Source organism: Pseudomonas sp. Snoq117.2, assembly GCF_900110545.1.
GTDB lineage: Bacteria > Pseudomonadota > Gammaproteobacteria > Pseudomonadales > Pseudomonadaceae > Chryseomonas > Chryseomonas benzopyrenica.
This window is the reverse complement of record NZ_FOED01000016.1, coordinates 1-55,551: the sequence shown is the minus strand read 5'-3', so window position 1 is coordinate 55,551 and position 55,551 is coordinate 1. Positions and strand designations below refer to the sequence as shown.

The window sequence follows — 55,551 nt, the reverse complement described above, 5'->3', positions numbered from 1 at the left end:
CGGACGGCACGAACCCGTGCCGCCACGTCCCCATGTACCCGCCGGGCAAGGAAACCCGGCTCATCGTGGACGAGGAAATGGTGCGGATCTTCCGCCAGTTGGAGAAGCTGGAGGCGGAGGGGCTGGAGAACTACGTCATCCCGCTGGCGATCCGGCTGCAATTCGAGTTCGCCGCCCGGCGCTCCGAAATCTGCCCGCTCGAATGGAGCTGGCTGGACTTCGAGAACCGGCGCGTGGTGTGGCCCGACAGCAAGGTCGGCGGCATTTCCAAGCCCATGAGCGAGGAAGCCTATCGGCTGCTTTCGACGGCGCCGCGCCGGGAGGGCTGCCCCTACGTCCTGCCATCGCCGAACGACCCGGCCAAGCACCTGACCTTTGGCGAGCACTATGGCGGCTGGTGCCGGGTGCTCAAGGCCGCCGGCGTCCCGCACGTCGGCACGCACGGCATCCGCCATCGCTCGACGACCGACATTGCCAATTCGGGCGTGCCGACCAAAGTGGGCATGAAGCTGACGGGCCACAAGACCGTAGCGATGTTCATGCACTACGTCCACACCGAGGACAAGCCGGTGCGCGATGCGGCCGAACTGGTGGCCAGCCGGCGCCAGGCCATCACGGGCGCGCGCCAGCTTGCGGAGGCGGCGGCATGAACACGCGCCGGTCATCCGCAGCATCGTCCGCAGCGCCTTCGGCGCTGCTGGGCGACATTCGGGCACTGATCGAGGCGGCGCGCAAGCGCGCCGCCTCGACGGTGAATAGCGAGCTGACGATGCTCTATTGGCGCATCGGCCAGCGCATCCGCACGCAGGTCTTGGACGGGCGCCGGGGCGCTTATGGCAAGGAAGTCCTGCCCACCCTGGCGGCGCAGTTGGTGAAGGAGTACGGCGGCAGCTTTGCCGAGCAGAACCTGCGCCGCATGGTGCAGTTCGCGGCCACCTTCCCCGACGAGCAGATTCTCGTATCACTGATACGAGAATTGAGCTGGACGCACTTCATCGCCCTGATCCCGCTGAAAGACCCGCTCCAGCGGGACTACTACGCACAGATGGCGAGCGCCGAACGCTGGAGCGTGCGGACGCTGCGCGAGCGCATCGACTCGATGTTGTACGAGCGCACGGCGCTGTCTCAAAAGCCGGGCGAGACGATCGCACAGGAGTTGGCGAAGATGCGCGATGCGCAGCGCATGTCGCCCGCCCTGATCATGCGCGACCCCTACATCCTCGACTTCCTGGGGCTGCGGGACACTTGGCAAGAAGGCGACTTGGAGGCGGCGATCATCCGCGAAATGGAGTCGTTCTTGTTGGAGCTGGGCGCGGGTTTCAGCTTCGTGGCCCGGCAGAAGCGCATCCAGATCGACGGCGAGGATTTCCACCTCGACCTGCTGTTTTACAACCGCAAGCTGCGGCGGCTGGTGGCAGTGGAGTTGAAGGTCGGCGAGTTCAAGGCAGCTTTCAAGGGACAGATGGAGCTTTATCTTCGCTGGCTGGACAAGCACGAACGGGAGCCGGAGGAAGCCTCGCCTCTGGGGATCATCCTTTGCACCGGCAAGAAGCGCGAGCAGATCGAATTGCTGGAGTTGGACAAGTCGGGCATCCACGTCGCCGAGTACCTGACCGCCTTGCCGCCGAGGGGCGTGCTAGTGGAGCGGCTGCAACAAGCAACGCAACGGGCGCAGTTGCAGATCGAGCAGCGCAAGACCGACAACGAGTAGTCCTGTCTCAAGCAGTCGGGCGTCCCGGCGTGCCGCCGTCGCGCTGTCGTGCTGCGCATCGAGCCTCGCTGCGCGAGTCTCGCCCCTGTCGGGCTTCCATCACTGACGCCTCCGGCCCGGCTCGCTGATCCGCGCCTGCGCGCTTCGCTTGCCAAAAACCCGCGTGCGTGGGGTGGTGTGAGGGGGCGGTCTTGCTGTGTCCCTTCACCGTATCACGGCGTTCTCGCCGTGCAAGGGCTGCGCGCGCCTTGCGCGCTTGCGTCCTGGCGGCCGTCTGCGACCCCTGACTGCTGCGCTGCGCCGTGAGGGCGACGGTTCCGGGCAATTCCGCCCTTGCAACCGGAGAACCGTCATGAACGACAAATCACACGTTTCCCTCGAACAGCACGTTTGCCTGGTCTGCGGCACGGCGTTCGACACCGGCGCGATCCTGCTGGACAAGCGCCTGCGCGCGAGCATGGAGCGCCACACGGCGACCGGCTGGGGCCTGTGCCCCGAGCATCAGAAGCTGGCCGACGATGGCTTTGTCGCGCTGATCGAATGCGATCCGCAGCGCAGCGGCTCGCAGGCTGGCGGGCGCATGAAGCCCGAGCAGGCATACCGGACGGGCCGGCTGGCCCATCTGCGGCGCACGGTGTTCGCGCAGGTGTTCAACGTGCCGATCGCGGACGAGCAGGCTTGCGTGTTCGTTGAGCCTGGCGTGATCGAGCAGTTGCAGTCGATGACAGCGCCGGCGGCGGGCTGATTGCGTCGTGCGGCCTTCGGTGCGTCGCTCCTTCGCGGGCGGCGCACTTTTTCATATCCCCCCAGGGGGGATACAATTGCCACATGAACGCGACACACAAGCACTCAACCCATCCCGATCTCGTGAAGCGGCTGAAACGCGCCGATGGTCATCTTCGGCACGTCATAGGGATGATCGAAAGTGGCGAATCCTGTCTCGACATCGCCCGCCAGCTCGCGGCGGTGGAAAGCGCGGTGACGGCCGCAAAGCGCGTCCTGATCCACGACCACATCGACCATTGCCTGGCCCATGACGAAGACTCCGTTTTGACCGAAATGAAGGCACTGACCAAACTGCTCTGAGGCCCGCCGATGCTCTCCGTCCTGAAGAACCGTACCTATCGTCACCTGTTCGCCGCTCAGGTGATTGCGCTTGTCGGCACCGGCCTGATGACGGTGGCCCTTGGCCTGCTTGCCTACGATCTGGCCGGGGCGAATGCCGGCGCGGTACTCGGGACGGCACTCGCAATCAAGATGCTGGCCTATGTCGGAGTCGCCCCGGTCGCGCAGGCGTTCGCCGACCGGCTGCCGCGACGGTCGTTGCTCGTTGCCCTTGACCTAGTACGAGCATCCGTTGCGCTCTGCTTGCCCTTTGTCAGCGAAATCTGGCAAATCTATCTGCTGATCTTCGTCTTGCAGGCGGCGTCCGCAGGCTTCACGCCGACCTTTCAAGCCACTATCCCGGACATCCTTCCCGACGAAGACGAGTACACGAAAGCACTGTCGCTTTCCCGGCTGGCCTACGATTTGGAAAGCCTGATCTCCCCGATGCTGGCCGCCGCGCTACTGACGGTCATCAGCTTCCACAACCTGTTTGCCGGAACGGTTCTCGGCTTCCTCGTGTCAGCCGCGCTTGTGGTCAGCGTGAGGCTTCCCACAACCGTTCCCGGCCCGCGTCGTGGCATATGGGATCGCACTACGCGGGGCACGCGCATTTACCTCGCCACGCCGCGCCTTCGGGGTCTGCTGGCGATCAGCCTCGCTGTGGCAGCAGCGGGGTCAATGGTGATCGTGAACACGGTGGTCATCGTGAAGGCACGCTTCGGGCTGGGCGAATCCGAGGTAGCGTGGGCGCTGGCGGCCTTCGGAGGCGGGTCGATGGTTGCGGCCTTCGCGCTGCCTCGCCTGCTCGACAAGATTGCTGATCGACCTGTCATGATTGCGGGAGCGGCGATGCTGGTTGTGGGAACGGCAGCCGGGGCAATGATTCCGACCTATGCCATTCTGGTGGTGATCTGGTTGGTGGTCGGCTTCGGCTACAGCGTGGCGCAAACACCTTCCGGCCGGCTGTTGCGCCGCTCCGCTCATCCCGAGGATCGCCCCGCGGTCTTTGCCGCGCAATTCGCCCTGTCCCATGCGTGTTGGCTCATTTGCTATCCCTTGGCCGGTCGCTTCGGCGCTGCCTTTGGGCTGCAATCGACCTTCATCATCATGTCGCTGATTGGTCTTGTCGGAGTGGGACTGGCGCTGTGGCTCTGGCCCGCTAGTGATTCTTCCGACATCGCCCACGATCACCCTGATCTACCGCCAGATCATCCTCACTTGCGCGAACATGCAGACCGAGGCGGGCATCGTCATCCCATGATCGTTGACGATCTGCACCGGGACTGGGCGCGCATTTAAGAACTGCCCGCCTTTCACATCGCTGATGCCTCCGGCCCGGATTGCTATTCGGGCCTGCGCGCTTCGCTTGCCAAAAACCCCGTGCGTGGAGGTGCGAGGGAGGCCGTCTTGCTGTCCCCTTCATCGTGCCACGGCGTTCTCGCCGTCAAGGGCTGCGCGCCGATGGCGCTTGCGTCCTGGCGGCCGTCGTTGACCCCTGACTGCTTGCGCTGCGCCGTGCCCCGGAAGGGTCGGGCAATTCCGCCCGGCAACCTTTCAGGAGTTCACCATGAACAACGCACTCATCACTGACGAGCAGCGCATCGTGCTGCTGGCCAACGGCCGCGAATCCTTGGAAAACGCGGACTTCGATCCGGCGCCCGTGGTCAAGCTGTTCACGCCGGACGCCGGCGCGACCTGGCTGCTGACCGAGATTGATCCCGACGACCACGACCACGCCTTTGGTCTATGCGACCTGGGCCTGGGGGCACCGGAAATCGGCTGGGTCAGCCTGGGCGAGCTGGCGACGGTGCGCGGCGGGCTGGGCCTGCCGATCGAGCGCGACCTGTCTTTCCGGGCCGAGAAGCGATTGAGCGCCTACGCGCGCGATGCGCGGCTGGCCGGACGAATCGTTGTCTGACCCGGCCCTGGGAGCGCCGCAAGGCGCTCCTCAATGCCATGAGCAGCCACCACGACTACATCATCGAAATCACGGCGCAGCACGATGCGCTCAAGCCGTTCGCACCGGAGAACGGACAACCCTTGCGCTTCAAGATCGGCGACGCGGTGATCTACACCAACGAATACGGCGCACAGTTCCGGCACCGCGTCACCGGGTTCTACCGGCCCACCGGGCTGTCGGGTCTGTACGCGCGCGGTGCGCGCTACCTGCTGGACTCGTCATCGCCGTGGATGCCGGCTGCGGAATCCAGCCTGCGCCCTGACGACTCGGCGTGATGCCTTCGCGCGCCTTCCGGGGCGCTGCGCGCTTCGCTTGCCTCCAGGGGAAAGCCCTGCGGGCTATCCCCGCCGCGCAATGCTTGGCGCCCCTCAAAGACCGCCGAACCGGCTGCGCCGGATCGGCCAGACCACGGCAGTCGCTGTCGAACCTGTTTCCCGATGACTGGCGCATGAGCTTGTGCATCGAGCCTTGAAGTCCGGACGTCCCCGGCCAAGAAACATGGCCGGTCGCGCTGTCGTGCGCGTAGCGCATCGAGCCGCCTGCGGCGTCTCGCCCCATTCGGGCTTCCATCGTTCCCTCGCTCCGCTCGGCTGACGCCTCCGGCCCGGATTCCTAGATCCGGGCCTGCGCGCTTCGCTTGCCGTGCGATCGGCGTGTTGAGGGGCCGTTGCCATGTCCAGCCGTCTCCCCTGACTTCATCACCTTGTCCGCGACTGTAGCCCGCGCCCGTGCGCCGTCAAGGCGCGCAGGGCCGTGTCCTCGCTTCGCTGCGGGCCGCACCAACCCTGCGCTTGCCTCCTTGACGGCCCCCGTCCGCGCGCTCCTGACCGTCGCGGGCGATGAACTCAGGAAAGACGGTGGCAACAGGGCCAACCGGGTTCCTCGTGCCGACCGCACCAAACAGCCGAAAGGCTGGGCTCCGAATCTAGGAATCCGGTGTGCGGTGAACAGCAAACCCTTTTTTCTTTGTCAGGAGAAATGCCATGCAACTCGCATCCCGCTTCGCTTCCCGTTCCCCGGTGCTGCGTTCGGAACGTCCCTTGTCCGATGACCAAATCCGGGCAGTGGCCCCGTCCATCTTCGCGGAGGCACCACACGAAAGCCGCTCCGAGCGGTACAGCTACATCCCCACCGCGACCGTGCTGCAAGAACTGCGCGGGGAAGGCTTCGAGCCTTTCATGGTGACGCAAACCCGCGTGCGCCACGACGACCGCCGCGACTACACCAAGCACATGATCCGGCTGCGCCACGCCAGCCAGATCAACGGCCGCGAGGCCAACGAAATCATCCTGCTGAACTCCCATGACGGCACCAGTAGCTATCAGATGCTGGCCGGGATGTTCCGCTTCGTTTGCAGCAATGGCCTTGTCTGCGGCGACACCGTGGCCGACGTGCGCGTGCCGCACAAGGGCGACGTAGCCGGGCACGTCATCGAAGGCGCTTACGAAGTCCTGCACGGCTTCGACCGGGCGCAGGAATCCCGCGATGCCATGCGCGCCATCACGCTCGACGCCGGGGAATCGGAAGTGTTCGCCCGCGCTGCGCTGGCGTTGAAGTACGACGAGGACAAGCCCGCGCCCATCACGGAATCGCAAATCCTGATGCCGCGCCGCCACGACGATGACCGCCGCGACCTGTGGAGCGTGTTCAACCGCACGCAGGAGAACTTGACCAAAGGCGGCTTGTCCGCCCGCGCCGCGAATGGCCGCCGCCAGACCACCCGGCCCGTGCAGGGCATCGACCAAAGCGTGCGCCTGAATCGCGCCCTGTGGCTGCTGGCCGATGGCCTGCGCCAGTTGAAAGCCTGAATCCCCACGCGGCAGGGGCAGGCAGCAGCCCTTGCCGCTTCTCTCGCTGCTGCATCCCTAACCGCAAGGAGTTATCACCATGAACGCCGTACTCAAAACCGAAATCGCCGCCATCGAAACCGCCGCACCGCTGGAAATGGCCGACCCGTCCAAGAACCTGATTCTGGTTCCGCTGTCGCAGTTGCTGCCGCGCCGCTCCAAGCGCAACGCCCGCAAGATGCCGCGCCTGTCCATCCCCGAACTGGCCGCGAGCATTGCCCGCATCGGCCTGCTGCAAAACCTGATCGTCATCCTTTCCGCCGATGGCGAGGCTTACGAAGTGGTGGCCGGTGATCGCCGCCTGACCGCCTTGAAGCTGCTGGCGAAGAAGAAGCGCATCCCCGCCGACTACGAAGTGCCGTGCCTGCTGGTGCCCGATGCTTCGGCCCGCACCGTCAGCCTCGCGGAAAACCTGATGCGCGAGCAGATGCACCCCGCCGACCAGTTCGAGGCGTTCGCCGCGCTGGTCAAGGAAGGCCGGCCCATCGAGGACATTGCCGCCGACTTCGGCGTGTCCCCGCTGGTGGTGCAGCGCCGCTTGAAGCTGGCCCACATCGCGCCGCGCCTGATGGCCGACTATCGCGCCGGAACCGTCACGCTGGAACAGTTGATGGCCTTGACCATCACCGACGACCACGCCGCGCAGGAAGCCGCGTTCTATGGTGCGCCGGAATGGCAGCGCAGCCCGTCCAAGCTGCGCGAGCGCCTGACCGAGCGCGAAATCGACGCCACGCACGCGCTGGTGCGCTTCGTCGGGCTGGACACCTACCGGCAGGCAGGCGGCGGCATCCGCCGTGACCTGTTCGCGGAAGGCGATGCCGGAACCTACCTCACCGATACCGCAGTGCTGGAAACGCTGGTGCGCGACAAGCTGGCAACGCTGGCCGAGGACGTGCGCGCCGAGGGGTGGGCATGGGTGGAGGCCGTGCCGCATCTGGCCTACGAGGAACGGCAGGCGTTCCAGAACGCCCCGCGCCATCGTCGCGAGCCGACCACCCGTGAGGCCCGCCGCATCGCCTCGCTGGAAACCCGCCTCGAAAAGATCGACGGCGAACTGGAAGAAGCCTGCGACGCCGAGGACGAAGCCAAAGCCGAGAAGCTGGAACAGCGGCGCGATCAGGTGGTCGGGGAACTGCAAGACGCGGAGGACGCCTTACAGGGCTACACCCCCGAAGTGCGCGAGGTGGCCGGTGCCATCGTCACCATCGACCGCAACGGCGAAGCCGCCATTCATCGCGGCCTGCTGCGCGAAGCCGAGGCCAAGGCGCTGCGCACGCTGGAAAAGCTGCGGCGCGGTTTCGACAGCACCGAAGGCGAATCCGCCAACGACGAGCACGAGGACGCCGACGCGCCCAAGGCCGCAAGCCTGGCCGATGGCTCGGGCTGGATGCCCGCCATCTTCAAGGCCGCTGGCCCGCAGGATGCCGCGCAGGAAGAAGGCTCGGAGCAGGACGCCACGGAGGATGCCGAGGCAATGGCGGATGAACCCGCCGAGGCGCTGGCCGCTTGACCCGCGCCGAAGGCAAGCGCCCCGGCCTCGACCGGGGCGCTTCGCTGGAAGGAGAAGCCCCCATGACCCGCACCACCATTAGCCGCCCGCGCATGGCGGCGATCTACGCCGCTGGCACGGTACGCGCCCGCCGTTGGAACGGCGATGGCGACGTGCGCGGCTACCGCCCGCCCTCGGGCTGGACGGCCTGCGCCGACCTCACCGACATTCACCCCATCACGGGCCGCGCCTTGCCGCCTGCCGTGTGGTGGCTCATCGAGACGAAGGAATAACCGCGATCAGCACCGCAAAAATCCGGGCGCGGCAGTGGCCGCGCCCGGTGTTCAAGGCCACCAGCCGAATCGGCACGCCGCCGCCCTCGCGGCAGCTCAGACGGCGGCGTTGACGTGACCGGGCTTCCCGCCCGGTAATGGCAGGCCCGTATGGGTCTGCAAGCCGTAGCGCCCGCCGTGCGCGGGAATCACCAGCGGTTTTCGGCTTGCCGCGTGCATACCTCGCAGCGTAGGGCCGCGCCCATTTCATCAGAGGCATGTCCGCGTTTCCTGCTTAGAAATCTGGAACGGCCTGGGCGTGTCGGCGCATAGCGCCGCCGGGCTTTCGGGCTACGCCCCGTGCCGTCTTTGCCGTCACGGCCATTCGGCTTCAATCCCTCACGCCTTCGCGCCTGCGGCGCTGCGCGCTTCGCTTGCCTCCAGGGGAAAGCCCTGCGAGCTATCCCCGCCGCGCGATGCTTGGCGCCCCTCGATGCTGCCGAACCGGCTGCGCCGGATCGGCCCGCCCAACGTCCCGCCGCGATGGACGGGACGCTGGCGAACACGCTGGCGCTTGCTGCGGCAGGTTGTGCAGGTGCGTGCCGTCCTCAACGCTGGCGGTTCCTGCCCATCACGTCACGAAGGACGGTTCACGGACAACCCGCCCGGTATCGCTATGGAGCTTCCACGCCACGCCTCAAGACCGGCGCCGCAAGGTATGGCGGGGGCGTTCTCGCCTGTCGTTGCGGGGTTGACCTGGCCCGCGTCAGCGGGCGAGCCGGAGAAGCCTTCGGGCGGGGATGCCGAGTCGGCCCCATCTCCTTTCGGAGCGGTTCGGCCCAAGGCGTCCTTGTCTCGTTGTGAATCCTGGCGGGGGCGCGGCTGCGCCTCGGGCTTCATGGCTGCAACCGTCCGGCGAAAACAATTTCCCCGCCGCTGCGCGGCTTCCTCGCGCAGCAAATTCTTTTCGCCTCCCGGCTCTCCACTGCGTTTCGACCGCAAGCGGTGCAGCCAGCCCGTCCCCCGCCGGCCGGATCACAACAAGGACGCGATGGGCGCGAACCTTGTTCAACCGAAAGGAGAAATCATCATGGCCAACATCGGCACCTTCACCGCAGACAAAGACGGCTTCACCGGCACGCTGCGCACCCTGACGCTCAACGTCAAGGTCAAGCTGGTTCCCAACGACAAGGGCAGCAGCGAGAACGCCCCCGACTTCCGCCTCCAGGCCGCCGGCCACGACATCGGCGCGGCGTGGAACAAGACCAGCGAGGCCGGGCGGGAATACAAGTCCGTGACCCTCGACGATCCTTCGTTCCCGGCTCCGGTCTATGCCCGCCTGATCGAAGGCGAGGACGGTACGCACGACCTGATCTGGTCGCGCAGCAAGCCCCAGGCGGCGTGACCGCCGCAGCGCCCCGCCCATCGCGGCGGGGCGCTGTGCTGCTGTTCGCAGCACATCACCACGTCACGCGCGCGGCTTCGCCGCGCCGCGCTCCTTCAGCACCGCCTCCAGCTCCCGGCGCACCTGCGCCAGCAGCTCGTCGGCCTTGTGCGGGCTGTCGCCCGCGTAGGCCAGCGTCAGCAGCGTGAGCGGGTGGATCTCCATCACCTCGCACAGCTCGGCCAGCTTATGCAGGGTCGGGCTTTTCAGGTCGCGTTCGAGGGTGCTCATATAGGTGCGGCTGGACACGTCAGAGAAGGCTTCCTGGCTCAAGCCACGCGCCTTCCTGACTGTCTTCAACGCCTTCGCCAATGAGTTCCCAGCCGCCACCTATGGTTTCCCTCGAAAAACCAAGATGACAGCCCATTGCGCCCTATAGGGCTACAATCTATAGTGTTCATTTGGTGTTCTACGTTTTCGTGCCTTTACGGAAATCCGCATTTGCTGGTTCCAGCAAAGCCACGCAAGCGCATCCGTGCTTGCACACGAAGGCGTAAATCCGGTTTGGCGGTTCTGCGCTTGGGCGTGAAACCGCATCCGTGCATCATTGGATTTGTGGGATTGCCAACCATGCCCCAGCCACTCGCCACCGTCCCGGAGCGCGCGCAACTGCTCGCCAACGGCGAGGCTCGTGCCGCTGGCCAGGCCATCGACCCGGTGCCCGTGGTGCGGCTGTTCACGCCGGACGCGCATGTGACCTGGCTGCTGGCCGCACTCGATCCCGCCGATGGCGACACCGCCTGGGGCCTCATCGACCTGGGAATCGGAATGCCGGCGCAAGGAACCGTCAAGCTGTCCGAGCTGGCTGGCATCGTCGGGCCGCATCAGCAGCCCGTGATGCGCGACCGCTACTTCCGGCCCACGCGCACGCTGTCGGAATACACCCGGCTGGCCGAGCGCGACGGGGCTATCCCGGACTGAACACAGCCTACTGTGACTTTTTCAGTCTGGTGTCATACCGGGCAGGTCTCAATCGAGATTCTTGCGGCGTAGCCGCGCCAGTCTGATCCAAACGGACATGATGCCTGACGCGGACTGCGGCAGGCTGGCCTGTACGGCGTCCCACGGGAGGGACGCTGCCGCCGCAGCATTGAGACGAATACCGCAACGCATCGGAGCCAGTCGGACTTGACAGCCCAACTATTCCCTTAACCCATTTCGTTCTGATGACACCGATGTAGCACGTAGTTCTTCTGTCGCGGCCAGTCCTGTTCGCAGGGAGGTTGCGTCATGGTCGATCGCAGCGCCGAGCACTGGTATCCGACTGCCGCGTATCTGTACGTGCTGCACTTGGACGACCTTGGGACGGCCTGGGAATATCTGCGCAGAAACCCCGATTACCGGCTCGACTGGCTGCGCCATCATCGCCGGCCGAAAGCCGCGCAGCAGGCGGCGCATCGCTGGGGCTTGCGCCTGCTGGAAGATCCGGCGTTGGATGCGCGCGACGCTCATCCAGCCTGGTTGCCCGGCCATGTGGCCGTGGTGCAGCTCTATCCCGACGCCGATCCGCCGCAGTATGCTCCCGCGTTCACGTTTTGGCGCATTGCCGGGCACAAGCAACTGCTCCATGACGGCAAAGGGCTGGCGCTGATGGCGCACAGCCCAGGTCATTGCCTGCGCTTCGCGCTGGCGCCCGGCCTGGAAGACGGGATGGCTGTCGCCTATGCCCGCCGCGGCGGCGCCGCCGCACCTGCGCGCAACCGTGCGCTCGGCGCGGCCCTGGCTTCTGCGAAGCCCAGGCCGGCACCCGCCGCGCTGCTTGAGCTACACACCTTGCAGGCGCTCGACGCAACCCTAGCGGGTGCGTCCTTGCGCGAGGTGGCCGAAGGCTTGTTCGGCGGCGATGCCGCAGCCGATTGGTACAGCGACGGCGGCCTGCGCTCCAAGGTACGCCGCTTGGTACGGCGCGGCGATGCGCTGATGCGCGGCGGCTATCGCCGCCTAGCACAGCTTCCGCCGCTTGAGAAGGGTCGTTTTGAGGACGACGCAAAACGGCCCTGAGCAGGACAGCTTGGTTTTCTGAGACTGCCTCCATCCGGTTGCGCTGTGTGGCCGGAGCTTTGAAAGCTATGGAGGTTCGCACCATGCGTCCCGCTCCTTTGCGGCCTGCCGCCACTGTCTCGACCGCTGCCGCGCAGCCCCAACGCTATCTCACCAACGACGAAGCCGCCGAGTACCTGCGGCTGTCGCCGCGCACGCTGGAAAAGCAGCGCGTGATCGGTGGTGGTCCGCGCTTTCGCAAGTTCGGCCGGCGCGTCATGTACGCCGTGGCCGACCTCGATGCCTGGGCCGCCGACCGCAGCTTCGAGACGACTTCCGATCCCGAGTACGCCGAGCACCACTCGGCCGACAGCCGTGCGCGCTGATCGGCGGCGCGCGGCAGGCCATCACCATGTCCAGCTCCGCGCTGCCGTTCCGGCAGCGGTCGTTGCAGGAGCGCGAACAGCTCGACCTGTTCCGCGCCTTGCCCGGCGACATGGCGCCGCGCGACAGCCAGGACTTGATGGCCTATCCGTTCTTCTCGCTCGGCAAGTCCAAGCGGGTCAAACCCATCGACTTCCGCGCGGGCAACGTGACGATCCGCGTAGAGGGCACGCAGGAGCACGGCATCGCCACGATTTGGGATGCGGACGTGCTGATATGGGCGGCCTCGCAGATCGTGGAAGCGAAGGACGCGGGCCTGCGCCCGTCGCGGCTGATGCGCGCGACGCCCTACGAGATCCTGCGCTTCATCGGACGCGGCAAGTCGCTGCGCGACTACCAGCGCCTCAAGGCCGCGCTGGATCGCCTGCAATCGACCACGGTGGCCACGTCCATCCGCGAGACAACAGGCCGGCGCCTGCACCGCTTTTCGTGGATCAACGAATGGAAGGAACTGGCCGATGCCAGCGGCACGCCGCTGGGCATCGAGCTGATCCTGCCGGACTGGTTCTTTGCCGGCGTGCTCGACGCTGCGCTGGTGCTGACCATCGACCCGGCGTATTTCCGGCTCACCGGCGGCATCGAGCGGTGGCTGTACCGCCTGGTGCGCAAGCACGGCGGCAAGCAGGCATACGGCTGGCAGTTCGACTTTCGCTATCTGCACCAGAAGTCCGGCAGCACCGCGAAGCCCTACGACTTCGCCTGCGATCTGCGCGCGCTCGTCGCGCGGCAGTCGCTGCCCGGTTACGTCCTGGGCATCGAGCGGATGCCCGACAACGGCATGGAACTGCTGACGTTCCGGCCCGTGCCGCAGACGGCACGGGGATAACTCCGGGAAAGCCTGTGAATGGTGTCGTGCTATCAGGCGTGCGGGGTATCGTGCTATCAGGCGTGGGACTATCGTGCTATCAGGCGTGCCGATCGGCCGCAAACCCGCGCCAGCACTGGGCTTGCGCGTCCTCTAACTTCCCTAACTTAGTTTCTCTAACTTTTAGTAGGGAAACGCCGCTGCGGTGGACAACCACCCCGCGGCCACAAACGCAGCAGCAAAAGCCCGGCTTTCCAGCATGGAGGGCCAGGCCATGATCGTCGCACTGCTCAACCAGAAAGGCGGCGTCGGCAAGACCACGCTCGCCACGCACATCGCCGGCGAGTTGGCGATGCGCGGCCAGCACGTCGTCCTGCTGGACGCTGACCCGCAGGGCTCATCGCTGGACTGGACGCAGCGCAGAAGCCAGCAAGGCTTGCCACGGCTGTTCAGCGCCGTGGGCCTCGCACGCGAAACGCTGCACCAAGAGGCGCCGGAACTCGCCAGGCGGGCCGATCACGTCATCATCGACGGCCCGCCGCGCATCGCCGCCTTGGCGCGCTCCGCGCTGCTGGCGGCCGAGCGCGTGCTGATCCCGGTGCAGCCCAGCCCCTACGACTTGTGGGCCAGCGCCGAGATGGTGGCGGTGATCCGCGAGGCGCAGGTATTTCGGCCTGCGCTGCGCGCGGCCTTCGTCATCAATCGGCGCGTCAGTACCACCGTGATCGGGCGCGAAGCACGCCAGGCACTCGCCGACCAGCCGCTTCCTGCGCTGCGCGCGGAAGTGCATCAGCGCATCGTGTTCGCCGATAGCGTGGCCGCTGGCCGGCTTGCACGCGAGACGGCACCCGACAGCGCCGCCGCACGCGAAATCACTGCGCTGGTGGACGAATTGCTGCGGTGGCCGACATGACCGCGAAGCCGCCATCGAACAGCAAGCGCACGGCAAAGCGCGTCGGCATCGGCGCGCGTCCGCCCGCGAATCCGCACGCCGAGGCGTGGATTCGCCAGGGCGACGCCGATGCGCTGGGCAAGGGCGACCTCTACACCGCCCGTCTGACTCTCGACATCACGCCCGCGATGCGGGCACGCATCAAGGTGTCGGCCTTCACGCAAGGCGTGACCGTGGCCGACCTGCTGCGTGGCCTGTTGGAGCGGGAGTTTCCAGAGCACCGCAGGGAGAACGCACCATGACTGCATCCGCTTCGCCTGCCGCTGGCGCGGCTACGGCTGCACTTGCCGGCCAGCCTGCCAGCGCGCCGCTGACGCGCGTGGCGCTGGCCTACATCGAACCACGCTTCAAGCTCTACCTGCGCTTCGGCGAACCTGCGCGCACGCACCAGCTCGACCGCTGGCGCCGTTGCGCGGTGTTCCTGCCGGGCGCCATGTTGTGCCGTATCCGCTGGCAGGCCAACGACTACGGCACTGTGCGTTGGCAGCTCATGGTGATGCAGGCTTGCACGCCGCTGGATGCCGCGCAGCGCATCCCCGGCGTGCAGCCGGGGGCGCGCTTGCTGCTCCACGCCGAAGGGGAGAACCAGGTGCGCGCGGTGCTGGAGTGCATCGACGCCATCGAGGCGCTGGGCATCGCGCCCGCCGCTGTCTCGCCCGCGTACTGGCGCACGCTCGCCAACCGGCTCGCTGCACGCCTGCCGCTGCCCGAATACACCGCCGAGCGGCACGCTGCCTGGCTAACCGGGAGGACGCTGCCATGACGCTTCCATCCGCCGTTGCCAGCGCAACCGGCATCCCGCCGCATCCTCGCTCGCGCCTGCGCGCTCGCCTCGTGTTGGCGGGCCTGTCCGCCTGCGGCCTCGCTGCGCTCGCCTGGGCGTCCTTCGTGCATCCGCTGCCGCGCCTGATCTACAACCCGTCCGACAGCGTGGCGGTCGGCTGGTATCGCGTCGATCCGCAAGGCCACGGCACCGACTCGCCGCCACGTCCCTTGTCCGTGGGCAGCATCGTCCTGACCACGCTGCCGCCAGACGCCGCCGCGCTGGCCGCGCAGCGCGGCTACCTGCCGGCGCGCGTGCCGCTGCTCAAGCGCGTGGGCGCCGTCGCGCCGCAGGAGGTGTGCAGCACTGGCCGCGTCGTCCGCATCGACGGCGTGCCTTCGGCCGCCGTGCTGCCTGCCGACCGCTGGGGCCGGCCGCTGCCATCCTGGCAGCAATGCCGCCGCCTCGAATCCGGCGAACTGTTCCTCTTGAGTGTGACCAACCCGGCGTCGTTCGACAGCCGGTATTTCGGGCCGGTCAGCGCATCCGCCGTGATCGGGGTCGCGCATCCAGTCTGGCTGGAATCCCGCCCATGATGGCCGCCGACTCGCTGCACGTTGCCGTGCATCTTGTCGTGCCATCGGGCGTGTCGCTCTGCTGGCCGTCGCCGTGTCGTCGCGCGTGCAGTGCGGGTGCATTCGCACCGCACTTCGCGCTGCCTTCGGCGCAGCCGTCCAACGTGCAGGCGTCTTGCCTCGAACGCGCCCGGCCTATGGCCGTCGCCGCGTTCGCCGGCGCGCTGGCTGCTCGCGCAGCAGCACCGCCGGGCCGCCGCTGCCCGGAGCGCCAGCGAGGGGCAAAGGCGGAAGGCAAGACAAAAGGACGCGGCACCGGGCCGCGTCGAAAGCCAGTCTGCACATGGGGTGGCGCGGCACGGAGCGGCTTCGCCGCCGTGCCGCTTGGGGCGCGAGGCCCGCGCCAATGCAGGGCTGTCCGCGTGCTTCACACGACCGGACACGCCAGAGCTTGCAGGGAGCGCAGCCATGACCGACCGCCGCGACGATGATTTCCGCATCCGCCCCAGCGCACCGAAGAACCGGGGCCAGAGCTTCGTTTCCAAGGTGCTCAAGCAGGCAGGCAAGGCCAGTAGCGGCAAGTCGTCGGTGCGCCGTCCTGGCGCTGCCAGCGGCTCCGGGAGGGGCAACGGCCAGCGGCCCGGCTCGCGCCTGGGGCGCGGCCACACGGCCGCGCGCTTCGCCGGAGCGAAGCTGACGCCCATGTCGCGGCGCGTGACCATCAAGACGCTGCTGGTCAACCAGCGCCAGGCCAGCCCGCAGTCGCTCGCCAAGCACCTGCGCTACATCGAGCGCGACGGCGTGGGCCGCGATGGCGAGCCGGGCCAAGCCTACGGGCCGCAGACCGATGCCGCCGACCTCGACGCTTTCAAGGAACGCTGCGCCGACGACCGACACCATTTCCGCTTCATCCTCTCACCCGAGGATGGCCCGGAACTCGAAGACCTGCGCACCTACACGCGGCACCTCATGGGCCGCATGGAGGCCGACCTGGGCACGGGCCTCGATTGGGTGGCGGTCAACCACTGGAATACCGACAACCCGCACACGCACATCGTCGTGCGCGGGCGCGATGACACCGGCAAAGACCTCATCATCGCGGGCGACTACATCGCCGATGGCTTCCGCCATCGTGCGGCCGAACTGGCGACCGAGTGGCTGGGGCCACGCACCGAGCTGGAGATCCAGCAGACCTTGCAGCGCGAGGTGGAACAGGAGCGGTGGACGAGCCTGGATCGCACGCTCAAGCGCGAGCTGGGCGACGATGGCCTGGTGCATGTCGAACGGCTCAACGAGCCGAGGTTGCAACGCCAGCGCCTGCTGCTGATCGGCCGGCTGCAACGCTTGCAGCGTCTGGGCCTGGCCGACGAAACGCAGCCGGGCACCTGGGCGGTCCATACCGACGCCGAAAAGACCCTGCGCGCCCTGGGCGAGCGTGGCGACATCATCCGCACCATGCAGCGGGCCATGAGCGGCCAGCCGCGCGAGCTGGCGGTGTTCGAGCCGGGCGAGGATGGCCGAACCATCCTCGGCCGCGTGGCCGCGAAGGGGCTGGCCGACGAACTGCGCGACCGGGGCTATCTGGTCATCGACGGGGTGGATGGCAGGGCCCACTACGTCGCGCTCAACGCCCGCGACGAGCTGGCGAACTACCCAGCCGGTGCCGTGGTGGAGGTGAAGGGATCGGCCGACGTGCGCGCCGCCGACAAGAACATCGCCGCACTGGCGAGCGGTGGCCTGTACCGCACCGATCATCACCTCGCCATCGCGCAGGGTCAGGCCGTACCGGGCCGCGATCCGCAGGAAGTCGTCGCGGCCCACGTCCGCCGGCTGGAAGCCCTGCGCCGCGCTGGCATCGTGGAGCGCGTGGCCGAGGGACTATGGAAGGTGCCGGACGACTTGGCCGAACAGGGCCGCCGCTACGACGCGCAGCGCCTGGGCGGCGTGGCCGTGGAACTGAAATCGCACCTGCCCATCGAGCGGCAGGCCCGCGTTATCGGGGCCACCTGGCTTGACCAGCAGTTGATCGGCGGCGGCTCGGGCCTGGGCGACCTGGGCTTTGGCGGCGAGGCCAAGCAGGCAATGCAGCAGCGCGCCGACTTCCTGGCCGAACAGGGGCTGGCCGAGCGGCGTGGGCAGCGCGTGATCCTCGCGCGCAACCTGCTGGGCACGCTGCGCAATCGGGAGCTGGCGCAGGCCGCCAAGGACATTGCGGCCGAAACCGGCTTGGAACATCGGCCTGCGGGTGACGGTCAGCGCGTGGCCGGTATCTACCGGCGCAGCGTCATGCTCGCCAGTGGGCGCTACGCCATGCTCGATGACGGCAAGGGGTTCAGTCTGGTGCCGTGGCGGCCGGTGGTCGAGCAGCGGCTGGGCCAGCAGCTTGCCGCTACGGTGCGCGGCGGCGGCGTGTCCTGGGAGATAGGACGGCAGCGTGGGCCTGCCGTTGGTTAACTTCCTACGATAGCAGTGTCCGGCACGGGGTCGCACAATAAACCGATTGACGGTCGGTTTTTTGTGGTGGATACTCTTGAGTTCGAGTCAAAGCTCGGAGCCGACAACATTGACCAACCACAGCGTACCAACACTTGGCGATCTGGAAATCGCCGTGCTCGAAGACATCTGGCGCTTCGGCCCGTCCGACACCAAGGCGGTGTACGCGCGCATTGGGCAGTCTCGCTCGATTTCCTTGAACACCGTGCAATCCACGCTAGAACGTCTGTTTCGCAAGGCCATGCTCCAGCGCGAAAAGATCAGCCATGCCTACGAATACTCGGCACGAGTATCTCGCCGGGAACTGATCCAGAAGCTGGTCGAGTCCACGGTGCGTCGTGTCGCAGGCCCGCAGCCGGATGCGTTGTTGAGCGCCTTTGTCGATCTTGCTGCAAGGGCGGATGATGACCAGCTCAAGAGGCTGGAGGAGTTGATTGCCCGTCGTCGCGCTGAATTGGATCAGCCGTGATGACGAGTTATGGCCCACTACTTCAGTTCGCATTGCTATCCGGCTTCGTGCTGGCAGTAACGCTTACCCTGCTGATTGGAGCCTGCGAGCGCCCATTACGCCGTGCGCTGTCGGGAAAGACCCCCTATCAGCGAGCAAGAGTGTCTTGGTGGATGCTGGTAACACCCGCATTGGCGGGTATTGCCTATACGGCCATGACCATCGCCATGCCGTCGATGTTTGATGATTCGGCCAGATTTGCCGCTGCCTGCTCTGCGCACGCTGACACGCTGCTGCACCTGTGCGTTTGGCACCCGAGCGGCAATGGGCAAAGTGCCTGGCTATGGGGAGCATTGGCATTGTTGGCGGGATACGCGGTTTGGCTGGCTTTACGGGCCGCAGTTGGCCTTTGGCGTGCTCGTCGAACCCTTGCCTCGATGGTGCGCCTGAGCTGGCGTCCGGGGCATCCAGACAAACTTCGCGTGCTTGATGTCGATCAGCCTATGGCGCTGGCTTGTGGCGTCGGGAATGGCCACATCCTGCTTTCAACCTCGTTGATGCGGCGACTCGACCCAACGCAATTGCGCGTGGTGCTGGCGCACGAACAGGCTCATATCGCCAATCGAGATGTGCTGCATCGCCTGATCGCTGTCGTCTTGTCGAGCATCCAGTTGCCGGGCACTCGTCGCCGGCTGTTGCGCGATCTGGAACTCGCCTTGGAACAGCGTTGTGATTTCGCTGCTGCAAACGAAGTGGGATGCCCTGTCGCCGTAGCCGAAACCATCGTTGCAGTAGAAAAGATATTTCGGCAACACGCCAAGAAACAGATGCCTTTGGCTATGGCGTTCTTTTCCGATTTCGTCCCTGAGCGTGTCGAGGCGTTGCTGTCGTCCAAGCACTCGTCTGTCTCATACCTGGGGCCGATGCTGGGCATTCTTGTTCTGGCGTTTTGCAGCCTATCTACCGGCTGGCTGCATTCCGTGACCGAATCTCTCATCACTGTGATGACGAGGTAAGTCCATATGCGCGCGTGCTGTGTTTTTTTGCCTGAAAAACCGATGGATGATCGGTTTTATGACGACTCCACTCAGGCGTGTGCGAGCAGCCATGACGCGGAATCGTTTGCTCGCCACCTGTCGTCGTCGTGAGGATTTTCATGAATTTGATCCGCTTAGTAGCCTTGGTGTTTGTCGGAGCCTGCGGTACATCCGCAGCCCTGGCCGCCGAACCCCTGCGATTGGAGGAGGCAGTCTCCCGAGCACTGGCCGCCCACCCATCCATCGCCGCCGAAACGGCGCAGCTCCAGGCCGTCCGAGCGCGCACACAGCGCGAAGCCCTGCCACCGCCTTACACCATTGGCGGCGAGGTTGAGAACGTCGCTGGGAACGGCAACCTGCGAGGTATCCGCTCGGCTGAAACGACATTGCGCATCGGTCGGGTCATAGAACTCGGCGGCAAGCGTGAGGCTCGCCAAACGCTAGGACAAGCCGAGCTGAGAGAACAAGAGCACCAGGCCACCAAAACGCGGATAGACCTGGCTAGTTCAACGACGGCCCGCTTCATTGAAGTGCTCGCCAGGCAACAGCGATTGACCTATGCCGAGGAACGCATCAAGCAAGCGGAACGCACGCGGCAAGAGGTTGCTGCGTGGGTAAAAGCCGCACGCAATCCTGATTCAGATTTGCAGGCTGCCGATATTGCAGTCGCTGAGGCCCAACTGAATCGGGAGAGTGCTGAACACGAACTGGCAAGCGCCAAGATGACTTTGGCCGCAAGCTGGGGGGCAACGATCCCCGACTTCGGCGAGGTCGTCGGCGACCTCCAAACCTTGCCGACCGTGGCGCCATTCGAGACGCTGGCCGCCCGTTTGCCCATGACGCCGGAACTGTGGGCTTCGCGTTTGCGGGCCGACACCATCGGCGCCCGCCGCCGGCTCGCGGAGGCCGAAGCCAAACCCAACATCGACGTCAGCTTGGGCATTCGGCGTTTGGAAGCCTACAAGGATCACGGCGTAGTGATGTCGATCTCGGTGCCGCTGGGCAGCCCGACGCGCTCTGGATACGCGGTATCCCAGGCCAATGCGGAGCTTGCTGCGCTTGAAGCGAGGCGTGACGCCGAACGTTTTGAGCGCCATCAGGCGCTGTTCGACAAGTATCAAGAACTCACGCGCGCACGGACAGAGGCTGAGTCGCTACGCGCACGAATGCTGCCTATGGCTGAAAGCGCCCTGGCAACGACTCGTCGCGGCTTCGAGCAAGGCCGATTCTCCTATTTGTCGTTGGCTCAAGCGCAGCGAACGCTATTCGACCTGCGTGCGCGAGCTGTGGAAGCCGCCACCCGCTATCACCTTCTGCTGGTCGAGGTGGAACGCCTCACCGCCACCGTTGAGGACACCGCACCATGATTCGCATTCTTTCCCTGCTGCTCCTTTGTGTACTTGCCGCCGCATGCAGCCCTGGCGGCGACAAGCCCAAAGAGGCGGCCAGTGCCCAAGCCAGCGGAAGCTATGAGCGCGGCCCAAACAATGGGCGGCTACTCCGCGACGGTGACTTCGCTTTGGAGGTCACCATCTACGAAACCAACGCCCCCCCGCATTACAGGCTCTACGCCTATCGTGACGGCAAGCCAGTTGCCCCCGCTGATGTTGCCGCAACGATCAAGCTCTCCCGTTTGGATGGCGAGGTCAACCAATTCACGTTCAGGCCAGAAGGCAACTATCTGGTCGGCAGCGGTGAAGTGACCGAGCCGCATTCTTTCGATGTCGCCGTGACCGCCGAACACGCCGGAAAGAAGTCCACTTGGTCTTATGAATCCTATGAGGGTCGCGTAAGCATTCCGGCTGGTATCGCCAAGGATGCTGGCATCAAGACCGAATCAGCGGGGCCGGCAGTCATCCGAGACGTTGTGCGGCTGATGGGAACCGTTGTTCTGGATGCCGACAGACACGCAGCGGTTCGCGCACGCTTCCCTGGCATCGTGCGGTCAGTGAACGTGCAACAGGGCGAGCGAGTCCGCCGCGGCCAGACGCTGGCCATCGTGGAGGGCAACGACAGCATGCGCACCTACCCGATTACCGCACCGTTCGACGGCGTGGTGCTCGCACGCAACACGAACGTCGGTGATGTGGCTGAAGCAGGTGCGCTGTTCGAGTTGGCTGACCCGTCCTACGTATGGATCGACCTGCGCGCCATCGGCACCGATGCCGAAGCCCTACAGCCAGGGCAGCCGGTACGAATCCGGTCAGCCACCGGGAAGACCGAAGCCAGCGGAAAGATCCAGCGATTGTTGCCGGTGGCTGGCAGCGGCCAAAGCGTCATTGCCCGCGTCAGCATCCCGAACCCGGAGGGGCGCTGGCGCCCTGGCATGACCGTGGCGGCCGAGGTCACAGTAGGCACGCGCAAGGTATCACTGGCGGTAAAGGAGTCCGGGTTGCAGAGATTCCGAGACTTCACCGTGGTTTTCGCACAGGTTGGCGAGACATACGAAGTCCGAATGCTCGAACTTGGCGAGCGCGATGGTGAATACGCCGAAGTGACTAACGGACTCAAGCCCGGCACAAACTACGTGGCCGAGCAAAGTTTCCTGATACGCCAAGACATCGAAAAGTCTGGCGCAAGCCACGATCACTGAGGGCGCGGATATGCTCGAACGTATCATTCGCGCGTCCATCGCGCATCGCTGGCTCGTGCTTCTATTGGTGCTGGCCCTGTCCGGGCTGGGCATCTGGAACTACAGCCGCTTACCGATCGACGCGATACCGGACATTACCAACGTCCAGGTACAGATCAATACTGAGGCGCCGGGCTACTCGCCAATGGAGGCTGAGCAGCGCGTCACTTTTCCGGTTGAGACGGCGCTAGCTGGCCTCGCCCGGTTGGAATACACCCGCTCGATTTCCCGCTACGGCCTGTCGCAAGTCACTGCGGTCTTTGAGGACGGTACTGATATTTACTTTGCCCGCCAGCAGGTCGCCGAACGCTTGCAGCAGGCATCTTCGCAACTTCCGGCGGGCCTGAATCCTTCTCTCGGGCCGGTGGCAACCGGCCTGGGCGAGATATTCATGTATACCTTGGAACCCGAAAAGGGCTACGAGGAAATATGGACACCGACGGCGCTGCGCACATTGCAAGACTGGTCGGTGCGTCCGCAGCTCCGCAATCTGAAAGGCGTCACCGAGGTCAACACCATCGGCGGTTACGTGCGTCAGTTCCACATCACACCCGATCCGGTCAAGCTACTGGCCTACGAGTTGACGATGAACGACGTGCTGAACGCCGTTGCGCGGAACAACGCCAACGTCGGTGCCGGCTACATCGAACGTCACGGCGAGCAGTACCTGATCCGCATCCCCGGACAGGTAGGCGACATCGAGCGACTGCGGAAGATTGTCGTGGCAACGCGCGATGGGCTGCCACTCCGAATGTCCGACGTGGCGGAAGTTCTGGAAGGTAGCGAACTGCGAACCGGCGCGGCCACAAAAGACGGCAAGGAGGTCGTGCTGGGAACAGCATTCATGCTGATTGGCGAGAACAGCCGAGCGGTTGCACAGCGCACGGTAGAAAAGCTCGCTGAAATCGACGCGACACTTCCCGAGGGAGTCCGAGCGCACGCGGTTTATGACCGCACTCAACTCGTTGATCGCACCATCGCAACCGTGCAGAAGAATCTTCTGGAAGGCGCGTTGCTGGTGATTGCCGTGCTGTTCATGTTGCTAGGCAACCTGCGCGCAGCCCTGATAACCGCAGCGGTCATTCCGCTCGCCATGCTGCTGACGATCACCGGCATGGTGCAAAACCGAATCTCGGCCAACCTGATGAGCTTGGGCGCACTGGATTTCGGCCTGATTGTCGATGGCGCGGTCATCATCGTGGAGAACTGCTTACGCAGGTTCAGCGAACGACAGCACCAGCTCGGTCGGCTGTTGACCCGCGATGAGCGTTTCTCGCTGGTTTCGAGCGCCAGTGCAGAGGTCATCAAGCCTGCCCTGTTCGGATTGTTCATCATCACGGCGGTTTACCTTCCAATATTCGCGCTATCGGGTGTGGAAGGAAAGATGTTCCATCCGATGGCTCTTACCGTCGTGATCGCATTGACTGGTGCGATGGTGTTGTCCCTGACTTTCGTGCCCGCTGCGGTCGCGTTGTTTGTCACCGGCAAGGTTTCCGAGAAGGAAACCAAGGTGATGCGGGGCATCAGCCGCTTCTATGCGCCACTTCTCCAGAAGGCAATCAGGCTGAGAGTCGCCGTCGTCGCGGCGGCAGCGGTGTTGGTAGTGCTGTCTGGTTTGCTTGCAACGCGCCTTGGCACCGAGTTCATCCCTAATCTGGATGAAGGCGACATCGCCTTGCACGCGATGCGGATTCCCGGAACGAGTCTGACCCAGGCGATTGGCATGCAGCGCCAGTTGGAAGCGCGGATCAAGGAGTTTCCAGAGGTTGAGGAAGTCTTTGCCAAGATCGGTACTGCCGAGGTTGCGACTGATCCCATGCCGCCTTCGGTAGCTGACACTTTCATCATGCTCAAGGATCGCAGCGAATGGCCCGATCCGCGCAAACCGAGAGCCGTATTGCTTGCCGAGCTGGAAAAGGCGGTGAACACCATTCCCGGCAACAACTACGAGTTCACTCAGCCCGTGCAGATGCGCATGAATGAGTTGATCGCGGGTGTTCGAGCCGAGGTGGCGATCAAGGTGTATGGCGATGACATGGAGCAACTGGCCCAACTAGGCTCCAAGCTTGAAGCCGTGGCCGAGAGTATCGAGGGATCTGCTGACGTGGCGCTCGAACAGATTACGGGCCTGCCGCTGATGACGATCACGCCGAACGTGGATGCACTGTCTCGATACGGTCTGGCGATCGCTGACATACAGCAGACGGTGGCAATCGCTCTTGGTGGTGCCGTCGCTGGTCAGGTGTTTGAGGGCGATCGCCGCTTCGATATTGTGGTTCGGTTGCCCGAAGCGCAGCGCCAAGACCCTAAAGCACTGGCGACACTACCCATTCCCGTCCCGAGCGGCACTGCTGCCGCACCGGGCCAAGCCGGTTACGTACCGCTTGGCCAGCTTGCGTCAATCGAAGTGGCACCCGGCCCCAATCAGATCAGCCGCGAGAACGGTAAACGCCGGATCGTCATTACCAGCAATGTGCGCGGACGCGATTTAGGGTCGTTCGTGGAAGAACTGCGTGAGCGCGTAAGCCGCGAAATCACACTGCCAGAGGGCTATTGGGTCAATTACGGAGGCACGTTCGAGCAACTCATTTCGGCGAGCCAACGGCTGTCCGTCGTCGTGCCGGCTGTACTGGTTCTGATCTTCGGCCTTCTGTTCATGGCCTTCGGCTCGGGCCGGGACGCCACAGTCGTCTTTAGCGGCGTGCCATTGGCACTGACAGGCGGCGTTGCCGCATTGTGGCTACGCGATATTCCGCTTTCGATTTCGGCAGGGGTTGGATTCATCGCCCTATCCGGTGTGGCGGTGCTCAACGGCCTGGTGATGGTGAGCTTCATTCGCAAGCTGCACCACGAAGGCACGCCGATTCACGATGCCATCGTGAACGGCGCGATGACGCGGCTACGCCCGGTACTGATGACTGCGCTGGTTGCAAGCCTTGGTTTCGTCCCGATGGCCGTCAACGTCGGAACGGGTGCGGAAGTGCAACGACCCCTTGCAACCGTCGTCATTGGCGGCATTGTTTCCTCGACGCTGTTGACGTTACTGGTGCTGCCGGCCCTGTATCGCCTCATCCATCGGCGCACCGATAGCCAGGACACCGCGCCGGCGTAAGCAAGACGCCAATTTCAACGGTTCGCATGGCGCGGCGAACGAGAAAGACGCTTGCCGCACCCGAACCACATGGATTCTTAGGTGAGTAATTGAGGTATGAAATTCATGCGTGAAAGATCACTTGAAGTAATGCCGGATCGCCATCGACCGACCTGGCAACGGACTTCCCTGTTTCTTATGGCGACGACTATCCTGCTGTTCGCGTGCGCGAATCAGGCACTCGCCCATGCCGTTGCCGAGGGCGATAAGGGCTACATCCAGGAAATATCCGGCGTCAACCTCATCCCTTTTATGTATCTAGGGGCGAAACATATGGCGACGGGATACGACCATATCCTGTTCCTGCTTGGCGTAATCTTCTTCCTGTACCGGATGAAGCATATCGCCCTGTATGTGACGCTATTTGCCATCGGCCACTCAACCACGATGCTGCTTGGCGTGTATTTCAACGTCGGGATAAACAGCTACATCATCGACGCGATCATCGGTCTTTCGGTGGTTTACAAGGCGCTCGACAACATCGGCGCATTTCAGCGTTGGCTCGGCTTCCAGCCCAACACGAAAGTCGCAACAGTCGTATTCGGACTCTTTCACGGATTCGGCCTGTCAACCAAGATCATCGAATACAACATCTCGCCCGATGGCCTGATTCCAAATCTTTTGGCATTCAATGTCGGCGTTGAAATCGGGCAGTTGATCGCGCTCGGCACTATTCTGATCGCAATGAGCTACTGGCGCCGAACAGCTAGTTTCTGGCGCCATGCGTACACCGCCAACGTAGCGATGATGTGTGCCGGTTTCATCCTGATCGGCTATCAGCTCACCGGCTATTTCGTTTCCTGAATCAAACACGGAGAAAATTCCATGTACAACGTATCCAAGCCAACCCTCGACGACCTTCCATCGTCGAAACAACTGCTGCGCTCGACGCTCATTGCACTCGTCGCCGCCATCGCAATTTTGGTCGGCATCGTCCTTCCCTCCGAGTACGCGATCGACCCAACAGGGATTGGTCGCGTCCTCGGCCTGACGGAAATGGGGGAGATCAAGACGCAATTGGCCGAAGAAGCCGCTGCGGATGCCGCGAAGGATGCAGCCATGCCCGCTGCCGCGACGACAGGGAATGCAGGCACCGCCGCGCCTGCACAAGCACAGAACGCCGCGCAGGCGGAGAACGGCGCCGCCTGGCGCGATGAAATGCGCGTCGCACTCAAGCCCGGCCAAGGGGCGGAGGTGAAGTTGAGTATGAAGGCCGGCGAGCAGGTCGAGTTCAGTTGGGTTGCCGAAGGGGGCGTTGTGAACTTCGATACCCACGGCGATGGTGGCGGCCAGTCCATCAGTTATGAAAAGGGTCGCGCGGTGCCCGCTAGCAATGGCGTGATCCAGGCTGCCTTTAGTGGAAATCACGGTTGGTTCTGGCGGAACCGTGGCGACGCTGACGTGACGGTGATTGTTCGCACTCGCGGTCAATACATGGAAATGAAGCGCGTCTTGTGATTGGCAAATTGGTTACGGGCACATGCCCATGCACTCCGGCTTCCCCCCCCCATGCCAATTGCATGGCAGGAAGCCGAAGTTTCCCGCCCTGCCACATAGGCCGGGCCTCATCCCAGGAGATATTGAAAAATGAACATTCGTCCGGTTTTGATTGCAGCTCTAGCCAGCGCCTCGCTCGCTTCGCCATTCGTGATGGCCCATACCGGCGGGCATGACGACGATGCGAAGGCGATACCGAAGACATGCGAGCAATTGGCAGATACGAAGCGGTATATCAGTGACGTGGCTTATCCCGAAGTAAAGAAGCTGAAAGAGCAATGCGACGCCGCGAAGAAGAAGCCAAACGCGGCGCAATCTTCTGCGGAACGCCGCCCGTCCAACGGCGGCAACTGATTGTTTAGGGCGTAGCCGCGACTCACAGGTCGCGGCTACCGCCTGCGATGCGCACTCGTGGGAGCTATTCGTCTATGGAGTTGAGACATCTAAAATACTTTCTCGCCGTGGCGGAGGAGCTTCACTTCGCTAGAGCTTCGGAGAAGCTGCACATTGAACAATCTCCACTTTCTCGCGCCATTAAGGAGCTAGAGGAGGAGCTAGGTGTTGTACTGTTTGCCCGTACCACACGCAGCACTCGCCTAACACGTGCAGGTAAGTTGTTTCTGGAGCATGTCCGCCGGGTATTTGCTGTTCTGCAACAAGCGCGCGACAGCGTAAAAGCAGCGGCCAATGGATTTCACGGTCAGTTGCGGGTGGCCTTATCGGACGGCATTACACCGTCGCGCCTTCCGGCGGTGCTCGCTTTGTGCCGACAGGAAGAACCTGAAGTCGAGATTCGCTTCTCCGAAGTGCCGTTGTCGCAACAAATCAAGGGGCTACACGACGATCTTTATGACGTAGGATTCGCGCAATCAGACGAAGTGGGCGAAGGCATCGTCGCTATACCCGTCTGGAGCGATGCGCTCATGGTGGCTGTACCTGCTCGACATCCTCTGCTGGTGCATAAGCGCATTCCGTTGGAGGAACTGCTCCGCTACCCTCTGGTTCTGTGCGATCCACAGGTTTGCGAAAGCCACGCGAAACACGTTGATCGGGTACTGCGCCGTGCGGACATGGAACCCCTGATCGCGGAGCGCGTGGCCTCCTGCGATTTGATGATGGCGCTTGTATCGGCCGGCTTCGCGCTTGGGCTTACGGGTGCAGCACACATTACAGCTAGCAGACAACCGGGCGTGGTGGCCCGCCCCTTGGCATCACGTGTCCCACCCCTGACAACCTATCTGCTGCACCCTATAGGCGAACCATCGGAGGTTCTGGCTCGATTCATTGAGCGCGTACAGGCCATCGAATCTCTGGAATCTCCCAGGCCCATGCTGGGCCGCAATCTTGATCCCCCGGAGGAACCTGCGCCATGACGAAGATCATCCATTTCTTGCTGGTGCCGGTGTTGACCGCCTGCGGCCAATCCGAAACGCCTCAGAAGGCCAACACATCGGAAGCGAATATCCCAACGGTGGAGGAACTGGCAGCCAATCCCGAACGGTTGAAGGAACTACGCCAACAGTGCAAGACGGATCGGCCCAAGCGGGGTGACGTGCTCTGCAATCGGGTGGCCGGGGCCACGCGCAAACGGTTCTATGGCGACGGCGAAACGCCCTACACGCCGCCGAAGGAATCGCCCAAGTTCTGATCGTTGGCAGTTCGCCGCATCGGCTTCAATTTTCTGTTCGACACGCCGCAATGCGCTATCGCTTGCGGCGTTTTTCTTTGATTCGACGCCGCGCGAATTCTGTCTTTTTGCTCGACCTTTCTGCTCGAAACGGTCTTTGACCGGCACTGACCTGGCACCGATCCTGACGCTAGCGGCACGTCCTTGTGCCGCGCTTTCCATGAGGAAGAAGCGCAGGGGAAATCGGAGGCCAGGTAATGCAAGGGACGAACGTGCTGTTCGGTCAGATCGCCGTGGTATTCGGCATCGTGATCGCCGGCGTGTGGGGCGCCACACAATGGACAGCAGCCGCCCTTGGTTATCAGCTACGCCTTGGCTCGCCCTGGTTCGATCTTCTTGGCACACCGATCTACCACCCGTGGAAGCTGTTTGAGTGGTGGTTCTTCTTCGATGCCTACGCGCCGCGCGTGTTCGATACCGGCGGCGCCATCGCGGGTGGCAGCGGCCTGCTGGCGGTGGTGGTCGCCATCGGCATGTCGATCTGGCGCTCACGGCAATCGCGCCTGGTCACGACCTACGGCTCGGCGCGCTGGGCGAACGCGGATGACATTCGCAAGGCGGGTCTGACGCAGCCGGCCGGCGTATTCCTCGGCCAGCACGACCGCCAGTACCTGCGGCATGAAGGCCCGGAACACGTCCTGACCTTCGCTCCCACACGCTCGGGCAAAGGTGTCGGCCTGGTGGTGCCGACGCTGCTTTCCTGGCCTGCGTCCGCCGTCATCCACGACATCAAAGGCGAGAACTGGCAGATCACTGCCGGCTGGCGTAGCCGCTTCAGCCACTGCCTGCTGTTCAACCCCACCGATGCAAAGTCGGCGACCTACAACCCACTGCTGGAGGTGCGGCGCGGCGCGCATGAGGTGCGCGACGTGCAGAACATCGCGGACATTCTGGTCGATCCCGAAGGTGCGCTGGAGAAGCGCAACCATTGGGAAAAGACCAGCCATGCGCTGTTGGTCGGCGCCATCCTGCATGTGCTCTACGCGGGCGAAGACAAGACGCTGCGCGGCGTCGCCAACTTCCTGTCCGACCCGGCCAGCCCCTTCGAGCTGACCTTGCACCGGATGATGACCACGCCGCACCTCGGCGATGGGCCGCATCCTGTCGTCGCTTCGGCGGCGCGCGAAGTGCTCAACAAGTCGGACAACGAGCGTTCCGGCGTGTTGAGCACCGCCATGTCGTTCCTCGGCCTGTACCGCGACCCCACGGTGGCCGAAGTCACATCGCGCTGCGACTGGCGCATTGCCGACCTGATCGCGGCAGAGCATCCGGTGTCGCTGTATTTGGTGGTGCCGCCCTCGGACATATCGCGGACGAAGCCGCTCATCCGCCTGATCCTCAACCAGATCGGCCGGCGCCTCACCGAATCGCTCGATGGCTCCGATGGCATCGAGCGCCGCCACAAGCTGCTACTGATGCTCGATGAGTTCCCCGCGCTGGGACGACTCGACTTCTTTGAGACGGCCTTGGCCTTCATGGCGGGCTACGGCATCCGCAGCTTCCTCATCGCGCAGTCGCTCAACCAGATCGACAAAGCCTACGGCCAGAACCATTCGATTCTCGACAACTGCCATGTGCGCGTGACGTTCGCCACGAACGACGAGCGCACGGCCAAGCGCATTTCCGAGACGCTGGGCACGGCCACCGAACTGCGCGCCCAGCGCAACTACGCGGGCCACCGGCTCGCGCCGTGGCTGGGCCACCTGATGGTGTCGCGCCAGGAAACCGCGCGCCCGCTGCTGACGCCGGGCGAAGTCATGCAGCTTCCGCCCGACGAGGCCGTGGTGATGGTGTCCAGCGTGGCGCCGATCAAGGCCAAGAAGCTGCGCTACTACGCGGACGCCAATTTCAAGCGTCGCGTGCTGCCGCCGCCCGCGCTGGCGGACGGGCAGTACGCCGACGCGCCGCCGTCGCGGCCCGACGACTGGAGCGGGCTGGCGATTCCTGCCGTGCCCGCTGCACTGGCCGCCGCATCCGCCGATGGCCTGGAGAACTTGGGTTCGACCGACGACGGCGGCCCGCGCCGTCAGCCCGAACTCTCCGAAACCGTCGCCTACGACCCCGAGCTGGCCGCTCCCGCGGCCGACCTTGGGCTGCTCGATGACGACGACGACCTGCCGCTTCCCCTTCCTCGCCAGCTCGATCCAGCCATGCAGCGCACGGCCCGGCTGGCTTCCCTCGACCCCAACGACGGAATCGAGCTATGAGCCACTACCGCCTCAACCTGTTCATCCAGCCGGAGCACGCCAAGCGGCTCGATGAGCTGGCCGCCAAGAAAGGCGTGTCCAAGTCGTCCATCGTCGCGGCGGCGCTCGCATCGTGGCTTTCGCCCGATGCTGCCGACCAGCGCGAGGCGGCCATTGCCAAGCGGCTTGATCGCCTGTCGCGCCAAGCCGAGCGCATGGAGCGCGACCAGAACATCGCCATCGAAACGCTGGCGCTGTTCATCCGCTACTACCTGACCGTGAGCACGCCAGTTCCCGAGGCGCACCAAGACGCGGCACGCGCGCAGGGCAAAGCGCGCTTCGAGCAGTTCACCGAGCAGCTTGGCCGCCACCTGCTGCGGGGCCGCAGCCTGGTGCGCGACGTGGTGGAGGAACTGCATCCCGACCCGATGCGGATGGAAGACGCGGCGGCAGCCGCGCAAGCGCAGGAGCGTGCGTCATGAGCGCCATTCCGCAGTCCATGAGTGCCACGTCGCTCGACCGCCGCATCCAGATGCTGCGCACGGCGATGGGGCCACTAATCGCCGCTGCGCTCGAAGACCCGGACGTGGTGGAGGTGATGCTGAATCCCGATCGCACCCTTTGGGTGGATCGGCTTTCCAGTGGGCGTGCGCCGATGGGCGTGGAACTGCCCGAGGCGGATGGCGAGCGAATCATCCGCCTGGTCGCGGCCCACGTCGGCGCGGAAGTCCATCGCGGCCAGCCGCTGCTGTCCGCCGAGTTGCCCGAGACGGGCGAACGCTTCGAGGGCATCTTGCCGCCGGCAGCGCCAGGGCCGGCCTTCGCGCTGCGCAAGCGCGCCATCGGTGTGATTCCGCTGGAGCGGTACGTCATCGACGGGATGATGACCAGCGCGCAGGCGGGCTTTCTCGTTCGTGCCGTGCGCGAGCGGCAGAACGTGTTGATTGCCGGCGCCACCAGCAGCGGCAAGACCACGCTCGCCAATGCTTTGCTCGCCGAAAACGCCGCCACCGGCGACCGCGTGCTGGTGCTCGAAGACACGGTGGAACTGCAATGCGCGGCCCGCGACCACGTTCCGCTGCGCACCCGCGCGGGCGTGGTGTCGATGACCGAACTGGTGCGCTCGTCCATGCGCTTGCGCCCTGATCGCGTCGTCGTCGGCGAGGTGCGCGGTGCCGAGGCGCTGGATCTCATCAAGGTGTGGGGCACGGGCCACCCCGGCGGCATCGCCACGATCCACGCCGGCTCCGCGCTCGGCGCGCTGCTGCGCCTGGAGCAACTGATTCTCGAAGTGGCGGTGAATCCGCCCCGTGCGCTGATCGCCGAGGCGGTCAACGTGGTGATCCACATCGCCGGACGCGGGCGCAAGCGCCGCATCGAGAGCATCGCCCGCGTCGTCGGCTTCGACGGCGTGGGCTACCAACTGGCGGACGCGCTGGAAACGCCGTTTCCCGAGCTGCCGCCACGTCCCGATGCCGCACCCGCTGCGGCGACATCCCCATCCCCTGACTCACTTGGAGAACTGCCATGACGCAGATGACCATTCCTGCTTTCCGTTTTTCTGCAAATCCGGCTTTGCGTCTTGCGCAGCTGCGCTGCCTGGCCCGCCCTGCGGGGCAAGGGCTGTTGCTGGCCGCGCTGCTGCTGTTCCTGGCCGGAACCGCGCAGGCCGCCGGTTCCTCGATGCCGTGGGAAGGCCCGCTGCAATCCATCCTCGAATCCATCCAGGGGCCGGTGGCGCGCATCGTCGCGGTCATCATCATCATCGCCACGGGCCTCGCGCTCGCGTTCGGTGACACGTCCGGCGGATTCCGCAAGCTGATCCAGATCGTGTTCGGTCTGTCCATCGCCTTCGCGGCGTCGAGCTTCTTCCTGTCGTTCTTCAGCTTCTCCGGCGGGGCCGTCGTATGAGTGCCCCGGACACCTTCGCGGACGGCTTCGAGGTGCCGCTGCATCGCTCGCTGACCGAGCCGATTCTGCTGGGCGGTGCGCCGCGCACCGTGGCGATCGCCAACGGCACGCTGGCCGCCGCTGTCGGCCTGGGCCTGCAACTGTGGATTCCCGGCGTGGTGCTCTGGATCGTCGGCCATTCGCTGGCGGTGTGGGGTGCGCGCGTCGATCCGCAGTTCATGCAGGTCTTCGCCCGGCACATCAAGCACCGCCCGCTGCCGGACGTGTGAGGGGAGGACGCCGCGATGCTGAACCTCGCCGAATACCGCCAGCGCCCGGCCTTGCTTGCCGACTGGCTGCCCTGGGCCGGGCTGGTCGCACCGGGCGTCGTCTTGAACAAGGACGGCAGTTTCCAGCGCACGGCCCGGTTTCGCGGGCCTGACCTCGACAGCGCGACGCAAGGCGAGCTAATCGCCACGTCGGCGCGGTTGAACAACGCGCTGCGTCGCATGGGATCGGGCTGGGCGCTGTTCATCGAGGCCGAGCGCCGCGCCGCCGCCGACTATCCGCGCTCGGAGTTTCCCGAGCCGCTTTCGTGGCTGGTGGAGGAAGAACGCCGGGCCGCCTTCGAGGAATCGGGCAATCACTTCGAGAGCGGCTATCACCTGACGCTGCTTTACCTGCCGCCGGAAGAATCCCGCGCCCGTGCAGCCACGATGCTCTACGAGAACACGCCGACGACCGGCGTGGACTGGCGCGGGCGGCTGCAAGCCTTCGTCGCGGAAACGGATCGCGTCTTTGACCTGCTCGACGGCGTGATGCCGGAGATCGCCTGGCTCGATGACAGCCAGACGCTGACCTACCTGCACGCGACCATCTCGACGCGGCGCTATCGCGTGGGCGTGCCCGAAGTGCCGTTCCACATCGACGCGCTGCTGACCGACTCGCCGCTGGTCGGTGGCCTGGCGCCCATGCTGGGCAACCAGCACCTGCGCGTGGTGTCGGTGCGAGGTTTCCCGACCTCGACCTGGCCGGGGATTCTGGATGACCTCAACCGCCTTGGCTTTGCGTACCGCTGGAGCACGCGCTTTCTCTGCCTCGACAAAGCCGAGGCGGAGAAAGAACTTTCCCGCCTGCGCCGCCAGTGGTTCGCCAAGCGCAAGAACGTCATCGCGCTGCTGCGCGAAGCGATCTTCCAGCAGGAAAGCCCGCTGGTCGATACCGACGCCAACAACAAGGCCGCCGATGCGGACGCTGCCTTGCAGGAGTTGGGCAGCGATCAAGTCGCCTTCGGCTACCTGACGGCGACCGTCACCGTCATGGACGAGGACGCCGCCGTGGCGGACGAGAAGCTGCGCATGGTGGAGCGCGTCATCCAGGGCCGGGGCTTCGTGACCATTCCCGAAGCGCTCAACGCCGTGGATGCGTGGCTGTCGTCCATTCCGGGCAACGCCTACGCCAACGTGCGCCAGCCCATCGTCTCGACACTGAATCTGGCCCACATGATGCCGGTGTCGGCGGTATGGGCGGGGCCGGAGAAGAACGACCACCTCGACGGCCCGCCGCTGATCGTCACGCGCACCGATGGCGCGACGCCGTTCCGGCTGGTGACGCACATCGGCGACGTGGGCCACACGCTGGTCGCAGGCCCGACCGGCATGGGCAAGTCGGTTCTGCTCGCCACGCTGGCGATGCAATTCCGCCGCTATCGCGGTTCGCGCATCTTCGCCTTCGACATGGGCCGCTCGATGCGGGCCACGATCCTGGGCCTGGGCGGCGAGCACTACGACCTGGGCACGGATGGCGAAATCGCCTTCCAGCCACTGGCACGCATCGACCGCGAGGGCTACCGCACCTGGGCCGCCGAATGGATCGAAGGCCGCTTGCTGCACGAAGGCGTGGCGGTCGGCCCCGACGAGAAGGCGGCTATCTGGTCGGCGCTGGGAAGTCTCGCCGGGGCGCCGGTGGAGCAGCGCACGATGACGGGGCTTTCCGTGCTGTTGCAATCGAACACGCTGCGGCAGGCGCTGTCGCCTTATGTGCTCGGCGGTGCCCACGGCAAGCTGCTGGACGCCGACCACGACCGGCTGGGCACGGCCGACGTGCAGTGCTTCGAGATGGAGGAGCTGATGCACAGCAAGGCCGCCGTCATGGCCGTGCTGCATTACCTCTTTGCGCGTTTTGATGAACGCTTCGACGGGGCGCCCACGCTGCTGATCCTCGACGAAGCATGGCTGTTCCTCGATGACCCGGTGTTTGCCGCGCGTATCCGCCAGTGGCTCAAGACACTGCGCAAGAAGAACGTCAGCGTCATATTCGCCACGCAGAGCCTTGCCGACATCAAGGATTCGAGCATCGCACCCGCGATCATCGAAAGCTGCGCGAGTCGGATTTTCTTGCCCAACCCGCAGGCGACCGAGCCGCAGATTCGCACGATCTACGAGGGCTTCGGCCTCAACAGGCGGCAGATCGAAATCGTCGCCACCGCGCAGCCCAAGCGCGACTACTACTACCAATCCCGCCTCGGCAACCGCCTGTTCGACCTCGACCTGGGGCCGGCGGCGCTGGCCTTCGCGGGCGCTTCCACGCCGCAAGACCAGCGCGACATTGACCGCGTGCTGCTGGACGCCGGCGTGCCCGGTTTCGCGGGTGCCTGGCTTCGCCACCGCGGCCTCGATTGGGCGGCCGACCTGCTGCCCTCGTTCCCCGGCCTCGCGCCGGGTGCTCGCTGACCAACCCCTGGAGAACCTGCCATGAAGAAGCGCCTTGTCGCGGCCGCCATCGCGGCCATGCTTTGCACCGCCACCGCCCATGCGCAATGGGTCGTGGTCGATCCCACCAACCTCGTGCAGAACACGCTGACCGCGATCCGCACGCTGGAGCAGATCAACAACCAGATCCAGCAGCTTCAGAACGAAGCGCAGATGCTGATGAACCAGGCGCGCAACCTCGCCAGCCTGCCGTCCAGCGTGGTCGGCCAGTTGCGCGCCAATTTGGCGACCACCGAGCGGCTGATCGACCAGGCCCGAGGATTGGCCTACGACGTGACGAATCTGGATCGGGAGTTCGCGCGCCTGTATCCCGAGCAGTACGCCGCCACCGTCAGCGGCGACCAGATGTACCGCGACGCGCAGGAGCGTTGGAGGAACACGCTCCACGGCTTGCAGACCACCATGCAGATGCAGGCCCAGGTGTCGCAGAACCTGGGCGAAGACGAAAGCGTGCTGGCCGACCTCGTGGGCAAGAGCCAGTCGGCGCAAGGCGCCTTGCAGGCGATGCAGGCCATGAACCAGTTGCTCGCCTTGCAGGCCAAGCAGTCGATCCAGTCGCAGCGGCTCCAGATCACGCAAGACCGGGCCGCCTCGCTGGAACTGGCGCGGCAGGCGGCTGCCACGGAGCGCGCCCGCGAGGTGCGGCGGCGCTTCCTGGGCGACGGCACGCCGTACACGCCGCAGCCCGTGAACTTCTACGGCAACTGACGGGAGGCCGCCATGCGATGCGTCCTCGTCCTGTGTGTCGCGCTGCTGGCCGCTTGCGGCGAGCAGCCGGCCGACCACCTTGCCGATGCCCTGGCCGCCGATCCCGTGCGGCTCAAGGCATTGCGCGCGCAATGCGCGGCCGACCGGCAGGCCACGGGCGAGGATGCTTGCCGTGCCGCCGCCGAAGCCTTCCGGCGGCGCTTCTTCTCCGGCCAGGCCGGGCCGGATGAGTACCAGACGCTGGCCGACCTGCCGCCGATCCCGCCGAGCTTCGAGGAGCCGGCCGATGGCATGGCGCCGGCCGATCCCGCCGAACCGGAGGACACGCCATGAATGACGTGACCATCATCGACCAGTTCCTCAACACCTTTGCCGCTTATATCGACTCGGGTTTCGGGCTGCTGCGGGGCGAAGTGGCGTTCCTCACGGCCACGCTAATCGTCATCGACATGACGATCGCCGGCCTGTATTGGGCCATGAGCCATGCCACCGGCCAGGGCGAGGACGTGATCGCCAAGCTGCTGCGCAAGGTGCTCTACGTCGGTGCCTTCGCTTACATCATCAACAACTTCAACTGGCTGGCCAGCATCGTGTTCCGCTCGTTTGCGGGATTGGGCATCACCGCCACCGGCTCGGCCATCACGATGGAGAACTTCTTGCAGCCGGGCCGGCTGGCGAAAACCGGCATCGACGCCGGGGCGCCGCTTCTGGAGCAGATCGGCGAGATGGCGGGCTTTCCCGAAGTGTTCGTGAACCTCGACCCCATCGTGGTGATGTTCCTCGCGTGGCTGGTCGTGGTCCTGTGCTTCTTCGTGCTGGCGATCCAACTGTTCATCACGCTGATCGAGTTCAAGCTGACCACGCTCGCCGGATTCGTGCTGGTGCCATTCGCGCTCTGGAACAAGACCGCGTTCCTCGCCGAAAAGGTCTTAGGCAACGTGGTGGCCTCCGGCGTCAAGGTTCTGGTGCTGGCCGTGATCGTCGGGATCGGCTCGGGCTTGTTCGCTCAGTTCCAAGTCCATCCCGCCGAGCCGTCCATCGACCACGCGCTGGTCATCATGCTGGCCTCACTCACGCTGCTGGCGCTGGGGATCTTCGGCCCCGGCATTGCCACGGGCCTCGTGTCCGGTGCGCCGCAACTCGGCGCGGGCGCAATGGCCGGTGCTGCTGTCGGCGCTGCCGGCACGGCCGTCGCCATTGGCGCCGCTGCGACGGGCGTAGGCGGTGCCGTGGCCGCTGGCGCGCGCATGGCCCCGGCTGCCGCCAAGCTGGCCGGCGCTGGTGCGCGTGCCGCCACGTCGGCGGCTGGTAGTGCGAAATCGGCGTTCCAGGCCGGCTCCGCCGCCGCAGGTGGTGGTGCGAAAGGCGCAATGGCGGGCCTGGGCAACGTCGCCAAGACCGGCGCGCAGGCAGCCGGGCGAGGCGCTGCATCCCGCGCTTCCGCTGCCGGGCAACGCATGGCCGCTCCCTTCCGCGCTGGCTGGAATGGCGCTGCTGCCGATAGCGGCGCGGGCGCGGCATCCGGTCAGGGTGCCGCAGGCGAGGCCGCATCCGGCGCCGCTACGGCGCAGACACAGGAACAGCCCGCTTGGGCCAAGCGCCTGCATCGCCGCCAGCAACTCACCCATGCCGCGACCACCACCGCCCACGCGCTGCGCGGTGGCGATGGCGGCGGCTCCGGCCAAGGGCCAAGCCTGCGCGATTCCGATTCATAAGGAGAACTGACCATGCGATTCAAGAAACCGCAGGTGCGCTATGCCGACACGCCGCAGCCTGCCACGCCGTACCAAGCTGCCGGCCAGGTGAGGGACGACCGTATCGGCTCGCCGCGTGTGCAGGCGAAGAACTGGCGGCTGATGGCCTTCGGGTGCCTCACGCTCGCACTTCTGATGGCCGGCGGCCTGGTGTGGCGCTCGGCGCAGTCCATCGTGACGCCTTACGTGGTGGAGGTGGACAACGCGGGCCAGGTGCGCGCCGTGGGCGAAGCCGCCACGCCGTACCGGCCCAACGATGCGCAGACCGCGCACCACATCGCGCGCTTCGTGACGCTGGTGCGCTCGCTGTCCATCGACCCCATTGTCGTCCGCCAGAACTGGCTGGACGCCTACGACTACACGACCGACAAGGGCGCGGCCGTGCTCAACGACTACGCACGGGTCAACGACCCGTTCGCGCGCATCGGCAAGGAGTCGGTGACGGTGCAGATTGCCAGCGTGACCCGTGCCAGCGACACGTCTTTCAACGTGCGCTGGACGGAGCGGCGCTACGTCAACGGCGCCGCCGCAGGCACTGAACGCTGGAACGCCGTGATTTCCATCGTGCAGCAGACGCCACGCACCGAGGAACGCCTGCGCAAGAACCCTCTCGGCATTTACGTCAATGGCCTGTCGTGGAGCCGCGAACTGGATTCTTCCGAAGGAGTAAAACCATGAACCTGTCTTTCCGCTTTTTCGCTTTGCCGTTGATGCTCGCTGCCCTTGCGGGCTGCGCCACGCAGGGCAAGCCACCGCCGACCATCTCGCTCGATGAGCAGCCGGTGCAGGCCCAGCCGCTACCCGAGCCACCCGCGCCGGTGGAGGTGGTGGCCGTGCCCGAGGTGCTGCCGATGCCGGCGCAGTTGAAGCCATTGCCCGAAGCCGAGGACGCCAAGCCCACGCCGGAGCCAGCCGACGAGAAGGTGCGCGTCTCACGGGCCAATGCCGAGGCGCGCGTCGCACCCACGCGCGAGGGATACGTCAACGCGATTCAGGTGTGGCCGTTCACCGATGGCGCGCTCTACCAAGTCTATGCAGCCGTAGGCCGCGTGACCGTGATTTCGCTCCAGCCGGGCGAGGAGCTGGTGACGGTGGCCGCTGGTGATACCGTGCGCTGGATCGTGGGCGATACGTCGAGCGGCAGCGGTGCTGACCTGCGCGTCAATGTGCTGGTCAAGCCGATCCGCTCGGGCCTCAAGACCAATCTCGTCATCACCACCAACCGCAGGACGTACCTGCTGGAGTTGGCTTCGACGGAAAAGACGTGGATGGCGTCGGCTTCTTGGGAGTATCCGCGTGACCGGATGCTGGCCTTGCAGCGCCAAGCGCAGGCGGCCAGCGCCGCCGCGCCGGTGGACTCCGGCTTGTCGCTGGAGAACCTGCGCTTTCGCTACGCGGTCAGCGGCAGCACCCCGCCGTGGAAGCCGCTGCGCGCGTTCGACGACGGCGCGAAGGTCTATATCCAGTTCCCGCCCGGTATCGCGCAAGGCGAGTTGCCGCCGCTGTTCGTGATCGGGCCGGAAGGCGACGGGCAACTGGTCAACTACCGCTTCCGCTCGCCGTACTACATCGTGGATCGGCTGTTCGGCGCCGCCGAACTGCGCCTGGGCGGGGACAAGGGTGACGTGGTGCGAATTGAGCGCACGGACGGCGTTGCGCGGAGGAACTGACCATGAGCCAGGACGACACCCCCGACCTCGCCACGCCACAGGCGGGCAAGGTCGCGCCGGAGGCGGTGGCGCTGCGCGCCCAGCCGCGCCCAGTCACTCGCCTGAATCGGCGCACGCTGGCCATCCTCGTCGGCGGCCTGTCCGTCGCCGTGCTCGGGGCCACGATCTGGTCGCTGCAACCGCAGCGGCGCGGCGCGGGCGAGCAGACCGAGCTTTACAACGTCGATCGTGTCTCGAAGTCCGAAGGGTTGGACGGCCTGCCGGCGGACTACTCGAAGCTGACGCCGAAAGTGCCCGAGCTGGGGCGGCCGCTACCGGGCGACCTCGGCCCGGCCATCGTGAACTCGCAGCAGCCGGCCGTGGCCGCTTACGCGGCCCCTGGCCACGATCCCAACGACGCCTTGCGCAAGGAGGCGGAAGCCGCTGCGGCTTCGTCGGTGTTCTTCCGCTCGGGCGGCCAAGGGCAGGCGGCCGCCACGATAGCGCAGGCGGCGCCGGGTGCGCCCGGCGGTGCAAGCGCACTCGCGGCCTTCGACCCGCTCGCTGCCGGGCCGGCCTCGACGGCGGCCCAGCCCGCCGACCCGACTGCCGTGCAGAACCGGCAAGACCAGAAAGAGGCGTTCCTGAAAGCCGGCTCTACGGAAACCCGCAATTCCGGCAATCTGGCGCTGCCGGCGTCGCCCTATCAGGTGATGGCCGGAACCGTGATCGCCGGGGCGCTGGTGACAGGCATCAAGTCCGATCTTCCGGGCGATGTGATCGCCACCGTCACAGAGCCGGTCTATGACACGGCCACGGGCAAGTTCCTGCTGATCCCGCAGGGGTCGCGCATCCTGGGCAAGTACAACAGCCAGGTCAGCTATGGGCAGAGCCGCGTGCAGGTGGTGTGGAACCGGGTCATCCTGCCGGATACCTCATCGCTGACGCTCGACAACCTTGTGGGCACCGATCCAGCGGGCTACGCCGGCCTGGAGGACGACGTGGACTGGCATTGGAAGCGCATCGTCTCGGGCGCGGTGCTGACGACGCTGCTGGGCGTGGGCGCCGAACTGGCCGCGCCGGAGAACCGCCAGGACGGCAACCGCATCGTCATCGCCGGGCGTGATAGCGCCCAGGACAGCATCAATCAAGTCGGACAGGAGATCACCCGGCGCAACATGAACATCCAGCCGACGCTGACCACGCGGCCCGGCCTGCCGGTGCGGATCATCGTCAACCGGGATCTGGTGCTGCGGCCGTACCAGCCCCTGTTCTTTAATCGGGGAGCTTCGCAATGACCACGACCAAGAAGCTGCGGCTCGGGCCTCTGCCCAAGACCGAGAGTGTCAAGCTGACCTTCGCCTGCCCGGCAAGCCTGAAAGCCGACCTCGACCGCTACGCCTCGCTGCACGCGCAGGCGTATGGCGAGGTGGTCGATGCAGAGAAATTGATCCCGCACATGCTGGAGGCGTTCATGGCGGGGGATCGGGGATTCAGGAAGGGCACGGCGACCCGGAGCGCGCCATCGAAGCCGACATGATGGCGTCACATACCAACGGCATCCATCGAACGCGCAGCCACCGGCTGCGCGTTCTTCATTCTGGATGCCGCCAAGCCTCTTGGGCTATGATGACGCGACAGGCCCGCCGTTCCTCGGCAATCCAGCACGACACGGTGCGATGCGGCTTTCTCTCCCGACGCTCTTATGTGGCTCCTAGCCGACGAAGCCGCGGTTCTGCAAAGCGGCCCCGAAAAGAGCTAACCTACTGTCCCATATACGGTTTCAAGCCCTGCGTGATTTGCGCGAAAGACTTGACACCGGCACTTTTTTGACCGCTGGAAGCAAGGCCGCTTGCGCTCACTGCTTGTCTGCATTGCTGACGAAACCGTAATGTCCAAATCAGCATTTTGACAGGTACGCTCGGTTAGCTTAGACACAAGCCCAAGCCTCTGTTTATGGAGCTGCGCTGGGTCTCCCGTGTCTTCGAACGAGGTAACAAGTAATGAAATTTTTCAGATCCCTTTCTGTACTACTCGCCATCGCAGCAAGCTCTTCCTATGCAATGGCAGAAGGTGGTGGTGATCGTACCTTTGCTCGTATGGAGCAGGCTCGCCAAGTAGCGATCGCTAATTATCAGGCTGACCAGAAGGACCAAGCCCAAGAGGTAGCCTCAGAGGCAGCCTCAGCGAAGCACGCTCACGCTAATTGCTGAGGCGAAACCTTCGGCAAATGTGATCACGCAGATTCTGAACTATGGCAGCTACTACGAATGTTGAAGCTGCCACGGTGTTGGCACTGCAACATCAGTTGTTAGAACCGACGAAGTCGGTATTAGCTACGCTGAACCTTGTCTCGTTAAAAACGTTACCTAGCACCCCCGCACCAAGCGGGTGAACCGTATATTGGCTAGTTAAAAATCAATCTTCTTTAACGGCTAAGTTGATAATTGTTGAATGAATCGCCCCAGCTTTCCTAGACATTCTCCAAGCTCTGGAAATAGCGCTTTTCAAACTCCACTGGCGATAGCTGCATAGCGCTGCTGTGCCGTCGCTTGGGGTTATAGAACATCTCGATGTAATCGAACACATCACTGCGGGCTTCTTCGCGGGTTCCGTAGGTTTTCCGTCGGATGCGTTCCCGCTTCAGCAACTGGAAAAAGCTTTCCGCGACCGCGTTGTCGTGACAGTTACCGCGTCGACTCATGCTGCTGATCAGATTGTTGGCCTTGAGGAAACTCTGCCAGTCCGAGCTGCTGAACTGGCTGCCCTGGTCGGAATGGATCATCACTTCCTGCTTGGGCTTGCGCCGCCACACTGCCATCAGCAACGCATCGATGGCCAGATCGCTGCACATCCGAGGCTTCATCGACCAGCCGATCACTTGGCGAGAAAACAGATCCAGCACCACCGCCAAGTACAACCAGCCCTCATACGTGCGGATGTAAGTGATGTCGGTGACCCAGACCTTGTTCGGTTCACTGACATTGAACTGCCGCTCCAGACGGTTGGGCGAGACCACTGGCGGCTTGCCACCGTAGTACCCGGGGCGCCGGCGATAACCGGTCTGAGAGCGCAGCCCCTCTCTCCTCATCAGGCGAGCCACACGGTGCCGGCCACAGGACTCGCCCAGCTCACGCAGGTCGTCGTGGATCTTGCGGTAGCCGTAGACCCCGCCGCTTTCCAACCAGGCATGCTTGATCAATCCGAGCAGACGCTGATCTTCCTTGGCACGCGCGGATTTCGGCTCGGCCAGCCAGGCGTAGTAACCGCTGGGATGCACCTGGAGGGTCTGGCAGAGACGCCGTACCGGGTACTCCACCGACAGTTTGCTGATAACGGCGTACTTCAGCCGGACTCCTTGGCAAAGTACGCAGCGGCCTTTTTTAGGATGTCTCGCTCTTCGGTCACCCGCTTGAGTTCCGCGCGCAAGCGACGCAGCTCAGCCTGCTGATCATCTACCTGCTGCCGCTGTATTTGGGGTTTGCTGTAGCGCTTTACCCAGGCGTACAGGCTGTGCGTGGACACGCCTAAACGCTCTGCTACATCAGCAACGCGCAAGCCGCGTTCAGTGATGTGCTTGACCGCTTCAATCTTGAATTCTTCGGGGTAACGCTGGTTGCTCATGGCACCTCCTGCTGGGTCTCATTATGAGGCTTGGAGGTGTCTACGAAACTAGGGGCGATTCAAGTCGACGTTCAGGTTGAACAAGCAAAATATGCGGAAAATTCGATTCGTTTCCAGGCTGCATTTACTCGGCTGAACGGCGCATTCAAGAGGTTAATGATGGCCCTGAAAGGTGAGTGAAAAAGCAATCTTCCTTTGGCTCTGCGCCCGTAAGGAACCTCTGGGCTGTGCGAGACAGGCTCTCACTCGCTTTTAAACAACAGTCCCTCAATTCGATCGTGTTCTTCCCGTGTCGGTAGAGCGGTTGAATCTACATTGTCATCACTATCCGACTCGTCGTTTTTCGGCGAACCACGTTCAGGGTGGTAACCGCCATCTGCGTCGAACGCTACCCACCCGTACCACTCTCGGATGACCTTAGACGGTTGGCCGTCTTCCATTGCCACATACCAGTCCGCCAATCGAAAACGCTTACCGGCAAGCTTCGAAGTAGCCCTTTCGGCTCGAACCAACGCGAGATAGAGCGGGTGCGGCAGCTTTTCTATGGCTCCGGTTTCGTCGAGCAAGAAAGTGAACGAGGCGTGCGATAGTTGCCTTGTGGAACCGGCCAGCTCCTCTTCCTCGCCTAAGGTAAACACAGGAGCAAAGCCGCCCCCCTCCGTTCGAAAGTTGGTCGTTTGGCCTTGGTAGACCCTGGCAGCGTTCCACTGCACCTCGCCAGCATAAGCGTACGCGCGCAGGTCAAACTTCATTGGTCGTACCTGAGGGTCGGCGACGGTTCTACGCTCGCCAGGAGCTATAAGGGACTGGGCCAAGTAGTTTCCGCCAATGATTTCTTCCCAAACCCGCTTGGTGAGCTTGTCTCCTCGGTACGCACCGCGACTACCAAACCCGCTGACAGGCTTGAAAAAGAGGCTACGGCGGTTTTGCCAGAGGTGCTCCGCATTGCGATGCTCGACAGGAACGGTAAGCGGGACGTATTGGGCCAATACGGTTCGGATTTGCTGATCAACGCCAATCTCTTCCAAAAAACGTGCGTTGGTTAGGTCAACCAACCGGCGTTTGTCGGCATAAAGGGCATAGGCCTGAGGGTGTGGCGTTACCGTCACGACATCAGCCAAATAAGCGCTGCGCAGCGCGCTGCAATTGTCGCCTTCCAGATAGAAATCGGTGAGTCGGTTATAGACGAGATCCACAGGCTTTCCGTCGACCAAGAGGCACTCGTTGTGAAAGGCCAGATCGGCTGGGTCTGCGATTAGGCAGTCGATTCCTGCTGACTGGAATAACCGCTGAAAAAGAAGGAACTCCGGATACAGGTATTGGGCTTGTGGGCTTTCATCCAAGATCACCACGCGCGTGAGCGGACGTTGCTCGCCGCTCGCAGACCATTCCTGGGCGAACATATCCAGAATCAACTGCTCGAATCCTCCGGACCCGCCCCGCCCCGGCGATAGCCCGACTACGCCGCTGCAACAACTGCGCTGAGCGCGGGCGAGCAATACGTTTAGCATCGCTCCGCCGGCATTTGTGTTTATTTCGATAAGCCCAAGCTTGTCCTCAGCCAGATGAAAGTCGTAGCCAAAGAAGACGCCGCGCGCACCCCGAGGATCATGTCGTGCAATAGGAGGTGCAGAATCCAGAGCATGCTCACGCCAACCGGGCGAACTCACGGTCTGCTCGATGGCCTGAATAACCGCATTAACCTGGCGCAGCCGCAAGGATGAAACAAAGACCGGTCGTGCAGCAAACACATGGGCGCAACGTGACTTCAATAGCTCCGACAGCTCTGAATCCCCAAGCTGTTCGGTCAATGCGTTTACGAGCGCAGCTTGATCTAGGCTTACGCAGAAGCACGCTTCGTTGAGCGCTGCGGCTGTCGAACCGCATTTTCTTGATGAGGACGCTTGCACGTGAAACCTCCAGAACCAAATATACAGCTTCGAAAGTCTCGGCCTCTTTCGGTTCAGCCTGGCGTTTCTATGAGCGTAGGTCAGGGTCGTTGCTGGCACTCTGCCATTAACTAGGGAAACTCTGAAAAAGACTTCTGATTTGGCAAAATACCGCGACCCCACCCACCGAGTTTCCCGATGAAGCAGATGACCTTCGCCGACGCCGAGTACGCTGGCAAGCGCAAGCAAACCCGCAAGGAGTTGTTCCTGATCGAGATGGATCGGGTGGTGCGGTGGAAGGGCTTGATTGCTTTGATCGAGCCACATTATCCGAAGGGTGAAGGTGGCCGTCCGGCCTACCCGTTGATGGCGATGCTGCGTGTGCATCTGCTGCAGAACTGGTTCGGCTACAGCGATCCAGCGATGGAGGAAGCGCTGTACGAAACCACGATCCTGCGCCAGTTTGCCGGGCTGAACCTGGAGCGCATCCCCGACGAAACCACCATTCTCAACTTCCGCCGCTTGCTGGAGAAACACGAGCTGGCGGCCGGCATCCTCGCTGTCATCAATGGCTATCTGGGCGACCGCGGCCTGTCGCTGCGCCAGGGCACCATCGTCGATGCAACGCTGATCAATGCGCCCAGTTCGACCAAGAACAAGGACGGCAAGCGCGACCCGGAAATGCACCAGACCAAGAAGGGAAACCAGTATTATTTCGGCATGAAGGCCCACATCGGCGCCGATGACGAATCGGGTCTGGTGCACAGCGTAGTGGGCACGGCGGCCAATGTGGCGGATGTCACCCAGCTGGACAAATTGCTGCATGGCGACGAAAACGTGGTCTGCGCCGATGCAGGCTACACCGGTGTCGAAAAGCGGCCCGAGCATGAAGGACGTGAAGTTATCTGGCAGGTGGCGGCACGCCGCAGCACCTACAAAAAACTCGATAAGCGCAGCGTGCTGTACAAAGCCAAGCGCAAGATTGAAAAGGCCAAGGCTCAGGTGCGCGCCAAGGTCGAGCATCCGTTCCGGGTAATCAAGCGCCAGTTCGGTTACACCAAGGTGCGCTTTCGCGGCTTGGCCAAAAACACGGCGCAACTGGTGACACTGTTCGCTCTGTCGAACCTGTGGATGGCGCGCCGACATTTACTGACGAATGCAGGAGAGGTGCGCCTGTAATGCGGGAAATGGCCACCGGAGTGGGGTCCGGGTGGCGAAAACGTAAGAAATACTCGTCGAATTGATTGTTTTTTGATCATTTGGCGAGTTTAAGTTGCGCTAGGTGGTATGCCGGGGAAATACATGGCTACTTCAGACCATCCCTAGACATAAGCTTTGGAAGCGTCATTGTGAAAGTCGTATGCCCCTCAGCTGATTCGCAAGCGATGCGCCCTTTGTGCGCTTCGACTATCGAACGAGTGATAGCCATGCCGAGGCCCGCATTCATGGTGGTTCCTTCGCGCCTTGCGGTGTCGACCCTATAGAATCGATCAAACACTCGGGCCTGAAGCTCGGCTGGAATCGTTGTGCCTCGGTTGGATATGGCTGTGCAAACCGAGCCACCGCTCTCGCTTATTTCAACGCTGATGGTGCTGCCTTCCTCTGCATATCGAACTGCGTTAGAGACTATGTTTGAGACGGCCCGTCTCAGCATCGATTTATCGCCATGTACCGATCCATCGCCTGAAAGCGCGATTTCTACCTTTTTGTCCTCGGCTGCAAGCTCGTAATATTCGATAACGCTCGCGGTAATCTCAGCCATGCTGGCATCTTCGGCATTGGGCGTAATCTTCCCGTTGTCCGCCTTGGCGAGGAATAGCATGTCATCGACCATCTTTGACATGCGCCTAAGTTCTTCGAGGGCGGAATACAAAATGTCTTTGTAGTCGGTATTCTCGCGGTCGCGCAAGAGCGCGACCTCCATTTGGGTAAGCATGCTGTTCAGCGGCGTTCTTAGCTCATGCGCGATATCCGCTGAGAAACCTGACAATCTGAGAAAAGAGTCGTCCAAGCGCGAAAGCATTTCGTTGAAGTTGTCTACGAGTTCATGCAGCTCGCCTGGCACCGACTCGGTTGGAATTCTGGTATCTAAGCAGTGGGCGGTTACCGTAGAAGAAGTCTTGGACAGTTCGTCTATTGGTTTTAAGCCTTTCCTGATCAGAGCAACACCTAACGCGCCACTCAGAAGTGCACTAACGACAAGCGTATAAGCAAGCCACTGCTGAATCATATCGAAGAAGTGGATTCGGTGCGTTACATCCAAAGCCAAATAGATAACAGTGTCCTGCCCTTCTACCCACCGATTTACTTTTCTGGTAATTCCGCTGTACTGGTGGCCACCGAAACTTACCGTCCAGCGTTCCTCTTGGATGTCTGTGACAAGAGGTAGCAAGCTCTCAGACAGATTGTGATGGGAGTAAACCGTCTTACCGTCTACTACAACCGCAGTCGCGAAGCCAAAGGAGTGCTCAATAACGGCATCGATCCTTGAAGCGGTCTCAGGCCCGAATGCTGAGCTGTTGAGTAGCGTACGCTCTACTGCAGCGGCCTTTTCATTAAGCACTTGTGCATCTTTGCGTTCGAAATGGAGCTGACAAAAATAATTAAAGCTGATTGCGGCCGCCAGCAGCACAACCGTAACCACGAGCATGAGAGCTATCGCCATTCTGCTCGTCAGTGACACTTTTCCCATCAGTACGGTCCTGGTTAGGCCATCAAGCACAAAAAAGCAGGTGGGGCACCCCCCACCTGCTTCGATCATTGTTACTCACACCCTCATATCCTATGCTGCGTCTGGATTTTCGCCATTTTGCGAGTGGTCGGCTTTGGCGGCCCCCATCATCTCACGACACTCTTTCATCATTCCACGCATGTCACCCATCATTTCCATATGCTTGTCGCCGCTCATCATGCCGGTTTCTGAATGGCTTTGGTCCGCTTTATCTGCCGCTGCGAAACTCAGTCCGCTCGCCAAGGTGATTGCGATTGCTGTAACGGTGATGGCCTTTCGCATGTTAAATCTCCAAGTTCAGTGGGTTATTCGCTTTTGATTAACAAGGTGTTTTCGCCAACGTTGGGCTCCTTGGGCTTGTCGCACTTACCGCTAGACATATGCTTCATGCATACGACCATCATCAACAAGCAGGGCAAGAGAAAGAGCAGGCTTGGCAGCGTTGTTGCCAACGCCGCAGTGCTTTGGTTCAGTAGCATGTAGCCAACCACAGCTGCGGTTAACCCCGTTACGACCGGATTGCGCTGCAGTACGCTTTTAATCTTGGATATTATGCTGCTCATCTAACTATCCCTCGGATATTAAGCTTGGCAGATTAGCCATTGTTCACGCCAACTGGGGTGCTCAGGAACTCTACCGTATGGATCTTCCCGTCGGGGGTCTTGACCTTCATCTCATACGTCTGGACTTGGGCACTAGTTCTATAGTTTTGAATCATTCGAGTCGTGCCGGTCGCCCCTGCAGGTGCGATGCTCAGCACTTGACCCTCTTTGACAAGCTCCTTAAGGGTGGGCTTTGCTCCTGCTGAGTCATTTAAGCGATTCAGCGTACGTTCGCTTCCGCCTTCGGCCATTGCAAGCGAGGAAGCAACGGTCAGAATAAAAGGAACGATTACTTTGGTTATGCGGTTCATGGTTTGCACCTCTTGGTTAGTTGATGCCTGTAGATTAAAGGCTTGCTACTTACAAGAAGGTGTTGCCAAGGTTACAAAGCGGTAATCGCTTCATTCTCGTGTTGGTACGACCGCCGCGCCTGCGGCGGTCGCTTTCTGCTCTTTACTGCTTTTCGATGCGCGTAATGGTGGAATCCATACCTTTCGAGGAGAACTCGAATTCGACCTGGTCCCCTTCTTTCAGCGTTTGGAGCTGATCAGGCTTTGCTTTGAAGCCCATCGTCATCGACGGCCAGCCCAACGCTTCGACCGGGCCGTGGGCAATGGTGACGGTTCCGCTCTCGGTGTTTACTTTCTTGACCGTACCTGTGGCTGTAGCGGTCTGTCCCGCCGACTTCTGGTCCATTGGCATGTTCATGCCTTTGTGATCCATCGGCATGCCGTCCATTGGCTCCTTGTCGGCGGCATAGGCGACTGGTACTAGGAAGAGTGAGGCAAGGGTGATGTGCTTGATGTTCATAGATGTTCTCCAGGGGAGTTGGTTGCGTGCTGGGCCTGCAATTGCCGGCGGCGCATCAGCAGGTAGGCTGCCGGCAGAACGAACAGGGAGAGCAACGGCGCGGTGATCATCCCGCCCACCATGGGCGCGGCAATACGGCTCATGATTTCGCTGCCGGTCCCGCCGCCCCAAAGGATGGGCAGCAGGCCAGCGATGATCACGGCGACGGTCATGGCCTTGGGGCGCACTCGCTGGACAGCACCTTCACGAATGGCGTCGAGCAGGACGCCTTCGCCATGGGCTCCAGCGTTAACCCGATCCGTCCAGGCGTTCTTCAAATACAGCAGCATAATGACGCCGAACTCAGCAGAAACGCCTGCCAGTGCGATGAATCCGATTCCTGTCGCTACGGATAGGTTGTACCCGAGCAGATATAGGAACCAGACGCCCCCGGTCAGAGCGAATGGCAGCGTAGCCATGATGAGCAGCGCCTCGCCAAAGCGGGCAAACGTTAGGTAGAGCAATACAAAAATGATCAGCAAGGTAGCCGGAACGACGAGCTTCAGCTTCGCGTTAGCGCGCTCCATGAATTCGAATTGGCCGGAATAGCTGATGCTCATGCCGGATTCGAGCTGGACCCCTTTGCTGATCTTTTCCCTCAGATCGCCCACCACAGCCGCCATGTCGCGGCCACGAACATCGACGTAAACCCAGCCCGACAGCCTTGCGTTTTCGCTTTTAAGCATGGGCGGTCCGTCTGTCACCTGTACTTTGGCCACGGTCCCAAACGTGATCTGGCTGCCTTGCGGCGTGTAGATCGGTAGGTTGCGCAGATCGGATATCGAGTCGCGCCACTCGCGGCCATAGCGGAGGTTGATCGGATACCTGGCGAGCCCTTCCACGGTTTCACCAATGGTTTGACCACCGATGGCACCGGCCACGATCGATTGCACGTCCGCGATATTCAGGCCGTAGCGTGCGGCGGCGACACGAACGATATCCACATCGATATACCTGCCGCCGGTCAGTCTCTCAGCAAGCGCCGAACTGACCCCAGGCACCGTTTTGGCGATTTTTTCCACTGCCTGGGTGGCTTTGTCGATCTGTGCCAAGTCAGTGCCATACACTTTCACCCCGATCGGGCTCTTGATACCCGTCGCCAGCATATCGATACGGTTTCGAATCGGCGGGATCCACAGATTGGCTAATCCAGGTACCTGTACGGTGCGATCCAACTCCTCAACCAGCTTGTCAGGCGTCATCCCAGGGCGCCATTGATCCTTCGGCTTGAACTGAATGGTCGTCTCGAACATTTCCAGCGGGGCGGGATCTGTAGCGGTGTCGGCTCGACCAGCCTTACCGAACACGTGTGCAACTTCTGGAACCGTTTTTATGAGCCGGTCCGTCTGCTGCAGTAGCTCAGAAGCCTTCTGAGCGGAGAGGCCTGGAAGCGCAGTGGGCATATAAAGGAGGTCACCTTCATCCAGCGGGGGCAAGAACTCCCCACCAAGGCGAGAGGCCGGCCACAAGCCTGTCAGGAAGACCAGAACAGCCACCAGCAGAGTCATCTTGGGCCAGCGCAGTACCGCGTCCAGGGCCGGCTTGTAGATCCAGATGAGGCCACGGTTGAGTGGATTACGGTGTTCGTCAGGGATTTTGCCCCTGATCCAATACCCCATGAGCACAGGAACCAGCGTGACAGACAGGCCCGCGGCGGCTGCCATTGCATAGGTTTTGGTGAACGCCAGTGGACCGAACAGCCGGCCTTCCTGCGCCTCCAGGGTGAACACTGGAATGAACGACAGCGTGATGATCAGCAGGCTGAAGAACAATGCCGGCCCCACTTCAACAGCCGCGTCAGTAATGACCTTCCAGTGCTCCTGGCCCTTCAAGGTGGAGTCAGGATGCCGCTTGTGCCAGGCCTCAATGTGCTTGTGGGCGTTTTCAATCATGACGATTGCTGCATCGACCATCGCTCCGATGGCGATCGCGATGCCACCCAACGACATGATGTTGGCGTTGATGCCTTGCCGCTGCATGATCACAAAAGCAATCAGGATGCCGATCGGCAACGACACGATGGCGACCAACGACGAGCGCAGATGCCACAGAAAAATCGCGCAAACTAACGCAACGACAATGAACTCCTCGATGAGCTTGTGCGTGAGGTTTTCAACGGCACTGTCGATCACCTTGCTACGGTCGTACGTCGTGACGATTTCGACGCCTTGGGGCAGGCTCGCTTTCAGCTCATCCAGTTTGGTCTGAACGGCAGCGATGGTTTCCCGAGCGTTCTTGCCGCTCCGCAGGATCACCACGCCGCCGACTACCTCACCTTCACCGTCAAGCTCGCTGATGCCCCGGCGCATTTCCGGGCCGAGCTGGATATGCGCAACGTCCCCTAGCGTCACTGGCACGCCGCCGTCGAGACGCAAAGGAATGGCTCGAAAGTCGTTGAGTGTCTTCAGATACCCGGTCGCACGGACCATGAACTCGGTTTCTGCTAGCTCTAGAACACTCCCGCCGGTTTCACGATTGGCCTCGTCGATAGCTTGAGCGATCTGCTGTTGCGTCACGCCCCGGCTGGCCATCCGTATAGGATCCATTACGACCTGGTACTGCTTGACCATCCCGCCTATGGGTGCGACTTCCGCCACGTTGGGTAGTGTCTTTAGTTCATAGCGCAGAAACCAATCTTGCAATGAGCGCAGCTGTGAGAGGTCATGCTTGCCCGTTCGGTCTACCAAGGCATATTGGTAAATCCAACCGACACCTGTGGCGTCAGGCCCCAAGGCGGGTTTGGCGGCGGCAGGGAGCCGGCTCTGAACCTGACTCAGGTACTCCAGCACACGTGAACGGGCCCAATAAAGGTCTGTGCCGTCTTCGAACAGGACGTACACGTAGCTGTCCCCAAAGAAGGAGTAGCCGCGAACCGTTTTGGCACCGGGAACAGACAGCATGGTCGTCGTAAGCGGGTAGGTGACCTGATTCTCGACAATCTGCGGCGCCTGCCCTGGGTATGGCGTGCGAATGATGACCTGAACGTCGGAAAGGTCTGGCAACGCATCGACAGCAGTGTTCTTGACCGACCAGATACCCCAGGCCACCGCGAACAAAGTGGCCAGCAGGATCAGAAAGCGGTTGGCTACTGACCATCGGATTATGGCTGCAATCATTTCTGGCCCCCGAGCTTCTCGATGCGCTCGATGACCAGGCCTTCGTCGCTTTCACGCACGCCCACACGGACGCGGTCGTCGACTTGCAAGCCTGACAGCAGGGATTGATCCGCAACCGGAAAGGACATGGTCATCCCAGGCATGTTCAGCGTCTTGAACGGCCCATGCGACAGGCCAACCATGCCATCTTCCAGGCTGACGATCGTACCTTCAGCCTCGTGCAGCGCAGTTTCTGTAGAAGTTGCAGGCTCCTCCAAACCCTGAGCGGTCAGCCCGCGTAGGCTCGCCTCTGAATCCAGGAGAAACTGACCGGACGCCACGACCTTCTGACCGGCTTCCAGCCCTTCAAGCACCTCTGTCTGGTCATCGAATTCCCGGCCTGTGCGAACCTCAATCGGGCGGTAACGGCCTTGATCCTCGGCCAGCATCACCAATGCGCGCCGACCGGTGCGAATGACCGCCTCGGACGGGATGACCAAGACATCTTCGACGTTGCGACTCAACGTCACCTCGGCCGTCATGCCGGGACGAAGCCGTTGTTGCGGGTTAGGTAGCTCGACCCGGACACGCACAGTGCGGCTATCCAGGTTGGCCTGCGATAGTACCGTCTGGATCGTTCCTTCCAGCGTTTCACCCGCAAAAGCGGGCAGGCGCGTTGTTACTGATTGCCCTGGCGCTAAATTTGCGCTCCGCGCCTCTGGTACTGCAACTTCTAGCCAAACCGTGTCCAGCCCGTTGACGCGCGCAAGAGTAGCGCCGGCGGGTACGGTCATGCCCTCGCGAACGTCGAGGCTGTTCAGCACGCCGCCTATTGGACTCGTCACTGTCCAAACGGGGCGCGCTTTACCAGTTCGTTCTAGCTGCACTATGACTTCTGGCGGCATGCCAGCAAGGCGCAACCGCTGGCGAGCCGCTGCGAGCAGCTGGGGTTGGCCGACCCCTTTGAGCGCCAGGTACTCTTCCTGTGCGGCAGCCCATTCGGGAACCAAAAGATCGGCTAACGGCGCGCCTTTTTCGATGACATCCTCCGGTGCTCGGTCGTAAACGCGCTCGACAAAGCCACCGGCACGCGCCTGCACAACCGCCACGTCTCGCTCGTCAAACATCAACGCGCCTGTCGCTTCGAGCGACTGGCTGATCGATTCACGCGTTACGGTTGCCAAGCGCACGCCGAGATTCTGCGTCACGCTCGGGTCGATACTGATCGATGCCCCGTCGCTTCCCTCATCTGCATAGCGTGGAATCAATTCCATATCCATGAATGGCGACTTGCCCGGCTTATCGAACTTTTGCTGGGGGACCATAGGGTCATACCAATAGAGCACTTCCTTGTCTTCTTCTGCAGGCGATTGTCCGAAGGCTGCGGTAGGCAGACCGATTAGCGCTGCAGCGCTAATCATCAGAGGCAGACTGAAGGCGAGTACCAGCCGCTTGTGTTGGAATGTCATGGTCGGGTATCTCCAAAGGCGAAATGCAGGCGGGCATTGCTCAACGATCGATCGCGGGCGACGTCAATACGCCGTAGCCGGGTCTCCACAAGCTGTCGTCGCGCTTCGATCACAGCGGTCAGCTCACCGCTTCCGGAGCGGTAATCGGCCATGGCAAGGCGGACCTTCTCTTCAGCGAGGGGTAGTAAGGTTTTGTCGAGGCGGATGAGTGCGCGGTCCAGACGCTGATACTCAGCGAGGTCAGTACTCAGCTCTTGGTTGTACAGGCGCAAGGTCGCTTGGCGCTGAGCCTCGATCTGGGCAAGGCGAGCTCGTTCGGCCGCGATCTTCGGATCCTGCCGAGAGCTGGTAAACAGCGGCAGGTCGAAGCTGACGCTGAGGTTCACCATGTCGCCGTACTCACGGCCACGTCGCAGGTAGTCGATCCCCCAACTCCAATCCGGTGTTTTCTCTGCGATGGCCTGGTGAACCTTTGCCTCCGCTTCACGAGTCATCGGGTCGAAGGCGAGTAACGCCGGGTGCCGGTTCAGGTTGTGCTGATAGTTATCAACGGCGGCAAGCCATTGCGGCCAGTCACCTGTAAGCGGCTGGCCTGCTAGCTCGCCTATCCAGCGCCGGAGGCCGGCCCGCGCAACAGCCTGGTTACGCAGCAGCTCATCCTCTTGTTCAGCCAGCAATGCTGCCTCTTGCCTCGGAAGTACGCTGTCTGCGGTTTGTCCGCTGCCGCCAGCAATGCGGGCCTGAACAGCCCGCGAAAGGAGCTGATTCTCGCTGTAAAGCTGCTTGAAAAGGCTTAGCTTCTGCTCGACCGCGAAGCTAGCGATCCATGCCTCGGCGGTTGCTTGGCGCACACCGAGACGTTCAACCGTTTGCTGGGCGTTTGCGAGCGCAACACTAGCCTGCGCGGCCTCGACACGAGCGCGCCTTTTCGCTCGGTTTGGCACATCTTGCATGACCCCAACCATTTGCATGGTCATGGCCTCTTGCTCCAACTGCCAGCGAGCGTCACCTTCGATGGGCACGCTTTGCAGTCCAAGCTTAAGTTTAGGGTCAGGAAGCTCGCCGGCAGGGATTGCAGCGCTGCGTGCGGCCACCAGGTTGGCGGCTTGCGCATGCAGCGAAGGCGCGTCTTGCTCGGCCACGCTCAGAGCTTGTTCTAAGGTCAAAGCGGACGCTAACCCTGGAAACGAGAGCGCGCCCATGATCAAGGCGGCCACGTACGGCGGCGCCCAATAAATACGGGGTTTCATTTGCGAAGGATTCCTGATCTTTCATGCGAGCCAAAGGCGCGCAGTAGCCGGCCCGAATGCTCACTCGGGCGGTTCCTATAATTTGATCGGAATTAGACGCGGGGTGGACGCCAGACGGCGTCTAAAAGGCTAGAGGAGATCAGGCCGTTATAGGGAGTGGTCACGGGTTCAGCAGCAGGCATCAGCTGGGCTTTTATTGAGACAAGCTGAAGGATACTTGCAGTTTTGCATTCTTGGCCCGTCTTGCAGACGGTCTCCGTTCCATGCTCATTCGCTTCACAGCACTCGTGTTCAGCACCGTCATCGGCGCCAACCATCGAAGCGTGGTCGGTCGTCATGGCGCCCACACCTTCCATATCGGACATCACGTGATGCCCGGACGATCCAACCGGCATGAGCATTTCCGCTATCCCATTGATCGGAAGCGCAAGCACTAGCAGCAGGATAAGGAAGGAGCGCATTGTAGTGGTCTACTGATTCCGGACACCCATTTAGGGCGAGAATGCTCGCCATAGAGAGGTGTCTGATGACCAAGCAACGTCGTTCCTTTACGCCCGAGTTCAAACGAGAGGCCGCCTGCCTGGTGCTCGATCAGGGCTACAGCCATATCGAAGCAGCTCGTTCACTGGGAGTGGTTGAGTCGGCCCTGCGCCGTTGGGTAAAACAGCTTCAAGAGGAGCGCGTGGGCGTTACCCCGAAGAGCAAAGCACTGACGCCCGAACAGCAGAAAATCCAGGAGCTGGAAGCCAGGATCGACCGACTGGAACGGGAGAAAGCGATCCTAAAAAAG

At 62.9% G+C, this 55,551-nt stretch carries 56 protein-coding genes and 3 pseudogenes (1 of these 59 only partly in view); 47 read left to right on the top strand and 12 right to left on the bottom strand.

The window, feature by feature from the left end; all coding sequences use genetic code 11:
- The 11 genes and pseudogenes from BMZ43_RS23140 to BMZ43_RS23080 all read left to right on the top strand — a co-directional run.
- Positions 1-650 carry the 3' portion of a tyrosine-type recombinase/integrase gene (locus BMZ43_RS23140; protein WP_023114164.1) on the top strand. Its footprint begins 550 nt before the window's first position, so 650 of the gene's 1,200 nt are visible here — the last part of the coding sequence; its start codon lies beyond the left edge, outside the window; its stop codon occupies positions 648-650.
- Positions 647-1,711 (top strand): PDDEXK nuclease domain-containing protein, encoded by a 1,065-nt coding sequence (locus BMZ43_RS23135; RefSeq protein WP_031637050.1) that lies wholly within the window; start codon positions 647-649, stop codon positions 1,709-1,711. The genes BMZ43_RS23140 and BMZ43_RS23135 overlap by 4 nt, the downstream gene beginning before the upstream one ends.
- A 352-nt stretch (positions 1,712-2,063) precedes the next feature.
- A complete protein-coding gene (locus BMZ43_RS23130; RefSeq protein ID WP_031637048.1) occupies positions 2,064-2,456 on the top strand; it encodes a hypothetical protein in 393 nt (130 codons plus the stop codon).
- 83 nt (positions 2,457-2,539) lie between these two features.
- Positions 2,540-2,797 (top strand): metal-sensing transcriptional repressor, encoded by a 258-nt coding sequence (locus BMZ43_RS23125; protein ID WP_003111693.1) that lies wholly within the window; start codon positions 2,540-2,542, stop codon positions 2,795-2,797.
- Positions 2,798-2,806: 9 nt separating this feature from the next.
- Positions 2,807-4,117 carry an MFS transporter gene (locus BMZ43_RS23120; protein WP_031637045.1) on the top strand — a complete coding sequence of 437 codons (1,311 nt, stop codon included), beginning with the start codon at positions 2,807-2,809 and terminating at the stop codon, positions 4,115-4,117.
- 268 nt (positions 4,118-4,385) lie between these two features.
- Complete coding sequence (locus BMZ43_RS23115; protein WP_031637043.1) at positions 4,386-4,736, top strand: DUF2958 domain-containing protein; 351 nt, start codon at positions 4,386-4,388, stop codon at positions 4,734-4,736.
- A gap of 38 nt (positions 4,737-4,774) precedes the next feature.
- On the top strand, positions 4,775-5,053 hold the full coding sequence (locus tag BMZ43_RS23110; protein WP_031637040.1) for a hypothetical protein: 279 nt from the start codon (positions 4,775-4,777) through the stop codon (positions 5,051-5,053).
- Between the two features lie 708 nt (positions 5,054-5,761).
- Positions 5,762-6,586 (top strand): DUF932 domain-containing protein, encoded by an 825-nt coding sequence (locus BMZ43_RS23100; RefSeq protein WP_019396530.1) that lies wholly within the window; start codon positions 5,762-5,764, stop codon positions 6,584-6,586.
- A gap of 79 nt (positions 6,587-6,665) precedes the next feature.
- A pseudogene (locus tag BMZ43_RS23095) lies at positions 6,666-8,000 on the top strand (ParB/RepB/Spo0J family partition protein); the annotation flags it as partial.
- 197 nt (positions 8,001-8,197) lie between these two features.
- Positions 8,198-8,407: a hypothetical protein gene (locus BMZ43_RS23090; RefSeq protein WP_031636935.1), complete on the top strand. Its 210-nt coding sequence runs from the start codon at positions 8,198-8,200 to the stop codon at positions 8,405-8,407.
- A gap of 1,069 nt (positions 8,408-9,476) precedes the next feature.
- A complete protein-coding gene (locus tag BMZ43_RS23080) occupies positions 9,477-9,791 on the top strand; it encodes a DUF736 domain-containing protein (protein WP_023103964.1) in 315 nt (104 codons plus the stop codon).
- 63 nt (positions 9,792-9,854) lie between these two features.
- On the opposite strand, the gene BMZ43_RS23075 is transcribed toward BMZ43_RS23080, so the two are convergent.
- Positions 9,855-10,160 carry a helix-turn-helix domain-containing protein gene (locus BMZ43_RS23075; RefSeq protein ID WP_023103963.1) on the bottom strand — a complete coding sequence of 102 codons (306 nt, stop codon included), beginning with the start codon at positions 10,158-10,160 and terminating at the stop codon, positions 9,855-9,857.
- Positions 10,161-10,400: 240 nt separating this feature from the next.
- Here BMZ43_RS23075 and BMZ43_RS23070 point away from each other — a divergent pair, with 240 nt between their 5' ends.
- The 33 genes and pseudogenes from BMZ43_RS23070 to BMZ43_RS26985 all read left to right on the top strand — a co-directional run bounded on the left by BMZ43_RS23070 (position 10,401) and on the right by BMZ43_RS26985 (position 41,465).
- On the top strand, positions 10,401-10,751 hold the full coding sequence (locus BMZ43_RS23070) for a DUF2958 domain-containing protein (protein ID WP_023103962.1): 351 nt from the start codon (positions 10,401-10,403) through the stop codon (positions 10,749-10,751).
- A 309-nt stretch (positions 10,752-11,060) separates the two neighbouring features.
- Entirely contained in the window at positions 11,061-11,831 is a 771-nt protein-coding gene (locus BMZ43_RS23065) for a DUF2285 domain-containing protein (protein WP_033878703.1), read from the top strand.
- Between the two features lie 83 nt (positions 11,832-11,914).
- Positions 11,915-12,196, top strand: a complete 282-nt coding sequence (locus BMZ43_RS23060; RefSeq protein WP_003107109.1) for a helix-turn-helix transcriptional regulator — start codon at positions 11,915-11,917, stop codon at positions 12,194-12,196.
- A gap of 26 nt (positions 12,197-12,222) precedes the next feature.
- Positions 12,223-13,080, top strand: a complete 858-nt coding sequence (locus tag BMZ43_RS23055) for a replication initiator protein A (RefSeq protein WP_023103960.1) — start codon at positions 12,223-12,225, stop codon at positions 13,078-13,080.
- A 253-nt stretch (positions 13,081-13,333) separates the two neighbouring features.
- Positions 13,334-13,972 (top strand): ParA family partition ATPase, encoded by a 639-nt coding sequence (gene parA, locus BMZ43_RS23045; RefSeq protein ID WP_031636931.1) that lies wholly within the window; start codon positions 13,334-13,336, stop codon positions 13,970-13,972.
- Entirely contained in the window at positions 13,969-14,253 is a 285-nt protein-coding gene (locus tag BMZ43_RS23040; RefSeq protein ID WP_023114175.1) for a hypothetical protein, read from the top strand. The genes parA and BMZ43_RS23040 overlap by 4 nt, the downstream gene beginning before the upstream one ends.
- On the top strand, positions 14,250-14,774 hold the full coding sequence (locus BMZ43_RS23035) for a DUF2840 domain-containing protein (protein WP_023103957.1): 525 nt from the start codon (positions 14,250-14,252) through the stop codon (positions 14,772-14,774). Before BMZ43_RS23040 ends, BMZ43_RS23035 begins: the two co-directional genes overlap by 4 nt.
- On the top strand, positions 14,771-15,370 hold the full coding sequence (locus BMZ43_RS23030; RefSeq protein ID WP_023114176.1) for a S26 family signal peptidase: 600 nt from the start codon (positions 14,771-14,773) through the stop codon (positions 15,368-15,370). Before BMZ43_RS23035 ends, BMZ43_RS23030 begins: the two co-directional genes overlap by 4 nt.
- A gap of 447 nt (positions 15,371-15,817) precedes the next feature.
- Complete coding sequence (locus BMZ43_RS23020) at positions 15,818-17,803, top strand: relaxase/mobilization nuclease domain-containing protein (protein WP_034023490.1); 1,986 nt, start codon at positions 15,818-15,820, stop codon at positions 17,801-17,803.
- 109 nt (positions 17,804-17,912) lie between these two features.
- Positions 17,913-18,311 carry a BlaI/MecI/CopY family transcriptional regulator gene (locus tag BMZ43_RS23015; protein WP_023114178.1) on the top strand — a complete coding sequence of 133 codons (399 nt, stop codon included), beginning with the start codon at positions 17,913-17,915 and terminating at the stop codon, positions 18,309-18,311.
- Positions 18,311-19,306: a M56 family metallopeptidase gene (locus BMZ43_RS23010; protein WP_031636929.1), complete on the top strand. Its 996-nt coding sequence runs from the start codon at positions 18,311-18,313 to the stop codon at positions 19,304-19,306. Before BMZ43_RS23015 ends, BMZ43_RS23010 begins: the two co-directional genes overlap by 1 nt.
- A gap of 140 nt (positions 19,307-19,446) precedes the next feature.
- Positions 19,447-20,694 (top strand): TolC family protein, encoded by a 1,248-nt coding sequence (locus BMZ43_RS23005; RefSeq protein ID WP_031636928.1) that lies wholly within the window; start codon positions 19,447-19,449, stop codon positions 20,692-20,694.
- Positions 20,691-21,920, top strand: a complete 1,230-nt coding sequence (locus BMZ43_RS23000; RefSeq protein WP_031636927.1) for an efflux RND transporter periplasmic adaptor subunit — start codon at positions 20,691-20,693, stop codon at positions 21,918-21,920. Before BMZ43_RS23005 ends, BMZ43_RS23000 begins: the two co-directional genes overlap by 4 nt.
- Before the next feature lie 10 nt (positions 21,921-21,930).
- Positions 21,931-25,071: an efflux RND transporter permease subunit gene (locus BMZ43_RS22995; protein WP_033880256.1), complete on the top strand. Its 3,141-nt coding sequence runs from the start codon at positions 21,931-21,933 to the stop codon at positions 25,069-25,071.
- Between the two features lie 177 nt (positions 25,072-25,248).
- Complete coding sequence (locus BMZ43_RS22990) at positions 25,249-25,914, top strand: HupE/UreJ family protein (RefSeq protein ID WP_049879081.1); 666 nt, start codon at positions 25,249-25,251, stop codon at positions 25,912-25,914.
- A 21-nt stretch (positions 25,915-25,935) separates the two neighbouring features.
- Complete coding sequence (locus BMZ43_RS22985; protein ID WP_023114184.1) at positions 25,936-26,568, top strand: hypothetical protein; 633 nt, start codon at positions 25,936-25,938, stop codon at positions 26,566-26,568.
- 129 nt (positions 26,569-26,697) lie between these two features.
- On the top strand, positions 26,698-26,961 hold the full coding sequence (locus tag BMZ43_RS22980; protein WP_023114185.1) for a hypothetical protein: 264 nt from the start codon (positions 26,698-26,700) through the stop codon (positions 26,959-26,961).
- Positions 26,962-27,035: 74 nt separating this feature from the next.
- The gene (locus BMZ43_RS22975) at positions 27,036-27,980 is read left to right on the top strand and encodes a LysR family transcriptional regulator (RefSeq protein WP_023114186.1); all 945 of its coding nucleotides are present in this window, start codon (positions 27,036-27,038) and stop codon (positions 27,978-27,980) included.
- Positions 27,977-28,255, top strand: a complete 279-nt coding sequence (locus tag BMZ43_RS22970) for an EexN family lipoprotein (protein ID WP_031636913.1) — start codon at positions 27,977-27,979, stop codon at positions 28,253-28,255. The genes BMZ43_RS22975 and BMZ43_RS22970 overlap by 4 nt, the downstream gene beginning before the upstream one ends.
- A gap of 236 nt (positions 28,256-28,491) precedes the next feature.
- Positions 28,492-30,501, top strand: a complete 2,010-nt coding sequence (locus tag BMZ43_RS22965; protein ID WP_031636910.1) for a conjugal transfer protein TraG — start codon at positions 28,492-28,494, stop codon at positions 30,499-30,501.
- Positions 30,498-30,962 (top strand): ribbon-helix-helix protein, CopG family, encoded by a 465-nt coding sequence (locus BMZ43_RS22960; protein ID WP_003111089.1) that lies wholly within the window; start codon positions 30,498-30,500, stop codon positions 30,960-30,962. Before BMZ43_RS22965 ends, BMZ43_RS22960 begins: the two co-directional genes overlap by 4 nt.
- Entirely contained in the window at positions 30,959-32,011 is a 1,053-nt protein-coding gene (gene trbB / locus BMZ43_RS22955) for a P-type conjugative transfer ATPase TrbB (protein WP_093257018.1), read from the top strand. The genes BMZ43_RS22960 and trbB overlap by 4 nt, the downstream gene beginning before the upstream one ends.
- Positions 32,008-32,391, top strand: a complete 384-nt coding sequence (locus tag BMZ43_RS22950; RefSeq protein ID WP_031636907.1) for a TrbC/VirB2 family type IV secretion system protein — start codon at positions 32,008-32,010, stop codon at positions 32,389-32,391. Before trbB ends, BMZ43_RS22950 begins: the two co-directional genes overlap by 4 nt.
- Entirely contained in the window at positions 32,388-32,660 is a 273-nt protein-coding gene (locus BMZ43_RS22945) for a VirB3 family type IV secretion system protein (RefSeq protein WP_093257015.1), read from the top strand. Before BMZ43_RS22950 ends, BMZ43_RS22945 begins: the two co-directional genes overlap by 4 nt.
- A 15-nt stretch (positions 32,661-32,675) precedes the next feature.
- Positions 32,676-35,127: pseudogene (gene trbE / locus BMZ43_RS22940) on the top strand (conjugal transfer protein TrbE).
- Complete coding sequence (trbJ, locus tag BMZ43_RS22935; protein WP_033967813.1) at positions 35,124-35,849, top strand: P-type conjugative transfer protein TrbJ; 726 nt, start codon at positions 35,124-35,126, stop codon at positions 35,847-35,849. Before trbE ends, trbJ begins: the two are co-directional and overlap by 4 nt.
- Before the next feature lie 12 nt (positions 35,850-35,861).
- Positions 35,862-36,182, top strand: a complete 321-nt coding sequence (locus BMZ43_RS22930; RefSeq protein WP_023114198.1) for a hypothetical protein — start codon at positions 35,862-35,864, stop codon at positions 36,180-36,182.
- Positions 36,179-37,564, top strand: coding sequence for a P-type conjugative transfer protein TrbL (gene trbL / locus BMZ43_RS22925; RefSeq protein ID WP_093257011.1), 1,386 nt, complete (start codon positions 36,179-36,181; stop codon positions 37,562-37,564). Before BMZ43_RS22930 ends, trbL begins: the two co-directional genes overlap by 4 nt.
- A gap of 12 nt (positions 37,565-37,576) precedes the next feature.
- Positions 37,577-38,281 carry a conjugal transfer protein TrbF gene (trbF, locus tag BMZ43_RS22920; protein WP_093257006.1) on the top strand — a complete coding sequence of 235 codons (705 nt, stop codon included), beginning with the start codon at positions 37,577-37,579 and terminating at the stop codon, positions 38,279-38,281.
- On the top strand, positions 38,278-39,273 hold the full coding sequence (trbG, locus tag BMZ43_RS22915; protein WP_031636884.1) for a P-type conjugative transfer protein TrbG: 996 nt from the start codon (positions 38,278-38,280) through the stop codon (positions 39,271-39,273). Before trbF ends, trbG begins: the two co-directional genes overlap by 4 nt.
- Before the next feature lie 2 nt (positions 39,274-39,275).
- Positions 39,276-40,550, top strand: a complete 1,275-nt coding sequence (locus tag BMZ43_RS22910; protein ID WP_031636881.1) for a TraB/TrbI/VirB10 family type IV secretion system protein — start codon at positions 39,276-39,278, stop codon at positions 40,548-40,550.
- On the top strand, positions 40,547-40,792 hold the full coding sequence (locus tag BMZ43_RS22905) for a DUF2274 domain-containing protein (protein WP_031636880.1): 246 nt from the start codon (positions 40,547-40,549) through the stop codon (positions 40,790-40,792). Before BMZ43_RS22910 ends, BMZ43_RS22905 begins: the two co-directional genes overlap by 4 nt.
- Before the next feature lie 463 nt (positions 40,793-41,255).
- The gene (locus BMZ43_RS26985) at positions 41,256-41,465 is read left to right on the top strand and encodes a co-regulatory protein PtrA N-terminal domain-containing protein (protein WP_081594590.1); all 210 of its coding nucleotides are present in this window, start codon (positions 41,256-41,258) and stop codon (positions 41,463-41,465) included.
- Positions 41,466-41,725: 260 nt separating this feature from the next.
- Here BMZ43_RS26985 and BMZ43_RS22895 read toward each other — a convergent pair.
- Positions 41,726-42,876, bottom strand: a protein-coding gene (locus BMZ43_RS22895; protein ID WP_093257002.1) for an IS3 family transposase whose coding sequence is annotated in 2 segments (ribosomal slippage) — positions 41,726-42,639 and positions 42,639-42,876 — 1,152 coding nt in all. Because the reading frame shifts where the segments join, the coding sequence is not laid out codon by codon here.
- Positions 42,877-42,939: 63 nt separating this feature from the next.
- Here BMZ43_RS22895 and flgB point away from each other — a divergent pair.
- Positions 42,940-43,056: pseudogene (flgB, locus tag BMZ43_RS26980) on the top strand (flagellar basal body rod protein FlgB); the annotation flags it as partial.
- A 62-nt stretch (positions 43,057-43,118) separates the two neighbouring features.
- Here the strand turns inward: flgB and BMZ43_RS22885 are convergent.
- The gene (locus BMZ43_RS22885; RefSeq protein WP_093256997.1) at positions 43,119-44,786 is read right to left on the bottom strand and encodes a hypothetical protein; all 1,668 of its coding nucleotides are present in this window, start codon (positions 44,784-44,786) and stop codon (positions 43,119-43,121) included.
- A 177-nt stretch (positions 44,787-44,963) separates the two neighbouring features.
- On the opposite strand from BMZ43_RS22885, the gene BMZ43_RS22880 reads away from it, so the two are divergent.
- On the top strand, positions 44,964-45,944 hold the full coding sequence (locus tag BMZ43_RS22880; protein ID WP_093256993.1) for an IS5-like element IS1384 family transposase: 981 nt from the start codon (positions 44,964-44,966) through the stop codon (positions 45,942-45,944).
- Between the two features lie 127 nt (positions 45,945-46,071).
- Here BMZ43_RS22880 and BMZ43_RS22875 read toward each other — a convergent pair whose 3' ends face one another.
- The 9 genes from BMZ43_RS22875 to BMZ43_RS22835 form a co-directional block, all read right to left on the bottom strand.
- Positions 46,072-47,457 (bottom strand): heavy metal sensor histidine kinase, encoded by a 1,386-nt coding sequence (locus BMZ43_RS22875; protein WP_093256989.1) that lies wholly within the window; start codon positions 47,455-47,457, stop codon positions 46,072-46,074.
- Between the two features lie 90 nt (positions 47,458-47,547).
- Complete coding sequence (locus tag BMZ43_RS22870; protein ID WP_003292646.1) at positions 47,548-47,778, bottom strand: hypothetical protein; 231 nt, start codon at positions 47,776-47,778, stop codon at positions 47,548-47,550.
- 23 nt (positions 47,779-47,801) lie between these two features.
- Complete coding sequence (locus BMZ43_RS22865; protein ID WP_017642860.1) at positions 47,802-48,059, bottom strand: DUF2933 domain-containing protein; 258 nt, start codon at positions 48,057-48,059, stop codon at positions 47,802-47,804.
- A 32-nt stretch (positions 48,060-48,091) separates the two neighbouring features.
- On the bottom strand, positions 48,092-48,409 hold the full coding sequence (locus BMZ43_RS22860) for a co-regulatory protein PtrA N-terminal domain-containing protein (protein WP_003292648.1): 318 nt from the start codon (positions 48,407-48,409) through the stop codon (positions 48,092-48,094).
- Positions 48,410-48,551: 142 nt separating this feature from the next.
- Positions 48,552-48,908, bottom strand: coding sequence for a copper-binding protein (locus tag BMZ43_RS22855; protein WP_003298789.1), 357 nt, complete (start codon positions 48,906-48,908; stop codon positions 48,552-48,554).
- Complete coding sequence (locus BMZ43_RS22850) at positions 48,905-52,063, bottom strand: efflux RND transporter permease subunit (protein ID WP_093256986.1); 3,159 nt, start codon at positions 52,061-52,063, stop codon at positions 48,905-48,907. Before BMZ43_RS22850 ends, BMZ43_RS22855 begins: the two co-directional genes overlap by 4 nt.
- A complete protein-coding gene (locus BMZ43_RS22845; protein ID WP_093256982.1) occupies positions 52,060-53,511 on the bottom strand; it encodes an efflux RND transporter periplasmic adaptor subunit in 1,452 nt (483 codons plus the stop codon). The genes BMZ43_RS22850 and BMZ43_RS22845 overlap by 4 nt, the downstream gene beginning before the upstream one ends.
- Complete coding sequence (locus tag BMZ43_RS22840) at positions 53,508-54,761, bottom strand: TolC family protein (RefSeq protein ID WP_003292652.1); 1,254 nt, start codon at positions 54,759-54,761, stop codon at positions 53,508-53,510. The genes BMZ43_RS22845 and BMZ43_RS22840 overlap by 4 nt, the downstream gene beginning before the upstream one ends.
- Before the next feature lie 92 nt (positions 54,762-54,853).
- A complete protein-coding gene (locus tag BMZ43_RS22835) occupies positions 54,854-55,222 on the bottom strand; it encodes a hypothetical protein (RefSeq protein WP_093256979.1) in 369 nt (122 codons plus the stop codon).
- A gap of 65 nt (positions 55,223-55,287) precedes the next feature.
- On the opposite strand from BMZ43_RS22835, the gene BMZ43_RS22830 reads away from it, so the two are divergent.
- The coding region (locus tag BMZ43_RS22830; RefSeq protein WP_143075321.1) for a transposase at positions 55,288-55,551 on the top strand (264 nt) is incomplete at its 3' end.

Excerpts from the sequence above, each read along its gene's own strand:
- BMZ43_RS23010 (WP_031636929.1), top strand. The coding sequence starts at position 18,311 with ATGACGAGTTATGGCCCACTACTTCAGTTCGCATTGCTATCCGGCTTC.
- BMZ43_RS22965 (WP_031636910.1), top strand. The coding sequence starts at position 28,492 with ATGCAAGGGACGAACGTGCTGTTCGGTCAGATCGCCGTGGTATTCGGC.
- trbF (WP_093257006.1), top strand. The coding sequence starts at position 37,577 with ATGCGATTCAAGAAACCGCAGGTGCGCTATGCCGACACGCCGCAGCCT.
- parA (WP_031636931.1), top strand. The coding sequence starts at position 13,334 with ATGATCGTCGCACTGCTCAACCAGAAAGGCGGCGTCGGCAAGACCACG.
- BMZ43_RS23065 (WP_033878703.1), top strand. The coding sequence starts at position 11,061 with ATGGTCGATCGCAGCGCCGAGCACTGGTATCCGACTGCCGCGTATCTG.
- trbJ (WP_033967813.1), top strand. The coding sequence starts at position 35,124 with ATGAAGAAGCGCCTTGTCGCGGCCGCCATCGCGGCCATGCTTTGCACC.
- BMZ43_RS23110 (WP_031637040.1), top strand. The coding sequence starts at position 4,775 with ATGAGCAGCCACCACGACTACATCATCGAAATCACGGCGCAGCACGAT.
- BMZ43_RS22975 (WP_023114186.1), top strand. The coding sequence starts at position 27,036 with ATGGAGTTGAGACATCTAAAATACTTTCTCGCCGTGGCGGAGGAGCTT.
- BMZ43_RS22845 (WP_093256982.1), bottom strand. The coding sequence starts at position 53,511 with ATGACATTCCAACACAAGCGGCTGGTACTCGCCTTCAGTCTGCCTCTG.
- BMZ43_RS22860 (WP_003292648.1), bottom strand. The coding sequence starts at position 48,409 with ATGAACCGCATAACCAAAGTAATCGTTCCTTTTATTCTGACCGTTGCT.
- BMZ43_RS22950 (WP_031636907.1), top strand. The coding sequence starts at position 32,008 with ATGACGCAGATGACCATTCCTGCTTTCCGTTTTTCTGCAAATCCGGCT.
- trbL (WP_093257011.1), top strand. The coding sequence starts at position 36,179 with ATGAATGACGTGACCATCATCGACCAGTTCCTCAACACCTTTGCCGCT.
- BMZ43_RS23060 (WP_003107109.1), top strand. The coding sequence starts at position 11,915 with ATGCGTCCCGCTCCTTTGCGGCCTGCCGCCACTGTCTCGACCGCTGCC.
- BMZ43_RS22995 (WP_033880256.1), top strand. The coding sequence starts at position 21,931 with ATGCTCGAACGTATCATTCGCGCGTCCATCGCGCATCGCTGGCTCGTG.
- BMZ43_RS22910 (WP_031636881.1), top strand. The coding sequence starts at position 39,276 with ATGAGCCAGGACGACACCCCCGACCTCGCCACGCCACAGGCGGGCAAG.
- BMZ43_RS22985 (WP_023114184.1), top strand. The coding sequence starts at position 25,936 with ATGTACAACGTATCCAAGCCAACCCTCGACGACCTTCCATCGTCGAAA.
- BMZ43_RS22945 (WP_093257015.1), top strand. The coding sequence starts at position 32,388 with ATGAGTGCCCCGGACACCTTCGCGGACGGCTTCGAGGTGCCGCTGCAT.
- BMZ43_RS22905 (WP_031636880.1), top strand. The coding sequence starts at position 40,547 with ATGACCACGACCAAGAAGCTGCGGCTCGGGCCTCTGCCCAAGACCGAG.
- BMZ43_RS22930 (WP_023114198.1), top strand. The coding sequence starts at position 35,862 with ATGCGATGCGTCCTCGTCCTGTGTGTCGCGCTGCTGGCCGCTTGCGGC.
- BMZ43_RS23090 (WP_031636935.1), top strand. The coding sequence starts at position 8,198 with ATGACCCGCACCACCATTAGCCGCCCGCGCATGGCGGCGATCTACGCC.
- BMZ43_RS22960 (WP_003111089.1), top strand. The coding sequence starts at position 30,498 with ATGAGCCACTACCGCCTCAACCTGTTCATCCAGCCGGAGCACGCCAAG.
- BMZ43_RS22865 (WP_017642860.1), bottom strand. The coding sequence starts at position 48,059 with ATGAGCAGCATAATATCCAAGATTAAAAGCGTACTGCAGCGCAATCCG.
- BMZ43_RS23125 (WP_003111693.1), top strand. The coding sequence starts at position 2,540 with ATGAACGCGACACACAAGCACTCAACCCATCCCGATCTCGTGAAGCGG.
- BMZ43_RS23030 (WP_023114176.1), top strand. The coding sequence starts at position 14,771 with ATGACGCTTCCATCCGCCGTTGCCAGCGCAACCGGCATCCCGCCGCAT.
- BMZ43_RS23035 (WP_023103957.1), top strand. The coding sequence starts at position 14,250 with ATGACTGCATCCGCTTCGCCTGCCGCTGGCGCGGCTACGGCTGCACTT.
- BMZ43_RS23040 (WP_023114175.1), top strand. The coding sequence starts at position 13,969 with ATGACCGCGAAGCCGCCATCGAACAGCAAGCGCACGGCAAAGCGCGTC.
- BMZ43_RS22970 (WP_031636913.1), top strand. The coding sequence starts at position 27,977 with ATGACGAAGATCATCCATTTCTTGCTGGTGCCGGTGTTGACCGCCTGC.
- trbB (WP_093257018.1), top strand. The coding sequence starts at position 30,959 with ATGAGCGCCATTCCGCAGTCCATGAGTGCCACGTCGCTCGACCGCCGC.
- BMZ43_RS22835 (WP_093256979.1), bottom strand. The coding sequence starts at position 55,222 with ATGCGCTCCTTCCTTATCCTGCTGCTAGTGCTTGCGCTTCCGATCAAT.
- BMZ43_RS23070 (WP_023103962.1), top strand. The coding sequence starts at position 10,401 with ATGCCCCAGCCACTCGCCACCGTCCCGGAGCGCGCGCAACTGCTCGCC.
- BMZ43_RS23080 (WP_023103964.1), top strand. The coding sequence starts at position 9,477 with ATGGCCAACATCGGCACCTTCACCGCAGACAAAGACGGCTTCACCGGC.
- BMZ43_RS22840 (WP_003292652.1), bottom strand. The coding sequence starts at position 54,761 with ATGAAACCCCGTATTTATTGGGCGCCGCCGTACGTGGCCGCCTTGATC.
- BMZ43_RS23020 (WP_034023490.1), top strand. The coding sequence starts at position 15,818 with ATGACCGACCGCCGCGACGATGATTTCCGCATCCGCCCCAGCGCACCG.
- trbG (WP_031636884.1), top strand. The coding sequence starts at position 38,278 with ATGAACCTGTCTTTCCGCTTTTTCGCTTTGCCGTTGATGCTCGCTGCC.
- BMZ43_RS23130 (WP_031637048.1), top strand. The coding sequence starts at position 2,064 with ATGAACGACAAATCACACGTTTCCCTCGAACAGCACGTTTGCCTGGTC.
- BMZ43_RS23120 (WP_031637045.1), top strand. The coding sequence starts at position 2,807 with ATGCTCTCCGTCCTGAAGAACCGTACCTATCGTCACCTGTTCGCCGCT.
- BMZ43_RS22850 (WP_093256986.1), bottom strand. The coding sequence starts at position 52,063 with ATGATTGCAGCCATAATCCGATGGTCAGTAGCCAACCGCTTTCTGATC.
- BMZ43_RS22855 (WP_003298789.1), bottom strand. The coding sequence starts at position 48,908 with ATGAACATCAAGCACATCACCCTTGCCTCACTCTTCCTAGTACCAGTC.
- BMZ43_RS22870 (WP_003292646.1), bottom strand. The coding sequence starts at position 47,778 with ATGCGAAAGGCCATCACCGTTACAGCAATCGCAATCACCTTGGCGAGC.
- BMZ43_RS23000 (WP_031636927.1), top strand. The coding sequence starts at position 20,691 with ATGATTCGCATTCTTTCCCTGCTGCTCCTTTGTGTACTTGCCGCCGCA.
- BMZ43_RS22875 (WP_093256989.1), bottom strand. The coding sequence starts at position 47,457 with ATGGGAAAAGTGTCACTGACGAGCAGAATGGCGATAGCTCTCATGCTC.
- BMZ43_RS22990 (WP_049879081.1), top strand. The coding sequence starts at position 25,249 with ATGGCGACGACTATCCTGCTGTTCGCGTGCGCGAATCAGGCACTCGCC.
- BMZ43_RS23100 (WP_019396530.1), top strand. The coding sequence starts at position 5,762 with ATGCAACTCGCATCCCGCTTCGCTTCCCGTTCCCCGGTGCTGCGTTCG.
- BMZ43_RS23005 (WP_031636928.1), top strand. The coding sequence starts at position 19,447 with ATGAATTTGATCCGCTTAGTAGCCTTGGTGTTTGTCGGAGCCTGCGGT.
- BMZ43_RS23135 (WP_031637050.1), top strand. The coding sequence starts at position 647 with ATGAACACGCGCCGGTCATCCGCAGCATCGTCCGCAGCGCCTTCGGCG.
- BMZ43_RS23115 (WP_031637043.1), top strand. The coding sequence starts at position 4,386 with ATGAACAACGCACTCATCACTGACGAGCAGCGCATCGTGCTGCTGGCC.
- BMZ43_RS22980 (WP_023114185.1), top strand. The coding sequence starts at position 26,698 with ATGAACATTCGTCCGGTTTTGATTGCAGCTCTAGCCAGCGCCTCGCTC.
- BMZ43_RS22880 (WP_093256993.1), top strand. The coding sequence starts at position 44,964 with ATGAAGCAGATGACCTTCGCCGACGCCGAGTACGCTGGCAAGCGCAAG.
- BMZ43_RS26985 (WP_081594590.1), top strand. The coding sequence starts at position 41,256 with ATGAAATTTTTCAGATCCCTTTCTGTACTACTCGCCATCGCAGCAAGC.
- BMZ43_RS23055 (WP_023103960.1), top strand. The coding sequence starts at position 12,223 with ATGTCCAGCTCCGCGCTGCCGTTCCGGCAGCGGTCGTTGCAGGAGCGC.